Raw genomic sequence first — 54,256 nt, 5'->3', positions numbered from 1 at the left:
TCGACGCCCAGTCGGAGGCCCTGGCGCGCCGGTTCGCCAAGGGCATCGGCCTGATGGAGGCGCACGAGTTTCAGCGGGTCGGCGATGCGCCGCCGAGGCTGGGCGCCGCCGCCGCCCGGTTCGACTGCAAGACCCACGACCGGGTGCAGATGGGCGACCACATGATGATCATCGGCGAGGTCACGGGCTTCGAGTCCTCGGACGCCGCGGCCCTGACCTATTTCCGGGGGCGCTACGGCGTGGCGGGCGGAGCCCAGGCATGAGGGTCGGTTTCGCCGGGCTGGGCGTCATGGGCGGGCCGATGGCGCGTCATCTGGTCACGGCCGGGCACGAGGTCGCCGGCTATAACCGCTCGCTCGACAAGGCGCGGGCCTGGGCCGAGGCGAACGGCGGACGGTTCGCCGCGACCGTGGCCGAGGCGGCCGAGGGCGCGGACCTGTTCGTGTTGTGCGTCGGCAATGACGACGACGTGCGTCAGGTGGTCGGCGAGGCCCTGCCCATGCTGAAGGCGGGGGCCGTGATCGTGGATCACACCACCACCTCGGCGAAGGTGGCGCGGGCGATGGCGGATCTGTGCGCCGCCGCCAGTGTCGCCTTTATCGACGCGCCGGTCTCGGGCGGTCAGGCGGGGGCGGAGAACGGCCAGCTCAGCGTCATGGCGGGCGGCGACGCGAACGCCCTGGAGACGGTGCGGGCGGCGGTCATGGCCTATTCGAAGGCGATCCAGCACATGGGGGCCTCGGGCTCGGGCCAGCTGACCAAGATGGTCAACCAGATCGCCATCGCCGGCGTGGTCCAGGGTCTGGCCGAGGCGGTGCATTTCGCCCGGGCCGCGGGCCTCGACACCGACGCCGCCTATGACGCCGTGTCCAAGGGCGCGGCCCAGTCGTGGCAGATGGACAACCGCTGGAAGACAGCGGCGAAGGGTGAGTTCGAGTTCGGCTTCGCCGTCGACTGGATGCGCAAGGACCTGGGGCTGGTGCTGGACGAGGCGCGGGCCAATGGCGCGGTCGTGTCGCTGACGGCGCTGGTCGATCAGTTCTATTCCGAGGTTCAGGGGATGGGCGGCAATCGCTGGGACACCTCGAGCCTGAAGGCTCGGCTGAAGCCCTGAGCCCGGACGGTTGGACTCCGGAAAAACGGGGTGCAGAGTCCAATTCTCTGAGGAATGACGCTTAGACGCCTGATATAGAACGATTAATTCGCCGGGGCGGAATTGCACTCCGAGTGCAACCCGTCCAATCGGCGCCCCGGCGCCTGTCTGCGGGATGTCAAAGACCGGCGAGCATCATACCATGGCTGCGAGGGGTGCCCGTTCGATCGCCTCAAAAATCATAATATCTCGGGATTTCAGCGGCCTGACGGGCTGCGGAATGCTAACTCGGGGCGTTGAGGAGCCAGGACGGCCATGCGTATCGCGACGATCCTTCTGTTTCTGCTGGTCTGGTGTGGTCAGGCCTACGCCCGGACCCCGCAGACGTGGAGCCCGATCGAGGGCGATGCGGCGATCGGCGACCTGCCCATGGCGCGTGGATCGACGCTGGCGAACGCGCGGATCCACTATCGCACGCTGGGAGAGCCCCGGCGTGACGCCGAGGGACATGTGACCAACGCCGTCCTGCTGCTGCACGGCACCGGCGGGACCGGGGCCCAGTTCCTGTCGCCCCAGTTCGCCGACGACCTGTTCGGGCCGGGCCAGCCGCTGGATGCAGCCCGCTACTATGTCATCATGCCGGACAACCTGGGTCACGGCGCCTCGTCAAGGCCCAGCGACGGCTTGCGGGCGGCCTTCCCGGAGTATGGCTATACCGAGATGGTCGAGGCGCAGCGGCGGCTTCTGGTGGATGGCCTGGGCGTCGATCGTCTGAGGCTGATCCTCGGCACCTCGATGGGCTGTATGCATATCTTCGTCTGGGGCACGACCCACCCGGACTTCGCCGACGCCCTGATGCCCATGGCCTGCCAGCCGACGGCGATCGTGGGACGCAACCGGCTGTGGCGGACCATGCTGAAGGACGCGATCCGGAGCGATCCTCTCTGGGCGGGCGGCGACTACCAGGCCCAACCGGTTCAGGGCCTGCGCACGGCCGTCGATCTGTTGCTGCTGGCGGGTTCGGCCCCGATGGCGATGCAGCGGGATCTGGCGACGCCGGAGACGGTCGACGGCTATCTGGCGACCCAGATGGAGCGGCGGCTGCCGGCGCTGGACGCCAATGACCTGTGGTACCAGGTCAACGCCTCCTGGGACTATGACCCCTCGGCGGGGCTGGAGCGAATGACGGCGCCGACGACCTGGATCAACTCGGCCGACGACTTCATCAATCCGCCGGAACTGGGCCTGTCGGAACAGTTCGCGCCCCGGATCGCGAATGGCGTCTATCGCCTGATCCCCGTCAGCGTGGACGGCAAGGGCCACGGCACCCACACCTGGGCGCGGTTCTGGAAGGACGATCTGGTCGCTCTGATGGCGCGTAGCGAGCCTTGAGGACCGACTTCGAGCCAGCAACGATCTTCGGTGCCAGCATCTGGCCCCGCATGAAGCCTTCGCCGCCGGTCGGGGAGGTCGGGCCGGTGAGGAGGGCGCGGACGACCTCCTGATCGCGGATCAGGCTTCGCCGACCGGCCATCCGGCGGCCCTGAGTTCAGCGATCTTGGAGCGGGCGACAGGGGCCTCCAGTCCGGAGACCAGCTTCAGGCGCAGGTTTCGCCCGTCCTGAACGACGCCCTGTACCGCCTGTCGCGCCACCCACCATGAGCGATGCACCTGCATTCCCTCGATTCCGCCGACCTGGGTGATGGCGGTGCGCAGGGGCGTCAGCACGAGGACGGAGCCTTCCGGCGTATGGAGGCGGACGTAATGGTCCTCCATCTGCAGGCACAGAAGGTCTCGTCCCAGCCGAGCGGGCAGCTGGTCGAGGATGCGCACTCCGGCCGTTCCTGCGGTCTCGGCTGGTGACGCGAGCGACGGACCTCGGGCATGCGCCGCGACGTAGATCGACAGGAAAATCAGTTCGATCAACAGGGTCTGTCCGAACCACTCGATCAGGCTGACACGCTCTCGGATGCCCGGCCAGAGGCCTGTGGCGAAGACGCGGGCGAACAGGCCGAGCGGGGCGGTGATCGCCACGGCGGTGACCGGAACCCAGACCCATGCGGAGACGCCGCGCCTCCGGGCGAGGGGCCAGACCCCGCGCACGCTCGCGCTGATGACCACGCCGCTCACCAGGCACAGGGTCGTCCAGTAGGCGACGCGCACGGCCAGGCTGTCGTTGAAAAAACTCCCGAACGGCCCGACCGCGCCGAGGATCGCTCCGACCACGGCCCATGCGACAAGGTCGATCAACCAGGCGCGCGTCGTATTCATCGACCGGGGCGTCGCATCGTTCATGGCCCGACTATACCGACGCAGACCGCGAGCGGAACCGTTCGCCGCCCCGCGAACCCGTTCGCCCGTTCGCGAAACCGGGCTGGCGGCGGCGATCGGGCGGCGGGCAGGAGAGGTCATCCAACCCGGAGATCCTCATGCCACCGCCCCTGTCCTTCCCGCGCTTCCTGTGCGCCCTGTCCGCCTTCGTCGTGATCGGAGTGATGCCCGTCGCGGCGCGGGCCCAGTCCGACGCCCCCGACCAGATCATCCAGTTCGCAGGCCCCGGCGGCGAGTTGATCGAGGGCGGCGTCTGGTTGCCCGCGAGCGCCGTCGATGGCTCGCCCCGACCGCTGGTGGTCATCTCGCACGGCAACAGTGGCTGGTATCGCGGCCACTCCGACACCGCCGAGGCCCTGACCGAGGCCGGGTTCGTGGTCGCTGCCCTGACGCATCCCGGCGACAACTTCCAGGACCAGAGCCGGGGCCTCCGGCTGACGGGGCGCGCGCCGCAACTCAGCGCCCTGATCGACTATATGACCGGGACCTGGGTCGGGCCGGTGGAGATCGACGACACGCGCATCGGCGCCTTCGGATTCTCGGCGGGCGGGTTCACGGTAGCGTCGATCATCGGCGGGGTTTCGGACGCCGGGGCGATCCAGACGCATTGTGCGGCGCAGCCCGAGGTCTTCGTCTGTCGACTGGTCGCGATGTTCGGCGGGCTGGACCTGGCCAACTGGCGACCCGGGACCCGGGATGCGCGCGTCAAGGCGGCGGTCATCGCCGCGCCGGCGTTCGGCCTGTCGTTCACCGATGAGAGCCTGGCCGCGATTAACGTTCCGGTACAGCTTTGGCAGGCCGCCGACGACCAGATCCTGCCGTCGCCCTACCACGCCGAACCCGTGCGGGACCGGCTGGGCGGGTCAGTCGACTATCACCGGGTCGAGAACGCCGGCCATTACGACTTCCTGACGGCCTGCGCGCCGGAGATGAGGGCAGCGGTGCCTGAGTTGTGCACGTCGGCACCCGGCTTTGACCGCGCAGCGTTCAAGGCCAGCTTCAATGCCGAGGTTGTGCGGTTCTTCCGCGAGGCGCTCGGTGAACCCTAGGGTGCCGTCTCTCGCCAGGCCTGGAGGATGACGATCTTAGGCTCCAGCATCTGGCCGCGCATGAAACCTTCGCCCTCGGTCGGTGAGGTGGGGCTGGCGAGGATGACGCGGACGATGTCCATGCCCTGGACCACCCGGCCGAAGACCGCGAAACCGTCGGGATCGACCGAGAAGGACCGTCCGGCGTCGTAGGACAGGGTCGGGCCCACAGAGACGAAGAAGTCGCCCGTGGCCGTGCCGGGGGCGTAGCGGGCCATCGAGACGGCGCCGTCGATATGGCTGAGGCCCGTCTGGGTCGTCGGCTCGTGGGCGATGGGCGGCAGGACCCGCTCGGGATCGTTGTTCACCCCGCCCTGGACCAGACCCGTGCCGGGCCCCGACTGCATGGCGCGGTAGAAGGTTGCGCCGTCGAGACGACGCTCATCGACGTATTTCAGGAAGTTGGCGGCCGTGATCGGCGCCTTGACCGCCTCGACCTCGATGGTGATGCGACCGGCCGAGGTCTCCAGCGCCACGCGGGGCAGGGCGGGCGCGGCCGGGTCCTGGGCTGCGGCGAGCGCGGGCCATAGCAGCAGGGCGGCGAGGGCGAGGAGGGTGCGTCTGATCATCGATGGTGTCTCACGTCGTTCCCGAGAGCGAAACTAGAGCAGGATCAGCCGGTCGCGGCCAGCGAGCGATCGATCGTCAGGACCGGCAGGGCCCCGGCCTCCCACGCACGACCGCCGATCGGCTCGCTCTGAAGCCGGCAGATTCCCGGCCCGGTCAGGAACGGGAAGCCGAGGCTGATCGCCAGCTCGCGCTCGGCCCGGTAGCGGATGTTGGACAGCCCCGGCCAGATGCGGCGGCGCCGGTATTCCGCAGCGTGAGACGCGAACCGCCTCAAGGCGGCGGTGCGAACCTCCTGGCTGGCGTTGGGGAGCACCAGGGTGACGCTCGTCACCGTCTTCTCCGCCAGCTGCCTGACCTCGAAATCCGGGTCCTGGGTGCGCAGGTCGATGCTGGAGACATGGTCCCGCAAGGCCTCATGGATGATCTTGAGCGACTGAAACGACGGCGCCCTGGGCACGTCATAGACGGTCGCGGCCAGCTGGGAACGGGTCTCCGCCGGCAGGATGCCGAGAAGCTCGACATAGTCCGCCCTCTGGGTGGGGCGGACCAGGGTCGAGAACGACACCGGCACGTACAGCGGGGTCACGACCGGGAAATCGACCAGGAAGCGCAGCGCCGTCATCACGCAACTGCCGTCGAACGACCCGGATTCGTCAGGCAGGTGCTCGTCGCCGTCGACGGCGCTGTAGTAGGTGGCCGCGCGTGACGGGGTGCAGCTGATGACGTCGCCGACGAAGGCCCGGGCCTTGGGGAAATAGATGCCCTGCGCGCCATCGATCGAGGGACCGAAGTTGGTGTCGTCGACGGGGCCCTTCGGCGCCCTGACTTCCTCCGGCACGTCGATCAGCGATCCGTCCGCCGCGATGCGACGCAGGCGGCCGCCTTTCGGCAGGCGGCCGGGATCCTCCATGGCCAGCGCCACCTCCTCGGCGGATGCGGCGGTGAAGGCCCGCATCGCCTCCGGCTCGCCCTCGAACAGCACCAGCTTCACCGCGTCCTCGACCCCGGTGCCGAACAGCCGCTCCTGCAGCTCGGTGGCCAGGTGGGCGAGTTCGAAGGTGTCCAGCTGGTCGGTCTGCGGGTCGCTCAGCAGATAGCAGTAGTGGGTGAGCTGATCGGCGGTGCGGGGCCGGACCCAGCGCACCTCCAGAAAGATGGCGGTGTATTTCGCCACGAGGGGGCCGAGCGTCTCCGCTGGCAAATCCGTGCGATTTGCGTCCACCATGACCCGCAGGCACGAAACAGCCGTCATCGCCTTCCCTTTTCCCGAATCGTGCCGGGGTCGGGTGAAGATTTGACGAAGGAGCTTGGCTGTTAGCGGGCCAGCAGTCTCGCGGCCTGGGGAGCGAAGTAGCTGAGCACGCCGGCGCAGCCCGCGCGCTTGAAGCCGTGCAGGGTCTCGAGGATGGCGCGGTCCTGGTCGAGCCAGCCGTTGGCGATGGCGGCCTGCATCATCGAATACTCGCCGCTGACCTGATAGGCGAAGGTCGGGATCCTGAAGGTCTCGGACACCCGCTGGACGATGTCGAGATAGGGCATGCCGGGCTTGACCATGACCATGTCGGCGCCCTCGGCGATGTCCATGGCGACCTCCTTCAGGGCCTCGTCGGAGTTGGCGTAGTCCATCTGATAGGTTTTCTTGTCCCCCGTCAGCATCTTCGCCGAGCCGACCGCGTCGCGGTACGGGCCATAGAAGGCCGAGGCGAACTTGGCCGCGTAGGACAGGATCAGGGTGTCGTGGAAGCCGTTGGCCTCGAGCGCCTCGCGGATGGCCTGGACCCGGCCGTCCATCATGTCCGAGGGGGCGACGACGTCGGCGCCGGCGTGGGCCTGGATGAAGGCCTGTTCGGCGAGGCGGTCCAGCGAGGCGTCGTTGACGATCCGCCCGTTCTCGATGACCCCGTCGTGGCCATGGTCGGTGTAGCAGTCCAGCGCCACGTCGCACATGACGCCGATCTCGGGCGCGGCGTCCTTGATGGCCTTGATGCAGTCCGGGATCAGGCCGTCGGGGTCCGTGGCGCCCGTGCCGATCGCGTCCTTGGTCGCGGCGTCGACATTGGGGAAGAGGGCGACCATGGGGATGCCGAGATCGCGGGCCTCGACAGCCGCCTCGGCGGCCGCCTTCGGCGACAGGCGGAAGACTCCGGGCATGGAGGGGACGGGCACGCGGTCCTCAGCGCCGTCGTGGACGATCAGGGGCCAGATCAGGTCGGACGGCGTCAGGGTGGTCTCGGCCACCAGTCGGCGCACCCACGGCTGGCTGCGCAGGCGGCGGGGACGGGCCATGGGGAAGGCGGCGGGTGCGAAGGGGAGGGTCATGGGGGGTCTCTACCTCCCTTCTCCCGGTGGGAGAAGGTGGCCCGCAGGGCCGGATGAGGGTCGGGTCTGACCGGTGAGGCACGCCCCTCATCCTTTCGTGCAAGAACGACGGCTGCGCCGCCGTGCGCTCAAGCCCTCTCCCAACGGGAGAGGGATGCGGATAGAAGCCGAAGAAAAGCGGCACCGGAGACCCCATGGATTTCGCCCTCACCGACGACCAGCGCGCCATCCAGGACGCGGCGCGCGCCTTTGCCGATGCGGAGCTGGCTCCGCACTCGGCCGAGTGGGACGAGACCAAACATTTCCCGGTCGATGTAATGCGCCGCGCGGCGGAGACGGGGTTCGCCGCCATCTACGCCTCCGAGGAGCACGGGGGCATGGCCCTGGGCCGGGTCGAGGCGGCTCTGATCTTCGAGGAGCTGGCGCGCGGGGACGTGTCGACGGCGGCCTTCATCTCGATCCACAATATGGCGACCTGGATGATCGACCGGTTCGGGTCGGACGATCTGCGCGCCCGCTATGTGCCGCGTCTGGCGACGATGGAGCTGATCGCCTCCTACTGTCTGACCGAGCCGGGCTCGGGGTCGGACGCGGCGGCCATGCGGACAAGCGCGACGCGGGACGGCGACGACTGGGTGCTGAACGGGTCGAAGGCCTTCATCTCCGGCGCGGGCACGTCGGATGTCTATGTCGTCATGGCGCGGACCGGCGAGGCGGGTGCCAAGGGCATCTCGGCCTTCGTGGTGGAGATGGGCACGCCGGGCCTCAGCTTCGGGGCGCAGGAGAAGAAGATGGGCTGGAATTCCCAGCCCACGGCCATCGTCCAGTTCGACGACTGCCGGGTCCCGGCGGCCAACCTGCTGGGCCAGGAAGGCGACGGCTTCCGCTATGCGATGATGGGGCTGGACGGCGGGCGGCTGAACATCGCGGCCTGTTCCCTGGGCGGGGCGCGGCTGGCGCTGGAGACGGCCCAGGCCTATGTCGCGACACGGAAACAGTTCGGCAAGGCCCTGGCCGAGTTCCAGAACACCCAGTTCAAGCTGGCCGACATGGCGACCGAACTGGAGGCGGCGCGGCTGATGGTCCTGCGCGGGGCCTGGGCGCTGGACACGCGTCACCCCGAGGCGACCAAATGGTGCGCCATGGCCAAGCGGATGGCGACCGACGCCTGTTTCCAGATCGCCGACGAGGCGCTGCAGCTGCACGGCGGCTACGGCTATCTGAAGGACTACCCGCTGGAGCGGATCGTGCGCGACCTCAGGGTTCACCGTATCCTGGAAGGCACCAACGAGATCATGCGGGTGATCACGGCCCGCGAGATGATGCGACAATGAGCGCGGCGCCCGTCAAATCCGTCCTGATCGTCGGGGGCGGCACCGCAGGCTGGATGGCGGCGGCGGCCATCAAGCGGTCGGTGGGACCGAACGCCGAGGTGCGACTGGTCGAGAGCGCCGACATCGGCATCGTCGGGGTGGGGGAGGCGACGGTGCCGCCGATCCGCGACTTCAACGCCCTGATCGGCCTCGACGAGGCCGAATTCATGCGCGAGACCAAGGCCACGATCAAACTCGGCATCGAGTTCAAGGGCTGGGGGGCGAAGGACAGCGCCTATTTCCATCCGTTCGGGACCTTCGGCGCCGGGCCGACGCTGGGCGATTTTCCCGGGTCGTATTTCGCGCTGAGGGACAAGGGCAAGGCGGGGTCGCTGGAGAGCTATTCGATCACCTCGCATGCGGCCAGGCGAGGCAGGGTCGGGGCGCGGTCGAACGATCCCCGGTCGGCGTTGTCGGGCTTTCACACCGCCTATCATTTCGATGCGACCCTCTATGGCCAGTACCTGAGGAAGGTCTGTGCGACGCGCGGCATCGAGCGGATCGAGGGCGAGATCGTCGAGGTCGTGCAGAAGCCCGAGAATGGCTTCGTCGACCATGTGGTGCTGAAGGACGGACGGACGCTGACGGCGGACCTGTTCATCGACTGCACCGGCTTCCGGGGCCTGCTGATCGAGGGGGCGCTTAAGGCGGGCTACGAGGACTGGTCGCACTGGCTGCCGATGAACCGGGCCCTGGCCGTGCCCTGCGCCAAGGTGCGGGCGGTCGATCCGTTCACATCCTCGACGGCGCGGGAGGCGGGGTGGCAGTGGCGGATCGCGCTGCAGCACCGGACCGGCAACGGCTATGTCTATTGCTCGGATTTCATCGAGGACGAGGCGGCGAAGCAGACGCTGCTGGCCAACCTCGATGGCGAGGCCCTGGCCGATCCGCGGCCGCTGCGGTTCGTGACCGGGCGGCGCAAGACGTTGTGGGACAAGAATGTGGTGTCGCTGGGCCTGTCGTCGGGCTTCATCGAGCCGCTGGAATCGACCAGCATCCACCTGGTCCAGAGCGGCATCATCCGGCTGTTGCAGCACTGGCCGGACATGGCCTTCAGCCAAACGAATACAGACGGTTACAACCGACGGCTGACACGCGAGATCGAGCTGATCCGGGACTTCGTGATCCTGCATTATCACGCGACCCGGAGGGACGACACGCCGTTCTGGCGGCACGTCCGCGACATGGCGATCCCCGATAGCCTGGCCGAACGGGTCGAGATGTTCCGCGACCGGGGCCTGCTGTTCCAGGTCGGCGCCGACGAGTATTTCAGCCAGGGGTCGTGGATGGCGGTGATGATGGGCCAGGGTCTCGTGCCCAGGGCGCACAACCCCCTCTATGGCTATCAGGACCTCGACCGGGTCGCGGCCGGCTTCGAACAGATCAAACAGGCCTGGGCGGCGACGGCGGAGAACCTGCCGGCGCACGAGGATTATCTGAAGGCGAACAGGATGTGGGCGGACGCATGAGCGAGGCTGAAGTCATCACCCGGATCGAGGGATCGGTCGGGCGCATCACCCTGAACCGGCCCAGGGCGCTGCATGCGCTGAACCTGGCCATGTGCGAGGCGATGACGACGGCATTGCTGGCCTGGCGCGACGATCCCGCGGTGACCTCGGTGCTGGTCGACCATGCGGGCGAACGCGGGTTCTGCGCCGGCGGCGACATCCGGATGATCGCCGAGAGCGGGGCCACGGATGCGTCGGAGGCCAGGGCCTTCTTCCTAGCGGAGTACCGGCTGAACCACCTGATGTTCGAATATCCCAGGCCGATCACGGCCATCGTGGACGGGATCGTCATGGGCGGCGGCGTCGGCATCTCCGAGCCCGCCCAGATCCGCATTGCGACCGAGCGGACGACCTATGCGATGCCGGAGACGGGCATCGGCCTGTTCCCCGATGTCGGCGGCGGCTGGTTCCTGCCGCGGCTGCCGGGCGAGACCGGGACCTGGCTGGCCCTGACCGGGGCGAGGCTGAAGGCGGCGGACACGGTGGCGTTGGGGATCCATACCCATTTCGTGGCGTCGGGCAGCCTCGAGGCGCTGAAGGCCGATCTGCTTTCCCGTGGGCCGGATGCCGTCGCGGAGCATGCTGGTGATGTTGGTGCCGCACCGCTTTCTCCTCACCGCGAAGCCATCGACCGGCTGTTCGCCTTCGACACGGTCGAGGCGATCGTCGCGGCGCTCGAGGCCGACAGGGCGGACTGGGCGCTGGCGCAACTGGCGACGCTGAGGACCAAGTCGCCGCAGTCGTTGAAGGTCACCCTGCGCCAGCTGCGGGCCGGCCGGGCGATGCAGACCTTCGCCGAGGTCATGGCGATGGAATACCGGCTGGGCGGCCGGGTGGTGCGGACCCACGACTTCCAGGAGGGGGTGCGCGCCGTCATCGTCGACAAGGACAATACGCCGATATGGTCGCCGGCGACGCTGGAAGGCGTGACCGATGACGCTCTCGACGCCCTGTTCGCGCCTCTGCCCGTCGATGGGGAATGGACGCCGCTGTCCTGACCGCTTGCATCCTGTGAAGCTCTCGCGCGTATGTGCGTCCAACCGCTGTTCGAGGATCGCCCCATGCTTAAACTGTCCCTGCTCGCCGCAACCGCCCTGGCCCTGACGGCCTGCGCGCCGACGATGTCGGCGGAGACGCCGGCCGATCCTGCCGAGCGGGCCTCGCCGATCGTCAACGACTACGCCCTGGCCATCGCCGATCCGTTGCGGCCCGCGGGGGAAGTGGCGCGCGATCCGCTGAGGAAGCCGGCCGAGATGCTGGCCTTTATCGGCATCGACGGCGGCGAGCGGATCGCCGACGTGCGGCCGGAGGAGGGCTATTTCTCCCGCCTGTTCGCCCGCGCCGTGGGGCCTGAGGGTCGGGTCTACGCCTATGTGCCGAACCAGACGGCGGCGCGCGAGAACGCGTTCGGCGACACCCTGGCGACCGACTATCCGAACGTGACCCGGCTGACTGGCGCGCTGGAGGCGTTCGCCATTCCCGAGCCGCTGGACGTCGTCTTCATGGGCCAGGAATACCACGACTTCGTAATCGACCGGTTCAACGTCGACGTGGCGGCGATGAACGCGGCGGTGTTCCGGGCGCTGAAGCCGGGCGGGCTTTACGTCATTCTGGATCACCAGGCGGCGGCCGGGGCGGGGACCAGCGTGGTCGGCACCCTGCACCGGATCGAGGGCTCGGCCCTGCGCGCCCAGGTCGAGGCCGCAGGCTTCATCTTCGACGGCGAGACCAGCGTGGTCAGGAACCCCGAGGACGATCACAGCCTGTCGGTCTTCGACGAGGCCATCCGGGGCCGCTCCGACCAGTTCGTCTATCGCTTCCGGAAGCCGGGCTAGAACGCTCGGCGGTCAAAGGGACTCAAAGGAGCGCGGACCTCCAGGTCCGCTCTTCGGCGGCGCAAAGAGCGGACCTGGAGGTCCGCGCTCCAGGGGCGTCGCAACGCTCCCGTCGAACGCGCTAGACCTCTCGGGTCTCGAACATCAGCATCGAGGCGCCGCCCGTGGCGAAGTTGGCGACGTCGCCGGCGGCCGCCTGACCCTGCGGGCTGGCGAAGGCGGCGGCGATGTCCGCAAGGCTGTCGAAGGTCAGGGTGGCGATCAGATGGACGTCGGAGGGACCCTCCGGCGTCATGACCGGACCCTCGGTGACCTCGAAGCGGCGCAAACCCGGGATCGCCCTTGCGAGCGGGATGTGGACGTCACGATAGTGGGCGTCGAAGGCTGCAGGGTCGGCGGGCTTTCCATAGGTCACGACGAGCTGGGCCACGGGCGTATCCTTGTGTTGATATCCGGCGATATCATGAATTCGAAGACAGGAACCCGGCTTCGACTGACAGTGTTCGCTGGACGAGGTAAAAGCCCGAGGGTGCCGTGAGAGCGCCAAGGGAGAGAGCCATGCGTCGTTCGTTGATCCTGGCCGTTTCGGCCGCCGTCCTGATGTCCACCGGGGCGATGGCGCCCGCGCCCCAGGACGCCGGCGCCTATGCTGCGGTGCTGGCCGATGCTGCCCGGCCCGAGGCCGACACTGCCCGCGACGCCGCGAGGAAGACCGCCGAGGTCCTGGCCTTCGCCGAGGTCGGGCCGGGCCAGACCATCGGCGACATGATCATCGGCGGCGGATATTTCACCCGCGTCTTCGCCAGCGCCGTCGGCGAAGAGGGCCAGGTCGTGGCCTGGCAGCCGGCGGAGTTCATCGCCTTCCAGGCCAGCTATGGCGAGTCGATCACGGCGGCGGACGCCATGGACAATGTCTCCGCCATCCGCTCGCCCATCGGCGCGCCGGAGTTCCCGGCCGGGATGGACCTGGTCTTCACGGCCCAGAACTATCACGACCTGCACCTGCGGCCCTTCCCGGCGGATACGGCGGCCAGGGTCAATGCGGCGGTGTTCGCGGCGCTGAAGCCGGGCGGGCTCTATGTCATCGTCGACCACGCCGCGACGGCGGGCGCGGGGCTGGACGTCGCCGACACCCTGCACCGGATCGACATCGCCGACGTGAAGCGCGAGGTCGAGGCGGCGGGCTTCGTGCTCGACGGCGAGAGCGACATCCTGCTGAACGCGGAGGACCCGCTGACGGCCAATGTGTTCGATCCTTCGATCCGGGGACACACCAGCCAGTTCATGCTGCGCTTCCGCAAACCCGCGTGAGGACTCTGGCGGCGGTCGGAGTGAGAGGCTAACCGGAGGCCAACAGGAACGCTTCGAGGGAAACGCCGCAATGACCGCCACCAAGATCGCCTTCATCGGGCTGGGCAACATGGGCGGCGGCATGGCCGCGAACCAGGCCAAGGCGGGCCATGCGGTCGCGGCCTTCGACCTGTCGGCGGCGGCTCTGGATCGGGCGAAAGGCGCGGGCTGCGTGCCGGTCGAATCGGTCGCCGAGGCTGTGCGCAACGCCGACATTGTCATCACCATGCTGCCGGCCGGGCCGCATGTGCTGAAGGTCTATTCGGAACAGATCATCGGCGTGGCGCCGTCCTCGGCCCTGCTGCTTGACTGCTCGACCATCGACGTGGACACGGCGCGCAAGGTCGCGGGCCTGGCGAAGGAGGGCGGCTACGCCTTCGCCGACGCGCCGGTGTCGGGCGGGACGATGGCGGCGGACGCCGGGACGCTGGCCTTCATGGTCGGCTGCGACGAAGGCGACTTCGCGCGCATCGAGGCGGCGCTGGAGCCGATGAGCCGGGCGACCTTCCGGGCCGGCGACCACGGCGCGGGGCAGGCGGCCAAGATATGCAACAACATGATCCTGGGCATCACCATGCTGGGGACCTGCGAGGCGATCGCCCTGGCCGAGAAGCTGGGGCTGGATCCGGTGAAAATGTTCGACATCGTCGCCAAGTCATCGGGCCAGAGCTGGTCGACGACGACCTACTATCCGTGGCCCGGGCCGGTGCCGACGGCGCCGTCGAATCGGAACTATGACGGCGGTTTCGCCACAGCGATGATGCTGAAGGATCTGAAGCTGGCCCAGGACGCAGCGGCCAAGGCCGGCGCGAGCACGCCGCTGGGGGCGCAGACCGAAGCCCTGTTCCAGATGTTCGACGGCCTCGGTTACGGCGGCCGCGACTTCTCAGGCATCCTGCAGATGCTGCGCGGGAAGCTGGACGAGTTGCCCCGGACTTGATCCATCTCAATGCGGCGCATGTCTCTTCCCGCGATCATCGAACATGCGCACGAACGAAACTGAGAACCGTTATCAATTAGAAGGTTGCGACCATTTTGCAGCCTGTGGCGATAGACTTTCGCGGACCCGGAGCGCAAATACCGCGTCATCCCGAGAGATCACGCGAGTAACAGGGTTGTTCGACTACACCGCCGCATTCCAGTCCGCCGTCGACCAGGTGAAGGGCGAAGGGCGCTATCGCGTCTTCGCCGATATCAAGCGCGTGCGCGGCCAGTTTCCGAAGGCGGTTCGGCGCCTGGATGACGGGTCCGAGCAGGACGTAATCATCTGGTGCTCGAACGACTATCTCGGCATGGGCCAGCATCCGGTCGTCCTTGAGGCCATGCAGGCCGAGCTGGACGCCGTGGGCGCCGGCGCCGGCGGCACGCGCAACATCTCGGGCACGACCCGTTCGGCCGTGGACCTGGAGGCCGAACTGGCGTCCTGGCACCAGAAGGAAGCGGCGCTTCTGTTTACCTCGGGTTATGTGGCCAACGAGGCGACCCTGACGACCCTGCAGCGCATCCTGCCGGGACTGATCATCTTCTCCGACAGCCTGAACCACGCCTCGATGATCGCGGGGATCCGGAACGGCGGCTGCGAGCGGCATGTCTTCCTGCACAACGACCTGACGCACCTCGAACAACTGCTGGCCGCCGCGCCCGCGGATGCGCCCAAGCTGATCGCCTTCGAGAGCGTCTATTCGATGGACGGCGACATCGCCGACCTGGCCGGGACCATCGCCCTGGCGAAGACATACAACGCCCTGACCTATCTCGACGAGGTCCATGCGGTTGGCCTGTATGGCGCGACCGGCGCGGGCGTGGCCGAGCGGGACGGGGTGCTGGACGGCATCGACATCGTCGAATGCACCCTGGGCAAGGCCATCGGCGTCATGGGCGGCTATATCGCCGCCGATGCCGTGATCGTCGACGCGGTACGCAGCTGGGCCGCCGGTTTCATCTTCACCACCTCGCTTCCGCCCGCATTGACCGCCGGGGCCCTGGCCTCGGTCCGGCACCTGAAGACGCATCCGGAACTGCGCGAGGCGCATCAGGAACGGGCCCGGACCCTCAAGGACCGTTTCGCCGCCGCCGGCATCCCGGTGATGCCGAGCGAAAGCCATATCGTGCCGGTCTTCGTCGGCAATCCGGTGCATGCCAAGATGATCTCGGACATGCTGCTGGAAGACTTCGGCGTCTATGTTCAGCCGATCAACTACCCGACGGTGCCCAAGGGGACCGAGCGGCTGCGCTTCACGCCCTCGCCGGACCATGACGACGGCATGATGGACGCCCTGGTCAGCGCGATGGACAAGCTGTGGACCCACTGCCACATCGCCCGGATGCCGGTCGCGGCGTGAGCGATTTCCGGCTGCCGCGGATTCGCGGTATGCTGACGCCATGAACGTCCATCAGCCAATTCCGGAAGCGCCGGTCGAGGAGGAAGACTTCTTTCTCATGTCGAACCTGCGTCCGAAAGACACTGGCCTCCCGATGGTCGTCTGGGTCAGCAACCGGGGCAATGCAAGGCACGACGCCCGAGTGAAGGTATGCCGGACGCCGGGAGATCGGATCGCCAGCGACGACATGGCTGTTGTCGGCGTTCGACCGACACCGACCCTGATCGACGGGCCGCTCGACAACGCCAGTTTGAAGCTGGTCCAACAGTGGATCACGCTCAACGAGGCTACGATCATCGGTTATTGGGACAGCGAACTGAGCACCGGCGAGATGTTCCAGGCCCTGAAGCGTATCTAGTGTCTGACGCCATTGGGGACGTCATCATCGAGGCGATCCGCAACGGGACCTATCTCAAGGTCACGGCCGTCCATGTCGCCACGGGGATAGAGGCGACGGCTGTAGGCCCGGCGGCGGAACCCAAGGCGGTCGAGCGTCTCGCCATCGCCAAGCTGGGCGCAGCCATCCGACGGGAACGTGCGACGGGCGGATAAACGATCCGTAAGTTGCGGTCAGCGGGATCAACGGCGAAGCTTTGTGCGTCCTGGAGATGCGGAGGGTCGACGTGACTGATCTAGATTCAAAGCCGGTCCGGCTTCACGCGGGGCTCGCCCTGTCACTGCTGTGGGCGACCCTGATGGGGCTCTACATCTACAACGACTATTTCAGCCTCTATATGCCGGGTACGATCGAGGAAATGGCGGCCGGAAAACTGGGTCCCCTGGGTCAGGTCAACGATGCGGTCATGGTCGCCGTGTCGGCGATGCTGGCCATACCGGCGTTGATGATCTTCCTGTCTTCGGCCCTTCCGCGGGCGATCAGCCGATGGACAAATGTGCTGCTGGGCGTGGTCTATACCGCCATCCAGGTGCTGACTGTCCTCGGCGGGTCCCGACCCTTCTATCTGATGGTGGTTGCGCTTGAGGTTCTCGTGACGCTGACCATCGTGGCCTATGCGCTCCGCTGGCCTCGGGAGCACTGATCCGGGCCGATCGACTGCGGCCTTTGGTCGGCGTCTGACACAAGATGTTGTGGTGAACGGGCGTGGGGCCTAGATAGGCGGCCTCCCATTCCGTCATCCCGGACCTGCCCGTGACCGCTCCCTTTATCCACGACGCCTATTTCTCCAAGGGTCTGGCCGAGGCCGATCCTGAAGTGTTCGGCGCCATCGAGGGCGAACTGCATCGCCAGCAGGAACAGATCGAGCTGATCGCGTCCGAGAACATCGTCTCGAAGGCGGTGCTGGAGGCGCAAGGGTCGGTGCTGACCAATAAATATGCCGAGGGCTATCCGGGCCGGCGCTACTACGGCGGCTGCGAGTTCGTCGACGTTACCGAGGATCTGGCGCGCGAGCGGGCCAAACAGCTGTTCGGCGCGGCCTTCGCCAACGTGCAGCCGCACTCGGGCGCCCAGGCCAACCAGGCGGTGTTCCTGGCCCTGCTGCAGCCCGGCGACACCTTCCTGGGTATGGATCTGGCGGCGGGCGGGCATCTGACGCACGGCTCGCCGGCGAACCAGTCGGGCAAATGGTTCCGGCCCGTGACCTATTCGGTCAACCCTGACACCCATCTGATCGACTACGACCACGTCGCCGAGATGGCGCAGAAGGAAAAGCCGAAACTGATCGTGGCGGGGGCCTCGGCCTACAGCCGCCACATCGACTTCGCCCGCTTCCGCGAGATCGCCGACAGCGTCGGGGCCTGGCTGATGGTCGACATGGCCCACTATGCGGGTCTGGTGGCCGGTGGTGCCTATCCGAACCCGGTCCCGCATGCCCACATCGTGACGACGACGACGCACAAGACGCTGCGCGGGCCGCGCGGCGGCCTGATCCTGTCCAACGACCTGGAGATCGGCAAGAAGATCAACTCGGCCGTCTTCCCGGGCCTGCAGGGCGGGCCGCTGGAGCATGTCATCGCCGCCAAGGCCGTGGCCTTCGGCGAGGCGCTGAAGCCCGAGTTCAAACTCTATGCGAAACAGGTCGTGCTGAATGCCCAGGCGCTGGCCGGGGTTCTGATCGAGCGCGGCCTGGCGGTCGTTTCCGGCGGCACCGACAGCCACATCGTCCTGGTCGATCTGCGGCCCAAGAGCGTGACGGGCAAGGCGACCGAGCTGCAGCTCGAGCATGCCCTGATGACCTGCAACAAGAACGGCGTGCCGTTCGACACCGCGCCGTTCACGGTCACCTCGGGCGTTCGCCTCGGCACGCCGGCGGGCACGACGCGCGGCTTCCGCGAGGAAGAGTTCAGGCACATCGGTCACTGGATCGCCGACGTCGTCTCCTCGATGAACGGCGGGGACGAGGCCGATCCGGCCGTGGTCGCCGAGGTCGCCGGACAGGTCCGCACCCTGACGGCCCGCTTCCCGATCTACGGATAGGGCCCGGCGATGAAGTGCCCCTTCTGCGGCAACGCGGACAGCCAGGTGAAGGACAGCCGCCCGTCGGACGACGGCGCGGCGATCCGTCGTCGCCGGTCCTGTCCCAACTGCAACGGGCGCTTCACGACCTTCGAGCGGGTGCAGCTGCGCGAACTGGTGATCCTGAAGCGCAACGGACGGCGCACGCCCTTCGATCGCGACAAGCTGGAGCGGTCGCTGGCCATTGCGCTGCGCAAACGCCCGATCCAGCCGGAACAGGTCGAACAGCTGGTGTCGCGGATCGTGCGTCAGCTGGAGAGCCTTGGCGAAACCGAGATCCCGTCCAGCGTCGTCGGCGACTTCATCATGAAGGGGCTGAAGGCCGTCGATGAGGTGGCCTATGTCCGCTACGCCTCGGTCTACAAGGACTTCCGGGCGACCGGCGATTTCGCCCGCTTCCTCGGCGACGAGGGGCTGGACGACGATCCGGGATCGTCGAGCCGCTGATGAGACCCCGGCTTACCTGGAAGGTCGCCACGTCGCTGGACGGGCGGATCGGCACGTCGACGGGCGAGAGCCAGTGGATCACGGGGCCGGAAGCGCGGCAGCAGGGTCACCGGCTGCGCGCGGCGAACGACGCGGTGCTCGTCGGGGTCGAGACGGTGCTGGCTGACGATCCCCGCCTGACGGTGCGGCTGCCGGAGGGCGAGGCGAGCAGGGACCCTCTACGCGTCGTGCTGGACAGCAGGCTGCGGACGCCTTCGTTCGCGCGGCTGGCCAGGACGGGCACGCTGATTCTGACCACGCGCGAGCCGATCGCGGTCGGCGAGGCGGAAGTTCTGAAAGTGAAGGGCGACGCCCACGGCCGCCCCAGCGTCGACGCCGTGCTGGAAACGCTCGCCGAACGCGGCGTCAAATCCCTGATGATCGAGGGCGGCGGCCGGGTCGCCGCCTGTTTCATCGCGGCCGGTGTCGTGGACGCCATCGAGTGGTTTCGGGCGCCGATCCTGCTGGGCGGAGACGGGCGTCCGGGAGTCGCGGCCCTGGCTCTCGCACGCCTCGCTCACGCTCCGAAGTACCGGCGCCTTGCGGCGGAGCCCATGGGTGACGACCTGTGGGAACGCTACGAGAAGGTGCTTTGATGTTTCCCGCCGTCCTATCCGAAAACCGGCGTCCACTTTTCGGGACGGCGGGCTGACATGTTCACCGGAATCATCACTGACATCGGCCGCGTGCGCTCGGTCGCCCAGACGGCGCGTGATCGCCGGTATGAGGTCGAGACGGCCTGGGATGTCTCGGGCATCGACCTGGGCGCCTCGATCAGCCACGGGGGCGTCTGCCTGACCGTGGTGGAGAAGGGCTCCAGGCCTGAAGGGGGCGGCTGGTTCGCCGTCGAGGTCTCGGGCGAGACGCTGGACAAGACCACCCTGGGCGAATGGAGCGCCGGTACGCCGGTCAATCTGGAGCGGGCGACGAGGGTCGGCGATGAGCTGGGCGGCCATATCGTCTCGGGTCACGTCGACGGGGTAGGCACGGTCGTCGAGATCACGCCCGAGGGCGGATCGCACCGGATCGTCATCGAGGCCCCGGCGCCGCTGCACCGGTTCATCGCCGCCAAGGGCTCGATCACCGTGGACGGTGTGTCGTTGACGGTGAACGCGGTGGACGGTCGCCGCTTCGGCCTGAACATCATTCCGCACACCTGGGAGGCGACGACGCTCGGCGCCCTCAAGGTCGGGAGCGCGGTCCATCTGGAGATCGACATGCTGGCGCGTTACCTCGCGCGGTGGCAGGAGACGGCATGATGACCAACACCATCGTCCTGGCCCACGACATGTTCGACAGTCCGATCAGCCCGATCGAGGATATCCTCGAGGATGCCCGCAACGGGCGTCCCTATATCCTGGTGGATGCCGAGGACCGCGAGAACGAGGGCGACGTCATCATCCCGGCCCAGTTCGCGACGCCCGACCAGATCAACTTCATGGCCCGGCATGCGCGCGGCCTGATCTGCCTGGCGATCACGAGCGAGCGCGCCCGCCAGCTGCGCCTGCCGCCAATGGCCGCAGAGAACCGCGAGAGCATGACGACCGCCTTCACCGTCTCGATCGAGGCGGCCGAAGGGGTGACGACCGGGATCAGCGCCGCCGACCGCGCGCGCACCGTCCAGGTCGCCTCCGACCCGAGCAAGGGCGCCGACGATATCGTCTCGCCAGGCCATGTGTTTCCGCTGGTGGCGCGCGATGGCGGCGTTCTGGTTCGTACCGGACACACCGAAGCGGCGGTGGACATCAGCCGGATGGCGGGCCTGACCCCGGCCGGCGTGATCTGCGAAATCATGAACGACGACGGGACCATGGCGCGCTTGCCGGATCTGGTCGCCTTCGCCCAGCTGCATGGACTGAAGATCGGCACCATCGCCGACCTGATCGCCTATCGCCGCCGCACCGAGCGGTTCGTCGAGCGGATCATGGACCAGCCGTTCGAGAGCGTACACGGCGGGCCGTTCCGCTTGATGCTCTACAAGAACACCATCGAGGGCGCCGAACACGTCGCCCTGGTCCACGGCCGGATCGTACCGGGCGAGCCGACGCTGGTGCGGATGCACCAGGTCGATTTCGCCGCCGACCTGCTGGGCCATGTCGAAGATCGCCAGAGCTATATCCCCGACGCCCTGAAGACGATCACCCGGCATGACGGGCCGGGCGTGGTGGTCTTCCTGCGCGACCCGACCTTGCAGGGTCTGGCCGAACGGCTGGCGGGCGTCGACAAGCCGGCGGCGGTCGATCGCAGCCTCAGAAACTACGGCGTGGGCGCGCAGATCCTGCTGGATCTGGGGGTCAGGGACATGATCGTCATGAGCTCCACCCGCCCCGAACCCGCCGCCATCGAGGGCTACGGCCTGCGTATCGTCGGCTGGCGCGACATGGACGGAGAAGACCAATCCTGAAGGATCCCCCCCGCGTTCTCATCGTCGAGGCGCGCTTCTATGACGAACTGGCCGACGCGCTTCTGGAAGGCGCGAAGGATGCGCTGCGGTCCCAAGGGATCGCGTTCGACGTCGTCACCGTGCCGGGCGCGCTGGAGATTCCGTCGACCATCGCCCTGGCCGAGGAGGCCGGCCGCTATCCGACCGCGCCGCGCTATGACGGCTATGTGGCGCTGGGCTGCGTGATCCGGGGCGAGACCTACCATTTCGAGATCGTGTCGGATCAGTCGGCGGCCGGGATCATGCTGCTCGGTACGCGCGGCGTGATCATCGGCAATGGCATCCTGACCGTCGAGGACGAGGATCAGGCCTGGGCCCGGGCCCGTCTGTCCGAGGGGGACAAGGGCGGCGGCGCGGCGCGCGCCTGCATGGACCTCATTGCGCTGAAGAAGCGTCTGCGCGTAGGGCTCGGGGAATGACCGAACCCCACTCCATCCAGGCCGTCCTCGCCCAGCTGGCCGAGAACGAACGCGCCCAGGCCGAACCGCAGCTGACCAGCCGCCAGCGGCGCGCGCGCACGGTGGCGCGTCTGGCCGCCGTCCAGGCCCTGTATCAACTGGAACTGGCGGGGGAGGGCGTCGAGACCGTCATCACCGAGTTCTCGAACCATCGCTTCGACGCCGACATCGAGGGCGAGGCGCTGGCGGAGGCCGATGAGGCCTGGTTCGCGGATATCGTGCGCGGCGTCATCGCCGGCCAGAAAGACATCGACGCCTCCGTGAAGGCCCGTCTCGCCTCGAACTGGCGGCTGGAACGGCTGGACGCTACGCTTCGGGCCCTGCTGCGCTGCGGAGCATGGGAGCTGACGCACAAGACCGAAGTGCCCAAAGAGATCGTGATCGACGAATATGTCGAACTGGCGAAAGCCTTCTTCGACGAGGGCGACGCGAAATTCGTCAACGCCGCCCTGGACGGGGTGGCCCGCGACGTGCGTTCGAAGGCCTAGGTTATGGCCGCCGTCGACGCCGCCGGTGAATTCGAGACGATCCGCAAGCTCTTCGCACCCCTGGCCCACCCGGACCATGCCTGGGGGCTGACCGACGATGTCGCGGTGATGCCGACGCGGCCGGGCGCCGATCTGGTCCTGACCAAGGACGCGATCGTCGAGGGGGTCCATTTCCTGCCCGGGGACCCGCTCGACACCGTGGCTCAGAAGCTCCTGCGGGTGAACCTGTCGGACCTGGCCGCCAAGGGCGCGGAACCGTTCGGCTATCTTCTGGCCTGCCACTGGTCGCCGCGGTGCGGCTGGCCCGAACGGGAGGCCTTCGCGGCCGGACTGGCGGCGGACCAGAAAGAGTTCGGCATCCATCTGCTGGGCGGGGACACTGTGCTGACACCCGGACCGGCGTCCTTCTCCGCGACGATGCTGGGCTGGGCGCCGAAGGGCGGGTCGGTGACGCGCGGCGGAGCCAAGCCCGGGCACGGGATCTATGTCACCGGCATGATCGGCGACGGCTGGCTGGGGCTGCAGGCGGCGAAGGGGCATCTGAAGCTGGAACAGGAACGCATCGACGCGCTGGCGGAGCACTATCGCCGGCCCGTGCCGCACGTGGCCTTCGGTCAGGCGGTGCAGGGACTGGTCACGGGCATCATGGACGTTTCGGACGGCCTCATCGCGGATCTCGGACATATCGCCACGGCCAGCGGCGTGGCCGCCTCGGTGCAGCTGGAACTGCTGCCGCGGTCGGCGGCGGCGACGGCCTGGTTCGACTCGCGGACAGACCCCGAAGCCGCGCTGGTGACCCTGGCGACAGGCGGCGATGACTACGAACTGCTGCTCACCGCCGCCCCTTCGGACGAGGCGGCGTTGAAGCGCGAGGCTGATCGGCAACTGCTGCGCCTGACCCGCGTCGGGACCATTTCGGCGGGACGCGGCGTAACGGCGAGCTATCTCGGCAAGCCGGTCGATATCCGCAAACCCGGCTGGACCCACGACTGAAACGGTCCCCGGCTCTCCGCTCTGCTCCGGCCGGGATGACAGGGGCCGGAGCGAAGCAACGGAATCCTAATCGATCCGCGCGATAAGGCTCTCATGCGCCGCAGAGACCTCTTCGCCCTCGGAACCCTGGCCCTGGCCGGAACCGCCGCCAGCGCCGCTTCGGCGTCGGAGGCCCCGGCCTCGTCCGGTGCGGTCACCTCGAACATCGCGGGCGTCGGTCTGCCGATCATCGCGGGCGGGCGTATCCGCAACTATGTCTTTGTGACCATCAGCCTGACGCTCGGCGGCGGTTTCACCGCGGAGCAGATGCGGGCCAAGGAGCCCTATTTCCGTGACGCCCTGGTCCGCGCCGCGCACCGGACGCCGTTCGTGCTGGCTGACGACTGGACCCAGGTCGACGCCCCGGCGCTGTGCGCCGCGATGATGCGTATTGCGCCGTCGATTTCCGGCGCCGGTTCGATCGCCAGCATCCAGGTCGCCCTGCAGGCGCCGCGTCGCCGCACAGGCGTCCGGCCCACCTAGACCAGGATCGGCTGAGGAGGGATCGCTTCGCGATTCCGCTGACGCAGTGACTCCTGCTCCAGATATGAGCGAGAGGCTGGTTCACGCTTTCGACAGAAACGCGCAGCGCTTCCATCTCAAACGATCAGGCTCCGGGCGCTACCGCTCGCGACGCGGTCGCTCGCGGCCTGAGCCCGGACGCACCTGTTCCTGAAAAACGCCGGTTGCGTCGTTCCGACGCAGTTGTAAGCTTCCCGGGCAATTCCCGAGGGACGCGCTACTGCGTCGAGACTGCGCACGGGGGGACCGGAAGGCGGACAGAGGCCAAAAGGCCCGCCGCGCCAAGGGTCCGCGCGCCTAATGCTTTAGGTATGGAAACGCCAATGACCAATGTTCTGTGGCTAGTGATAGCCGCCGGCGCCCTGGGGGTCCTTTACGGGCTCGTCCAGACCGCCAGTCTGATGAAGGCCGAAACCGGCAATGACAAGATGCGAGAGATCGCAGCCGCCATTCAGGAAGGCGCTTCGGCCTATCTGAAGCGCCAGTACACCACCATCGCCATGGTCGGCGTGGTCATCCTGATCATCGCCTGGCTGCTGATCGGCCAGTACGCCGCCATCGGCTTCGTCATCGGCGCCGTCCTGTCGGGCCTCGCCGGGTTCGCCGGCATGCTGATCTCGGTTCGCGCCAATGTGCGCACGGCGCATGCGGCGTCACAGAGCCTGTCCAAGGGTCTGGACCTCGCCTTCCGTTCGGGCGCCATCACCGGCATGTTCGTGGCGGGCGGAGCCCTGCTGGGCGTCGCTGGCTACTACGGCGTGCTGACCGAGGTGCTGGGTCTTGATCCGACGGGCCGCGAGGTCATTGACGGTCTGGTCGCCTTGGGCTTCGGCGCCTCGCTGATTTCCATCTTCGCGCGTCTGGGCGGCGGCATCTTCACCAAGGGCGCCGACGTCGGCGGCGACATGGTGGGCAAGGTCGAGGCCGGTATCCCCGAGGACGATCCCCGCAACGCCGCGACCATCGCCGACAACGTTGGCGACAACGTCGGCGACTGCGCCGGCATGGCCGCCGACCTGTTCGAAACCTATGCGGTCACCACGGTCGCCACCATGGTGCTGGCGGCCATCTTCTTCCGTGATCAGCCCTATGTGGACGTGATGATGCTGCTGCCGCTGGCCATCTGCGGCATCTGTATCGTGACCTCGATCATCGGCTCGTTCTTCGTGCGCCTGGGCAAGTCGAACAACATCATGGGCGCCCTTTACCAGGGCCTGATCGTGACCGGCGTCCTGTCGATCGGCGCGGTCTACTGGGTCATCACGACCCTGGTCACCGGCCCGGTCGTTACGACGTCCGGCCTGCAGATCGAGCCGATGAGCCTGTTCTGGGCTGGCATGGTGGGTCTCGCGGTCACCGCGGCCATCGTGGTGATCACCGAATACTACACGGGCTCGAACTTCCGCCCGGTGCGGTCGGTGGCCAACGCCTCGGTCTCGGGTCACGGCACGAACGTGATCCAGGGTCTGGCCGTGTCGCTGGAGTCCACCGCGCTTCCGGCGCTGGTGATCATCGTCGGCATCGTGGCCAGCTTCCAGCTGGCCGGCCTGTTCGGCATCGCCATCGCCACCACGACCATGCTGGGCGTGGCCGGGATGATCGTGGCGCTCGACGCCTTCGGTCCCGTGACCGACAACGCCGGCGGCATCGCCGAGATGGCGGGCCTTCCGGCCGATGTGCGTCACGTCACCGACGCCCTGGATGCCGTGGGCAACACCACCAAGGCCGTGACCAAGGGCTATGCGATCGGTTCGGCGGGCCTCGGCGCGCTGGTCCTGTTCGCGGCCTACACCTCGGACCTGCAATACTTCGCCGCCAACCCGGCGGAGTACCCGTTCTTCGCCAACATGGGCGTGGTCGCCTTCGACCTGACCAACCCCTATGTCGTCGTCGGCCTGCTGTTCGGGGGGCTGCTGCCCTTCCTGTTCGGCGGCATGTCGATGATGGCGGTCGGAAGGGCGGCCGAGGCGGTCGTCGAGGAAGTCCGTCGTCAGTTCCGCGAGAACCCCGGCATCATGACCTATGAGGTCAAGCCGGAGTACGGCCGGGCCGTCGACATCCTGACGAAGGCGGCGATCCGCGAGATGATCGTGCCGTCGCTGTTGCCGGTGCTGTCGCCGATCGTGCTGTTCACGGCGATCCTGTTCATCTCGGACAAGGCCAACGCCTTCGCTTCGCTGGGCGCCATGCTGATGGGTGTGATCGTGACCGGCCTGTTCGTGGCCATCTCGATGACCTCGGGCGGCGGTGCCTGGGACAACGCCAAGAAGGTCATTGAAGAGGGCTTCACCGACAAGAACGGCGTCGTCCACGGCAAGGGCTCCGAGGCGCACAAGGCCGCGGTGACCGGCGACACGGTCGGCGATCCCTACAAGGACACGTCCGGCCCGGCGGTGAACCCGATGATCAAGATCACCAACATCGTGGCCCTGCTGCTGCTGGCGGTGCTGGCGAGCGGGAACGTGGGCTAGCTGGTCAAGTCTCCTCCCTGTTCGCCTCTTGGCGAATGGGGAGGGGGACCGCGAAGCGGTGGAGGGGCTCTTGCCGCAAAGAAGAACCCCTCCGTCTCTTCGCTACGCTACGAGCCACCTCCCCATCGCTTCGCGACGGGGAGGAGACAAGGAAAAGGCCCCGGAGATTGCTCTCCGGGGCCTTTTTCTGTTGGTGGAGGACGCCTAGTCCGGGCGCCGTTGACCCGGGACGTCCTCGTCGGTGCGGGGCAGCTGGCCGCGGCCGACGTTGCCGAGCAGCTGTTCCAGGATCGTCAGCTGGCGACCGCGGGTCGGCGTCTCCCGGCGCTCCATGGCGATCTGCTGGCCGTCTTCGAGGTTGAGGTTGCGGACCTCTGCGACCTTGTCGTCGGCCTCGTTGAAGGTGATGGCGGTGACGCTGCGCTGGGACACCTGCGGGCGATTGTAGGTGTACCGCTCCGTCGTCTGGGAGATGTAATACCAGATGTTGTCCTCGAAGGTCGAAACCGCCGAGGGCGAGCCGAGCTGGGCCAGGACGGTCGACTTGGTGTCGGTCCCGATGACGATGTCCTTGGGATTGACGTCGATGACCTGGAAGCCGTGGTTACCCACGACGGGGGCGCAGGCGACCGCAAGCGGCGCGAGGGCGGCCAGAACGGCGAGACGAACGACGACTTTATTCATGGAGACGAGCGCCTGGGACGAAACAAGGTCTTTGACCTAACCGGACCTGACGCCTAGTTCAACGGCGCGGCGGAAAAGGGGCCGTATACTGATGCTGAAGAACCTGTTCCGAACCCGATCCGCCGAGCGCATGGGCCTGCCGTTGTACACGGCGGCCGTGGAGCAGGCCCGCGATCCGGGATTCTACACCACCCTGGGCGTGACCGACGAGATCGACTCCCGCTTCGAGCTCTACACCCTGCACGTGCTGCTGCTGATTATGCGCCTGCGTGACGAGACGGGCGCAGGGGCTGAACGGGGCGCCGAAGCGGCGCAGAACCTGTTCGACGTCTATGTCTCCGCCCTGGACAACGCGCTGCGCGAGCTGGGCGTGAACGATGTGACCATGGCCAAGAAGATGCGCCGCCTCGGCGAGGCTCTGTATGGCCGGATGACCGCCTACGAGACGGCGCTGCGGGCCGATGACGCGCCTGAGCTGTCCGGCGGTCTGGCGCGCAACGTCTATGCGACCGAAGATGCCGAACGGGCGAGCGGACTGGCGGCCTATGCCCTGGCGGCGCGTGCGGGGCTGGCGAAACAATCGATCGACACGGTGCTGGCCGCGCCGGTCTGGCCGGAGATCAAGGCATGAACCCGGAGCATCGACTGCCCTTCAGCGAGGTGGTGCGGGTCAACGAGATCGGCGCCGGGCTGGAACGCCATCTGGTCCCGGATGAGGCGGCGCGGAAGCGCATCATCAAGGCGCTGGATCTGGCGTCCCTGTCTGCATTCGAGGCCGATCTGAAGATCATGCCCGGCCATGTCGGCTGGATTCTGACGGGCCGGGTCACGGCGACGCTGGAGCAGGTCTGCGGCATCACGCTGGACCCGCTTCCGGTTCAGGTCGATGAGCGATTCTCCGTTGATCTGGTCGAGGCGGCCGAGCCTGAGCCGGACGAGATCGAGGTGACGATGGACGACGACGCACCCGATGTGATCGAGGACAGCCGAATCGACCTCGGCCAGTACGCTGTCGAGCAACTGGCCCTGACGCTGGACCCGTTTCCGCGCAAGCCGGGCGCCGAGTTCGTCCAGCCGGAAGAGCCCGCCGAAATCTCGCCCTTCGCGGTCCTCAAGGCGTTCAAGGCCAGGGACGGCGACGGAAAATCTTGACGTAAGGTCCGCGCCGTTTGCATCCGCACCGCGCGGCGGTATCCTTGAGACCAGCAGAAAGCGTCGCAACGTCGACGCACCGGAGTTTCCGACCCCTTGCCAGCCCCCACGCTTATATCGCTCGACGCCATGGGCGGCGACCATGGCCCGCCCGTTGTCGTCGGCGGACTTCGCGACTACATCCGCCGTCACGGCGGGCTGGACGTCCGCTTCCTCCTGCACGGCGACGAGCAGGCGATCGTCGCCGAACTGGCGAAGTTCAACCTGACCTCCGACGTCTGCGACATCCGCCATACGGACAAGAAGATCGCCTCCGACGAAAAGCCGGCCCAGGCGATGCGGCGCGGCAAGGGCTCCAGCCTGTGGAACGCCATCGAGGCGGTGAAGTCGGGCGAGGCGGGCGCTGTCGTTTCCGCCGGCAACACCGGCGCCCTGATGGCCATCTCCAAACTGATCCTGCGCATGTCGGCGCCGGGCCTTGAGCGGCCGGCGATCGTGGCCAGCTGGCCGACCCAGCGTGGCGTCACCGCCGTCCTGGACGTCGGCGCCAATATCGAAAGTGATGCAGAGCAGTTGGTGGAGTTCGCCATCATGGGCGAGGCCTTCCATACCGCCGTGCACGGCACGGCGCGGCCGACCATCGGCATCCTGAACGTCGGGTCCGAGGACATGAAGGGCCACGAAGAGGTGCGCGAGGCGTCGCGGATCCTGCGCGAGGGGGGCCTGGGCCTGAACTATCACGGCTTCGTCGAGGGCGACGATATCGCCAAGGGCACGGTCGATGTGGTCGTCACCGACGGGTTCACCGGCAATATCGCCCTGAAGACCGCCGAGGGCGTGGCGCGGTTCATCTCGGCCCTGCTCAAGGAGGCGCTGACCTCCAGCCTTCAGGCCAAGGCCGGAGCCTTCATCGCCATGCCCGCGTTGAAGGCCATGGCCCAGAAGATCGACCCCAGCGCCATCAACGGCGGCCCTTTGCTGGGGCTGAACGGCATCGTGGTGAAGAGCCACGGGGGCGCTGACGCCAAGGGATTCGGCAACGCCATCCGCATTGCTGTCGATCTGGCCCGCAGTGACTATATGCAGACCGTCGGCGCCAACCTGGGCCGACTCGGCGACGTGCTTCATGCCCCGGCGGCCCCCCAAACCCAGTCCCAAGAGAGCGTTTCGTGAGCGTCATCCGCACCGCCGTCACCGGCGTCGGTTCCTTCCTGCCGGAAAAGGTCGTCACCAACGCCGATCTGTCGAAGTTCGTGGACACCTCGGACGAATGGATCATCGAGCGCACCGGCATCCGGCAACGCCATCAGGCCCGCGACGATCAGCCGACCAGCGACCTGGCGGCCGAGGCGGCGAGGCGGGCGCTCGCCGACGCAGGCAGGACCGCCGCCGACGTGGACATGATCATCGTCGCCACCACGACGCCGGACATGACCTTCCCGGCAACCGCCTCGATCGTTCAGAGGAAGATCGGCGCGCCCGTGTGCATCGCCTTCGACGTCCAGGCCGTCTGTTCGGGCTTCGTCTATGCCCTGAGCGTGGCCGACGGCTTCATCGCGCGCGGCCTGGCCAAATGCGCCCTGGTCATCGGCGCCGAGGAGATGACCCGGCTGATGGACTGGACCGACCGGACGACCTGCGTCCTGTTCGGCGACGGGGCCGGGGCTGTGGTGGTCGAGCCGCGCGAGGGGCAGGGGACCAGCGCCGATCAGGGTCTGCTCGGCTTCGCCCTGCGCTCGGACGGGACCAAGACCGATCTGCTCTATGTCGACGGCGGTCCTTCCAGCACAGGGACGGTCGGTCATCTGCGGATGGCGGGCAACCAGGTGTTCCGTCACGCCGTGGTGAACATCGCCGAGGCCATCACCGCCGCCTGCGCCGCCTCCGATATCACCGTGGCCGAGGTCGACTGGTTCGTGCCGCACCAGGCCAATCAGCGCATCATCAAGGGGGTGGGCGACCGGCTCGGCCTGGACGAGCACAAGGTGATCTCCACGGTCGCCATGCATGCCAACACCTCGGCAGCCTCGATCCCGCTGGCGCTCGACGCGGCGATCCAGGACGGGCGCATCAAGAAGGGCGATCTGGTGCTGCTGGAGGCCATGGGCGGGGGCCTGACCTGGGGCGCCTGCGCCTTCCGGCTGTAACTTCGGGCTACAAGCGCCCGGTGTCCTTTGACTTCGCCCGCTTTTCGCCTTCTATGGTATGTCGGGATCAAAGGGGACGAACCTTGGGCGAACTACAAACCTTGACCCGCGCGGACCTGTGCGACGCGGTTCACGAAGAGGTCGGCCTCTCTCGGCAGGAATGTTCCAGCATGGTCGAGCGCACGCTCGAGCTCATCGTCGAGAGCCTGGAACAGGGCGAGACGGTGAAATTGTCGGGTTTCGGCGTCTTTCAGGTGCGCGAGAAGCGCGCGCGCATGGGGCGCAACCCCAAGACGGGCGAGCCGGCGGCGATCAATCCGCGCCGTGTCATCAGCTTCCGCGCCTCACAGATCATGAAGTCCCGCGTCCACGGCGCCGGCGCCTGATGGCCAAGAGCCCCAACGCCTTCCGAACGATTTCGGAGGCCGCGGAGGCGGTGGGCGCGCCGCAGCACGTCCTGCGGTTCTGGGAGACCAAATTCCCGTTCGTGACGCCGGTGAAGCGCGCCGGCGGGCGGCGATTCTATCGCCCTCATGACATCGTGGTGCTGAAGGCGATCCGTCGGCTGCTGCACGACGAGGGCCTGACCATCAAGGGCGTGCAGCGTCTGCACAAGGAACAGGGTCTGGCCCGTCTGGCCGCCTATGGCGATGCGGATGCGGCCTTCAGCATGGATGCCCAGCCGGGAGCCGCGCCGGCGCCGTCAACCGAACCGGCGCCCTCGACCTCGGGGCGGTACGAGCGCGAATTGCGGGGGATTCTGGCTGATCTGGAGAGCGCCCGCGCCCGGCTGGACGCCGTTCTGGCGGGTTGAACCCGTCCATCGAAGGCCTGACACGTTTTCTCGTTTGCGGCGACGCCAACCCCCCGCTATAGGACCGGCCTCTCGGAGCGTGGCGCAGCCTGGTAGCGCACTTGACTGGGGGTCAAGGGGTCGCAGGTTCGAATCCTGTCGCTCCGACCATCTTCCTTTTCAGGAAAATGAGTCGGCTAAGAGGGGCCGCTTTCGAGCGGCCCCTTTTTGCATCTTTGAAGCGCTATCGCTCGCCGCGCGGCGGCTCGCTGCTTGAGCGTTCTTGGTGCGCTATCGCTCGCCGCGCGGCGGCTCGCTGCTTGAGCGCATTCCTGGTGCGCTACCGCTCGCGACGCGGTCGCTCACTGCTTGAGCGGGTTTGGGGTGCGCTTCTACCGCTTCTTCAGGAACGGCTTGCCCTCGGCCCAGGACATCAGCGGCAGCAACGGCACGCCCCACAGCGTTCCGGCCAGACCGTAGAACAGCAGCGTCGCGACTGGATGATCCGGCACATGGGCGCCGATGGCGATGACCCCCCACACATAGAGGACGAGGAAGGCGACGATGCCGACCGAGGCGATCGCCCGACGTGCACGCAGCCCCATCAGCGGGTGTTCCGGAACAGATAGTAGGTAACCAGACCCAGGACCGTGCCTGCGCCCGACCACAGGACCCAGCCGAACTCGTCCATCGTCGAGACCCCGAAGACGCGCACCGCCAGGAACCAGCCGCAGGCTGCGCCGGTCAGGGCTATCAGCGAGGCGGCGAACAGCCCCCGCCGCCCTGTCAGCAGATCGGCGATCCAGCCGAGGACGAACGCCCCAACAACGGCGACGACGATATCGGCGTATTCCAGCAGTGATTCCAAAACGGGGGGCTCCAGGCAGGTCGGCATGCGACCCTGCGTCATGACTTCGGACTTTGATCTCGCCACGATCCAAGGGCATACCGCCCCGGTCGCCGCGATTAGCGACACTGTATCCGTTGGAGCGTCAGGCGTCGAATGAGCCGTTTCAGAAGTCGGGACCAATCGAAAGCCGTCGCCATCTGGCTGTTTGTCTGCGCCGCCATGGTGTTCGCCATGGTGGTGATCGGGGGGATCACCCGACTGACGGGCTCAGGCCTGTCGATCACCGAGTGGAAGCCGATCATGGGCGCCCTGCCGCCGATGTCCGCCGCCGACTGGGCCCAGACCTTCGAGAAATACAAGGCGATCCCGCAGTACGCCCAGATCAACGCCGGCATGTCGCTGGCGGAGTTCCAGGGCATCTTCTGGTGGGAGTGGTTCCACCGGCTCGTCGGGCGGCTGGTCGGCGTCGTGTTCGCCGTGCCGTTCTTCGCCTTCCTGTCGTTCCGCCTGCTGTCCGAACGGGGCTTCCTGGGCCGGATGGCCATGCCGACGCGGTTGATCTGGCGCTGCGCCCTGCTGTTGTCCCTCGGCGGACTTCAGGGCCTGATCGGCTGGTGGATGGTGTCTTCGGGTCTGTCGGAACGGGTCGATGTCGCCCCCGAGCGGCTGGCGACCCACCTGGGGCTGGCGCTGGTCATTTTCGCCGGCCTGATCTGGACGGGGCTGGAGGCCTGGTCGGGCGAGGAGCATTCGCGTTCGCCCGCGGGCTGGGGCCGGGGCGCCGCCATCCTGCTGGGTGCGATCTTCATTCAATGCCTGCTGGGCGGTCTCGTCGCCGGGGCCAAGGCCGGCTTCATCTACACCGACTGGCCGCTGATGAACGGCGACGTCCTGGCCCCTGTCGACTGGGGCCTCGGCGGTCTGGCCTTCCTGCATGACCAGGCCCTGGTCCAGTTCAATCACCGGGTCTTCGCCTATGGCCTGCTGATCGGCGGCACCGTCTACGCCGTCCAGGCCTGGCGCTGGCGGCTGGCCGAGGGGCTGGGTCTGGCCGCCTTCGTGGTGGCCGCAGCCCTGTGGCTTCAGGCGGCGCTGGGCATCGTGACCCTGATCCACGCCGTGCCGTTGTGGCTGGGCGGGCTGCACCAGGCGGGGGCGGCGATCGTCCTGGCCCTGGCGACAGCCAATCTCTGGCTGGTCCGACGCTCGCAACCCCGGCTTTTCATGTCCGGGCCCCGACTGTAGGCCGTCAAAACGTGCGGTATTTTAATACCGTTACAGAAAATACGTTTTAGAACAGTACTATAGGGCATTTTGTGCGGGCACACCGGCATTGACGCCTGTGGATGTTTCCCCTACTAGCGCGCCTTCGCTCGCTTCGGCCCGTCCGGAGCGACCCCGTTTCGCCTCCTATTTCAGGAACCACCTCATGCTGAAGAGCACCACGGCTGCCTTGAAGCCGTCCGAGGTCGAGAGGAAGTGGATCCACATCGACGCTGAAGGCGTCGTCGTGGGCCGTCTCGCGACCTTCATCGCCATGCGCCTGCGCGGCAAGCACCTGCCGACCTACACCCCCCACGTCGACTCGGGCGACTATGTCGTCGTGACCAACGTCGACAAGGTCGTGTTCACGGGCAAGAAGCTGACCGACAAGATCTACTATCGCCACACCGGCCACCCGGGCGGCGTCAAGTCGACGACCCCGCAGAAGGTCCTGAACGGCCGCTTCCCCGAGCGCGTGCTCGAGAAGGCCGTCGAGCGGATGATGCCCAAGGAAAGCCCGCTGGCGCGTGGTCAGATGACCCACCTGCGTCTGTTCGCCGGCTCGGCCCACGAGCACGACGCCCAGCAGCCCGAGACCATCGACTTCGCCGGCCGTTCGGCCAAGAACACCCGGAGCATCTGAGCATGACCGACGTCACTGAAGACACGGCCACCGGCTTCGACGCCCTCAAGGGTCTCGCAACCTCGGACAACGGCTACGACAACTCGGCTCCGGTCTATGTCCGCAAGGTCGACGCCCAGGGCCGCGCCTATTCGACCGGCAAGCGCAAGAACGCCATCGCCCGCGTCTGGGTCATGCCCGGCAGCGGCAAGTTCACCATTAACGGCAAGGATCAGCTGCAGTATTTCGCCCGCGAAATCCTGCGCATGATGATCGCCCAGCCTCTGGTCGTCTGCGGTCGCGAGACCGAGTTCGACGTGGTCTGCACCGTCGAGGGTTCGGGCCTGTCCGGCCAGGCCGGCGCCATCCGCCACGGCCTGTCGCACGCCCTGACGCACTACGAGCCGGCCCTGCGCCCGGTCCTGAAGCCGCACGGCTTCCTGACCCGCGACAGCCGCGTCGTCGAGCGCAAGAAGTACGGCCGCGCCAAGGCCCGTCGTTCGTTCCAGTTCTCGAAGCGCTAACTCGCAACCGCGAGTGGGATTACAAAGGCGCTCCGGGGAAACCCGGGGCGCCTTTTTTTCTTCCTTCTCCCGGTGGGAGAAGGTAGCCGCGAAGCGGACGGATGAGGGTTGGACCTCAACGGGAGTCACCCGACCCTCACCCTTTCGCGTAAAACCGATCGCTGCGCTCTCGGGCGCTCAAGCCCTCTCCCACCGGGAGAGGGAGGAGGCAGGATGACCCACACCCTCTTCATCGACGGCGAGGCCGGGACAACGGGGCTGGAGATCCGCCAGCGGCTGGAAGGCCGTGCGGACCTTGAGTTCATCTCCCTGACCGGCGACCGTCGCAAGAACCCAGCCGCGCGCGCCGAGGCGCTGAACGCCGCCGACGCCGTGATCCTGTGCCTGCCCGACGAGGCGGCCAGGGAAGCTGTGGCCATGATCGAGAACACGACGACGCGGGTCATCGACGCCTCGACCGCCTTCCGCACCGCCACCGGCTGGACCTATGGCTTCGCCGAGATGGACGCCGTCCAGCGCGGCCAGATCATCGGGTCGCGCCGGGTGTCGAACCCCGGCTGCTATCCGACCGGCTTCATCGGCCTGGTGCGACCGCTGGTGAAGGCCGGCCTGATCCCCGCCGACTGGCCGCTGACGGTCAATGCCGTGTCCGGCTACTCCGGCGGTGGAAAATCAATGATTGCCGAGTTTGAACAAGGCGGCACGACCCACGCCTTCCGCGCCTATGGCCTGTCGCTGCAGCACAAACATGTGCCGGAGATGACCAAACATTCGGGCCTGAAGCACGATGTATTGTTCGCTCCGGCCGTCGGCGCCTATCGCCAGGGCATGCTGGTCGAGGTGCCGCTGCAACTCGCGGCCCTGCCCGAGACGCCGTCGATCGACCGTCTGCACGGCGCCCTGGTCGAGGCCTATGACGGCTGCCGCTTCGTTGAGGTCGCCGGGCTGGATGATACCGAGGCGATGACGGGCCTGGATCCCGAGGCGCTGAACGGCACCAACAGCATGCGTCTGCATGCCTTCGGCCATCGCGACGGCGCGCAGGCCCGGCTGGTCGCCCTGCTGGACAATCTCGGCAAGGGCGCATCGGGCGCGGCGGTGCAGAACCTCAACCTGATGCTGGGGCTGGACGAGGCGACGGGGCTCATTTGATCCGTGCATCCCCGCGAAGGCGGGGACCCAGGCATTAGCCTCGCCACCGGCTTCGCGATTTTCCGATGGTTGGTTCAGCCAGTGTTCGCACTGTTCAAACCTGGGTCCCCGCCTTCGCGGGGATGCTCGGAGTTTACAGCGGTCGACGCTTGAAACCCTGCCCGTCTTGCCGACGTATAAGGGATCATGACCCACGTTCTCACGACCTCCCGCCGGACCCTGCTTCTCGGCGCCGCCGCGGCCGCGCTGACCGCCTGCACGTCAAGCGAGGCCGACGCGTCGGAGGCGCAGTACGCCAACTCGCCGTTCCGCCGCGTGACCGACGCCCAGTGGCGTGCGCGTTTGCCGGGCCTCAGTTACGACGTCCTGCGCCACGAAGCGACCGAACGGCCGTTCACCAGCCCGCTGAACGACGAGCATCGGGCCGGGACCTTCGTCTGCCGGGGCTGCGATCTGCCGTTGTTTGAGTCGCGGACCAAGTTTGACAGCGGCACCGGCTGGCCCAGCTTCTACGCCCCGATCAACGGCGCGCTGGGAACCAAGACCGATCTCGCCATCGGCATCCCCCGGACGGAGTATCACTGCGCCCGTTGCCTGGGGCATCAGGGCCACGTCTTCGACGACGGCCCGCGTCCGACCGGCAAACGCTACTGCAACAACGGCGTGGCCCTGAGCTTCAGGCCCGCCTGACCTTCAGCGCCGACTCGATCGTCACCCCGGCCATGACCGAGGCGATGATGACCAGCAGGCCGTAGTCATGGCCGCTCCAGATCATCGGGATGGCGGCGAACAGCATGACCACGAGCGGGAAGCCGCCGGCCCAGGCGGCGGTCGCGGGCGTATCGAGATTGATCATCGGCGGCGTCACCCGACCCATCCGCCGGGCCATCATGCCGTTGCCGATCACGAAGGCGACCACGCAGATCACGGCGATGACCGGATATTTGACGGCCCCTCCCGGCGCGCCGAACAGGGCGCCGGTCGCGATCAGCAGTGTCAGGGCGATCAGGGTCGAGACGGCCAGCAGGAAGTTCGGTTCGAGACGCTTCAAGACTTCACTTTCACATAGGAGCCGGGGGCCGGCTCGATAGGCTTCAATGGCCCCTTGTTCGGATCACGCGCCGGGATCATGTCGCCGGACTTGTCGGCCAGCCAGGCGGCCCAGTGGTTCCACCAGCTGCCGGGATGCTCAACCGCCGCCGCCTGCCATTCGGCGAGAGTCCCGGGCAGGGCGGCGTTGGTCCAGTGCTGGTACTTGTTCGCGCTCGGCGGATTGATGACCCCGGCGATATGGCCGGACCCCGCCAGCGTCAGAGTCACGGCGGCGTTCGAGAAGGCCCTGGCCGAGCGATAGACCGAGTTCATGGGCGCGATATGGTCCTCGCGGCTGGCCTGGAAATAGAGCGGGATCGTCACCTTCGACAGGTCGACCTTGATGCCGCCGATGGTGAACTCGCCCTTCGACAACAGGTTCTGGCCGTACATCGAGCGCAGATAGTCGAGGTGCAGCTTCTTGGGCATGCGGGTCTGGTCGGCATTCCAGAACAGCAGGTCGAACGCGGCAGGCGATTTGCCCATCAGGTAGTTGCTGACGAAGAACGACCAGATCAGGTCGTTGGCGCGCAGGGCATTGAAGGTCTCCGCCATCGCCGCGCCGGGCAGGACGCCGCCCGCCGCGTCCATCTGCTCCTCGACCTGGGCCAGCCAGTGCTCGTCGGTGAACAGCAGGAGGTCGCCGGCCTCGGCGAAGTCGTGCTGGGCGGCGAAGAATGTGGTGGCGGCGACACGGCCGTCCTTCCTGGCGGCCATATGCGCCAGCGCCGCCCCCATAAGCGTCCCGCCGATGCAGTAGCCGACGGTGTTCACCGTCTTCGAACCCGTCTGCTCGAGCGTCTTCTCGACGGCGCGATAGATGCCCTTTTCCAGATACTCGTCGAAGCCGAACCCGGCCTTGTCCTGGTCCGGATTGACCCAGGAGCAGACGAAGACGGTGAAGCCCTGGGCCGACAGCCAGCGGATCAGCGAGTTCTCCGGCTGCAGGTCCATGATGTAGAATTTGTTGATCCACGGCGGGAAGATCAGCAGCGGGACGGCGTGCTGCGTCTCCGTGGCCGCATCGAACTGGATCAGCTCGAACAGCTCGTCGCGCCAGACGACCTGACCCGGGGCGGTGGCGACATTCTCGCCCACGACGAACTTGCCGTAGTCGGCCTGGCTGATCTTCAGCTTGCCCATGCCGCGTTCGAGGTCGGCGGCGAAATTCTGCATCCCCTTGACGAGCGATTCGCCGTTGGTCTCGGCCATGGCCTTCAGGGCGGCCGGATTGGAGGCGAGGAAGTTCGACGGCGAGAAGGCGTCGGTCAGCAGTTTGGTGAAGAATTCGGCGCGGCGCTTGGTCCTGGGATCGACGTCCTCGACCGACGAGACCAGGCCGTTCATCCAGTCCGAGGTCACGAGATAGGACTGGCGCATCATGTCGAACATCGGATTCTCGGACCAGGCCGGGTCCTTGAACCGCTTGTCTTTCGAGGGGGCAGGGGTCTCTTCCCCGGCCGCGCGACGAGTCGAGGTGGCCCACAGATCCATATAGCGATTGAACAGATCGGCCTGGGCCGCGAACAGCTTGTCCGGGCGCGAGGCGAGGCTGGTCATCACCGAATTCATCGCCGGGCCGACGTTGAACGGGTCGGGCGACAGGGCGGCGGGGCGATCGGCCTGTGACAGGGCCGCCTCGGCGATCGCCGATTGCGCCGTCATCGCTGCCCTGGCCAGGTTCAGCGACAGGGCCTCCAGCATTTCGCGCTGGTCGGCGCCGGGAAAGGCGAAGGGAGTGTCGGCCGGGGGCGACGAGGCGGCCTGGGGCGCTTCAACCTGGGCCTCGACCCGGGATTCCGGCGGCGGGGCCGTCTCGACCGGCGCCGTCTTCGCACGCGGCGCACGGGGTTTGGCCGAGGTCGGGCGGCCCGACTTCCGCGGCGCCCTGGCGACGGGCAGGGGTTCGGGCGGGGTCCTGGGGGTCCTGGCCATGGGTATCCGCGCGCCTCCGCTGGGACGTCGGACGTATGCTCCGCCCTTCCGCCTGTCGCGATCATGGCCTAGACCGGACCCGAAATGAACGCGCGTCAGGCGAAAAAGATATCCGGCGGCTTGCTGCTCGCTTCGGCCGTCACGGCCCTGGGCGGATGCGCGACCGCGTTCGACCCGCAGACGGACGAGGCCTCGCCCCTCGCGCCCCGTGTTCAGGCCCTGGTGGATGCCAACCGCGCCTATCCCCGCTGGGAGGATTTTCCGCGTTCGACCGATCCCCTGCCCGAACCCGTGGAGGTCGCCGGGCGCGTGAACAGCCTGCGCGGCAGCGGCACGGACCTGGCCGCCGAGGCCGCGCGGATCGACTGGCAGCTGGGCGACCCGGTCGCCTTCGCCAATGAGGTCAACAGCCGTATCGACGCCCAGGCCGTGGCCCCGGTCACCGCCGAGACCCAGGCGGAGGTCGAGGCCTTCGCCGCCCGCACGCGCCAGCGCGGAACCGCTCCGCCGCCCGTGGACAGGGGCCCGGCGCCCCGCTGATTTTCGTCCCTATCGCCCGGTCGAGAGAATCCGGGGATCATCCTTCCTCAGGAGCATTCGAAATGGCTGACACGGCCCCCTTCGCCTCGACCCTCGCTGCCGACGCCGCCATGGTCACCGAACTGGCGGCCATCGCGTCCTGGGCCCAGATCGGCCGCGGCGACGAGAAACAGGCCGACCAGCTGGCGGTCGACGCCATGCGCACGGCGCTGAACAGCCTCGACATCGACGGCAAGATCGTCATCGGCGAGGGCGAGCGCGACGAAGCTCCGATGCTCTACATCGGCGAGAAGGTCGGCACCGGCAAAGGCCCCAAGATCGATATCGCCCTGGACCCGCTGGAAGGCACCACCCTGACGGCCAAGGCCATGGCCAATGCCCTGACGGTCCTGTCGATGTCGGCGGGCGGCGGCATGCTGCACGCGCCCGACACCTATATGGACAAGATCGCCATCGGCCCGGGCTATGCGCCGGGCACCGTCGATCTGGACATGAAGCCGGGCGACAATGTCCGTTCTCTGGCTTCCGCCAAGGGCGTGCGGCCGCAAGACATCACCGTCTGCGTCATGGACCGTCCGCGCCACGAGGAGCTGATCGCGGCGCTTCGTGAAGTCGGGGCTCGGGTCATGCTGATCACCGACGGCGACGTGGCCGGTGTGATCCACACCGCCGAGCCGGAAACGGGCATCGACCTGTATCTGGGTTCCGGCGGAGCGCCCGAGGGCGTGCTGGCTGCCTCGGCGCTGAAATGCGTCGGCGGTCACTTCCAGGGCCGCCTGCTGTTCCGCAACGACGACGAGCGCGCCCGCGCCGAACGCACCGGCGTCACCGATTTCGACCGCAAATACGACCTGCACGAGCTGGTGTCGAAGGACGCCGTCTTCGCCGCCACCGGCGTGACCAAGGGCGCCATGCTGGACGGCGTGAAGATGGGGCAAGGCTTCGTCACCACCCACACCCTGGTCATGGATTCCTCGACCCGCACCGTGCGGCGCATCCACACCACGCGCCCCCTCTGATGGCGGATGGAGCCCCCGCATCCGGCCCTCTTGAAGAGGGATGGGCGCCGGGGTTCCTCGATGTCTCGCGCTCGCTGTCCGGACGCGCCTGGCGGCAAAGGCCGGCCGAGGCTTCGGTCGTCCGCGCGCATATGCAGGGGCTCGGCCTGTCCGAACCCCTGGCGCGGGCCCTGGCGGCGCGCGGCGTGCCCGCCGATCAGGGCGCGGACTTTCTAGAGCCGACGCTGAAACGGCTGTTCCCCAATCCGTCGTCCTTCATGGACATGGACGCGGCCGCCGCGGCCATCGTCGCCGCCCTCCAGGCGGGCGAGAGCATCCACGTCTTCGCCGACTACGACGTCGACGGCGCCTCGAGCGCGGCTCTCCTGGTGCGCTGGTTCCGGGCCCTGGGGGCTGACCTTCCCCTCTATGTGCCGGACCGGCTGACCGAAGGCTACGGGCCGAGCCCGCTGGCCTTCGACCGGCTGAAGGCGTCAGGTGCCGATCTGGTCATTACCGTGGACTGCGGCGCGGCGGCCAACGAGGCCATCGCCCACGCCTGCGCCGTCGGACTCAAGGTCGTGGTCATCGACCACCACATGATGCGCGAGGAGCCGCCGCAGTGTCTGGCCGTGGTGAACCCGAATCGACCGGGCGACGCATCAGGCCAGGGCAATCTGGCGGCGGCAGGGGTGGTCTTCGTCCTTCTGGCCGCCCTGAATCGCGAGGCGCGCCAACAGGGCCTGTTCGCCGACCGGGCCGAGCCCGACATCCGCCAGTGGCTGGATCTCGCCGCGCTCGGCGCCATCTGCGACGTCACCGGCCTGACCGGCTTCAACCGCGCCCTGACCGGTCTGGGCCTGAAGGTCATGTCGAGCTGGGGTAATCCGGGGCTCAAGGCCCTGCTGGCTGTCGCGGGCGCCGAACCCGGCCCCGCGAAGTCGAATCACGCCGGCTTCATCCTCGGGCCGCGCATCAACGCGGGCGGGCGAATCGGTCGGGCCGATCTCGGCGCCCGGCTGCTCTCGACCGACGACCCTCTGGAAGCCCGGGCCCTGGCCGAAGAACTGGATGCCCTGAACATCGCCCGCCGCGAGGTCGAGCGCGAGGTCACCGAGACCGCCATCCGCCGCGTCGAGGCGACCGGCCAGCATGCCGACGGCTCGGCTGTGGTCGTGATCTCCGGCGACGACTGGCACCCCGGCGTCGTCGGTATCGTCGCCGGGCGGCTGCGGGAGCGCTGGCGGAAACCCGTCATCGTCATCGGCGTGGACGCGGTCGGCGGTGTCGCCAAGGGCTCGGGCCGGTCGCGGCCGGGCATGAACCTGGGTCGCGCGATCCAGGCGGCTTGGCGCGAAGGCTTGCTGCTGGCCGGCGGCGGGCACGCCATGGCGGCGGGTTTGACGATGCGGCCAGACGGGATCGACGCCCTGAGAGATTTCCTGAACGCGGCCATGGCCGGCGAACAGGCCGATGCCGACGCCCTCGACTGGGTCGAGGTCGACGCCCTGATCGAGCCGGGCGCCGCGTCGCGCGCCCTGTTCGAGGATTTCGAACGGCTGGCGCCCTTCGGCCCCGCCAACCCCGAACCCCTGTTCGCCCTGCACGGCGTCCAGGCCCGGGAGCCGGTGCAGATGAACGGCGGCCATGTGCGCTGTCGCCTCGTCGGGGCGGACGGCGCCTCGGTCAAGGCCATCGCCTGGCGCTGCGCCGACCTGCCGACCGGCCGCGCGCTGCTGGCAGGGCAGGGCGGTCTCAGCGTCGTGGGTCGTCTGAAGGCGGACGACTGGAACGGTCGCAAGGGCGTGCAGTTCGAGATCGAGGACATCGCCGATCCGCGGATGGCTAGTTAGTTCGAAACGGCGCTTGCGCCCCCCGGAATCGCCCGCTATATCGCCGCTTCCCCGCGCTGCGGTCCCTTCGTCTATCGGTTAGGACGTCAGGTTTTCAACCTGAAAAGAGGGGTTCGACTCCCCTAGGGACTGCCACGCGGGGCATTCCACACATCCTGATCCGCCGCCCCCCGTCGCCCTCGCGACGCGCAGGGATCGTGCCGTGGCGCCGTGTCCTGGGTGAGACGCCGGGCGAGTTCCTTCCCTGTGCGGTTCGCGATGAGGTTGAAACCGGCGTTTTTCGGTTTTCCCGCGTTCACAGAACCGTGTTAAACATGAACCGTCCGTCGGGAGAGCGGGCGGGGGGTTTGAAGTGTCTGACTACGAGGGGCTGGACGCGCCGGACATGGTCCGGATCGCCGGCCGGGTAAAATGGTTCGATGCGGGCAAGGGTTACGGCTTTATAGTGCCCGATGACCCGGCCCAGACCGGGGCCAAGGACGTTCTGTTGCACATCAGCAGTCTGAGGGACGGCGGCTGGGACAATGCGGGCGAAGGCGCTCCGATCGAATGCGACTGCGCGCGCCGCCCCAAGGGCTGGCAGGTGGTCCAGGTCCACGACCTTGGCGAAGGCGAGGTCGAGGCGCCGGCGCGGCGATCCGGTTACGAAGGACTGCGGGTGGATTCGCGCGAAATCCGCGACCCGGAGGACGCCGAGGCCTCCGGCGTGCTCGAGGTCGCCACCGTGAAATGGTTCAATCGCACCAAGGGCTACGGTTTCGTGGTGCGCGCGACCGATCCTGGCGATATCTTCGTTCACATCGAAACCCTGCGTCGCTGCGGACTGGACGATCTGGTCCCCGGCGAGACGGTCTCGGTGCGGTTCGCCGACGGCCCCAAGGGTCTGGTGGTCGCGGAAATCAGACCGGGCGACTGATCGGTCGCCCCGAAAGGGCGATCATGCTGTCGAGACGTCTCCTTATTGTCGGAATCCTGGCCCTTGGTCTGGCCCTGTCCGCCTGCGCCAAATCCTCAGCGCCCGTCGATGAGGCCGGTCGTCCACTGGAGGAACTGAAGATCGTCACCGCCTCGGGCGAGCACGAGATGCTGGTCGAGATCGCCGACGACGAGCCGGAGCGCGAGCGCGGCCTGATGTTCCGCCCGCCGCTCGCAGACGACCGCGGGATGCTGTTCCAGTTCCCCGATTCCGCGGAACGGTCATTCTGGATGCGCAATACGCCCAGCTCGCTCGACATCCTCTACATCGACCCGACGGGCAGCATCGTCTCGATCGCCCACCACGCCACCCCCTATTCGGAAGCCCCGCTGCCGTCGAACGGCGCCGCCAATGGCGTGCTGGAACTCAGGGCCGGCCGGGCGGAAGAGATCGGCGCCAAGGCCGGCGACAAGGTCGTCCACCCCTTCTTCCGCCCCTGAGGTCGATCTGGCGTTGCGGCCCATTCTTACGTTGCAGGTTGGGCCGGATGCTGGCAGACACCTCCGCCGGAGTGTAGCGCAGCCTGGTAGCGCATCTGGTTTGGGACCAGAGGGTCGGAGGTTCGAATCCTCTCACTCCGACCATTATCCCTTGAGTGGCTACCGCTCGACGCGCGGCGTCTCGCTGCTTGAGCCACGGATGTTGTGAGACTGCCCATGCTGGCCCGCATCTATCGCCCCGCAAAGACCGCCATGCAGTCAGGCAAGGCCAAGTCGAAGGACTGGCGGCTGGACTTTGAGCCGGCGTCGGCGCGCACCATCGATCCGCTGATGGGCTGGACCAGCTCTTCCGACATGAACGGCCAGGTCCGCCTGACATTCGAGACAAAGGAAGAGGCCGTCGCCTACGCCGAACGCCATGGCATTCCGTTCCGTCTGCACGAGCCCCAGGAGCCGCCGGTGATCCTCAAGGCCTATGCCGACAATTTCGCCACCGCCCGCAAGCAGTCCTGGACGCACTGATTCAAGAGGGCGGCGATCGCTCGCCGCGCGGCGGCTCAAGTAGTGAGCCGCGAACTCGACCATTGACCAGCGATCGCTTGAGCCGCACGGGCGGTGCGGCTAACGCTCCCGAACACGCGCCCATAGCTCAACCGGATAGAGCACCCGCCTTCTAAGCGGACGGTTGCAGGTTCGAGTCCTGCTGGGCGCGCCATCCCGATCGCAAGGACCCCCATGGCCGAAATCCGCAATCAGGTTCTCGAAGGCCGTCAGCTTCTCGACGGAAACAGCTTCATCGACTGTGAATTCAGGAATGCGCAGTTGGTGTTCAAGGGCGTGGAACAGCCCGGGTTCGCCAACTGCAAATTCACTCAGAGCCGCTTCGTGTTCGAGGACAATGCGGCGGTGACGGTGAACCTGCTGCGCGGCATGCTCCGCCCCGAGACCGGCATGCGTTCGTTCGTTACCGGCATGATGCCCGAGATCGGCGTCTAGGGCGGGGCAGCCCGCCAGGCGGCGAGCCCGACCTCCAGATCCGCGACAAGTTCCGTCGGATCCTCCAGCCCGACGTGGAGCCGCAGCAGCGGCCCCTCCAGCGTCGGCGGCATCTCCCGGAACGCCATCTGCGGCGTCTCAAAGGTGATCAGGCTCTCGAACCCGCCCCAGGAGTAGCCGAGTCCGAAGAGGCTGAGGGCGTCGAGGAAGGCATGGGCGGCCTTCGCATCGCCGCCCTTCATCACCACCCCGAACAGGGACGCGGCGCCGGTGAAGTCGCGCGCCCACAGCGCATGCCCCGGGTCGCCGGGCAGGGCGGGGCCAAGCACGCGCGAGACCTCTGGCCGGCGCGCCAGCCATCCAGCGACCTGGATCATCGACCGCCCCTGTTCCGCATAGCGAAGAGGCAGGGTGCGCAGGCCGCGCAGGGCCAGCCAGGCGTCGTCCGGCGAGACGCACACTCCGATGTCTTCATGGGTCTCGGCGACGGCCTTGATGATCGCGGGGTCATTCGCGCACGCGGCCCCCAGCATCAGATCCGAATGGCCGCCGGCGTATTTGGTCAGGGCCTGGACGCTGACATCGACGCCGTGGGCGAGCGGCTTGAACGCCAGTCCGGCGGCCCAGGTGTTGTCCATGACGGTCAGGGCGCCCCGTGCACGGGCGGCGGCGGCCACGGCGGGAACGTCGATCATCTCGAACGTCAGCGATCCGGGCGCTTCGATCAGGACCACCCGGGTGCGGTCGGAGATCGTCGCCGCGACCTCCTGGGCGGAGGCGTCGGCGGGGTGGAAGCGGACCGTGACGCCGCGCGAAGCCATGTAGCGGGTCAGGAAGCGCCGGACAGGTCCATAGACGGCGTCCGTGGTCAGAACCTCGTCGCCGGGCGTCGTCAGGGCCAGCAGCGGCAGGGTCATGGCGGCGAGGCCGGACGGCGCCAGCCAGCAGCCCTCCGCGCCCTCCAGGTCGGCGATCGCGCGTCTCAACGCATCCTGCGACGCTGTACCGTCGATGCCGTAGAGCGGCCCCAGCCTTGGGTCGCGCATGTCGCCGACTGCGTCCGACAGCATGGTCGAGGCGCGCTCGATCGGAGGATTGACCGGACGGCGTCCGTCTCCCCGCCGGGTCGCCGCCGCGATCAGCCGGGTGCGGTCGGAAAGCGGATCCATGGCGGCCTCGACGGGTTGCGAACGAAGCCCCAAAGGCCTCTAAAGCAGCGGGGGCGCAAGGGGTCGCGACGGGAGAGTCGTGACGACAGCGAACGCGGGACAGACCATGGGCGGACCAACCACGGCTTTCTGGATGCGGATGGCGGGCCTCGCAGCCCTGACCATGGCGGCCGCGTGCGGCGACCGTGATCGTGAGGCCGAAGCCCCGGTCACGGAGGCGAGGACGGGCGCGATCCCGACGGCGACCGCGCCTGTCGAAAGCCCGACCCTGGCCACGATCAAGCGGCGCGGACGGCTCAACTGCGGCGTCAACCAGGGTCTGGTCGGCTTCGCCTACACCGACAATCGGGGCGAGTGGCGCGGCTTCGACGTGGACTTCTGTCGTGGGCTGGCGGCAGCCATCTTCGGCGACCCGGACGCCGTGCGGTTCGTGCCCCTGACGGCCGAGAACCGGTTCCAGGCCCTGGCCGACGCGCGGATCGACGTCCTGTGGCGCAATACGTCCTGGACCATGGAGCGCGACACCGGCGGCCAACTCGCCTACGCCGGGGTGAACTACTACGACGGTCAGGGCTTCCTGGTCCGGCGCTCGCTCGACCTGAACAGCGCCACGGAGTTGACCGGCGCCAGGGTCTGCGTTCAGGCGGGCTCGACCAGCGCCCTCAACGCCGACGACTATTTCCGCAGCCGGGGCATCGACTATCGCGCCGTGGTCCTGCCGACCGAGGAGGCCGCGCGTCAGGCGTATGGCCGCGAGGATTGCGATGCGTTGAGCGCCGACGTCTCGGCCCTGGCCGCCGCACGCACCACCCTGGCGGACCCTCAGCAGCACGTCGTCCTGTCGGACGTCATTTCCAAGGAGCCGTTGGGCCCCGTCACCCGCCGCGGCGACGAACAATGGACCGCCGTCGTGCGCTGGACCCTGAACGCCCTGATCCTTGCCGAGGAAATGGGCGTGACCCAGGCCAACGTCGATGAGCAGGCAGAAACCTCGAGCGTGCCCCAGGTTCGCCGCCTGCTGGGCGTGGAGGGCGATTTCGGCCCGCGACTGGGCCTATCGAAGACCTGGGCGGCGGACGCCGTCGAGGGGGTCGGCAACTATGGCGAAATCTTCGACCGGAACCTTGGTTCGCAATCGCCTCTCGACCTGGCGCGCGGGTTGAATGCACAATGGAACGCTAGACCGGGCGGCCTGATCTACGGCCTGCCGGTGCGATGATGCTCTAGCGCGGCTGCGGAGACGCAGTCGGCGGCTTTCGGGGGACGAATGGATACGACGAAAAAGGGCGGCATTCCGCTCCACTGGTTGATGCTGATCGGGTTCGTGATCGGCCTGGGCGGAGGCCTGTACGTCAATCAGTACATCGGGCCGGAGACCTATTGGGTCCAGTGGCTGACCTCGAACGTGACCGGACCGGCGGGGCAGATCTTCCTGCGCCTCCTGTTCATGTTGGTGATCCCGCTGTTGTTCTCCGCCCTCGTCGTCGGCGTCGCCGAAATGGGCGACCTGAAGTCCCTGGGTCGCGCGGGCATCAAGACCCTGCTGCTGACAATCGTGGTTTCGACCATCGCCGTCATCATCGGTCTGGGCATGGTCAACTATTTCCGGCCGGGCGACGGTGTCGATCCGGCCCTGGCGCAACTGCTTCTGGCCCAGGGGGCGGACGGCGCCGCGGCTATCGTGGAGCGAGCGCCCGAAAGCGTTCAGTTCGGAACCTTCTTCCTGGAGTTGATCCCGTCGAACGTCTTCACGGCGGCGTCGGAGAACCAGATCCTGCCGATCATGATCTTCGCCCTGCTGTTCGGGATCGGCCTGGTCATGGCCAAGAGCCCCAACACCGACAAGCTGCAGAACGTCATCGAGGGCATCCTCGAAGTCACGATGAAGCTCATCAACCTGGTCATCAAACTGGCGCCGATCGCGATCGCCTGCCTGATGTTCAACCTGGCGGCCCTGTTCGGATGGGACCTGCTGGTGCGACTGGCGGCCTATGTCGGCGTGGCCGTGGGGGCGATGGCGATCCACATGTTCGTGGTCTATCCGCTGGTCGTCTGGATCGGCGGCGGCATGAACCCGCTGAAGTTCTTCAAGGGCGTGCAGCGCCCGATGATCGTGGCCTTCTCGACCGCCTCGTCCAACGCCACCCTGCCGGTGTCGCTGAAGGCGGCCGAGGAAGAGCTGAAGCTGCCGCGCAAGATCGCCCGCTTCGTCCTCACCGTCGGCGCCACTGCCAACCAGAACGGCACAGCCCTGTTCGAGGGCGTCACGGTGCTGTTCCTGGCCCAGTTCTTCCAGATCGAACTGTCGCTGACCCAGCAGGTCGTGGTCATGCTGGTCTGTATCCTCGGCGGCGTGGGCACAGCCGGGGTGCCGGCGGGTTCGCTGCCGGTCATCGCCATGATCCTGGTCATGGTCGGGGTACCGGCCGAGGGCATCGGGCTGATCCTGGGCGTCGATCGCTTCCTCGACATGTGCCGGACCGTGCTGAACGTGACGGGCGACCTGGTCCTGGCCACTGTCGTCTCTCGCGGCGAGAAGGACGACCCGGTTTCGCCGGAGCCCGTAACGCCGCCGACCGTGGCGGCCGTCGCCTGATCCTCAGGGGCCGGTGACGACCTCTGTGTCGTCCCGGCCGCCCCATTCGGCCCACGACCCGTCATAGAGCACGCCTTCGCGCCCCAGCAGGGCGAGGGCCAGCAGCGGCACGGCGGCGGTGACGCCGGAGCCGCAGCTGGTGATCGGCCTGTTCGCAGGGCCCAGCCCCCGCGCCGCGAACGCTGCTTCCAGCGCCTCGGGCTCACGCATCAGCCCCTCAGACGTCAGCAGTTCGCCGAACGGCAGGTTGACCGCGCCCGGCATATGACCCGCGCGCAGCCCGGGGCGGGGCTCGGGGGCGGACCCGGCGAAACGGGCGGCGGCGCGGGCGTCGAGCATCGGCGCTCCGGCGTCCAGCGCCGCCCGGACCCGTGCCACATCGGCGATCATGTCCGGCCGGGGGTCGGCTTTGAACACGGCAGGGCGGGGCGAGGCGGGCCCGGTCTCCAGCGATCCGCCCATGCGTTTCCAGGCCGGCAGGCCGCCATCCAGCACCTGAACCCGGTCGCAGCCCATGGCGCGGAACATCCACCAGGCGCGCGCCGCCGTGAAGAGACCGAAGGTGTCATAGACGACGATCCGGTCCGTCTCCGACACGCCAAGTCGACCAGCCTGTTCGCCAAATTGATCAGCCGACGGCATCATGTGGGGCAGGGGGTCGTCCCGGTCCGAGATCGCCTCCAGATCGAAGAAGACCGCCCCCGGCACATGCCCTGCCTCGAAGATCGGCCGCGCGTGCGTGCCGTCCAGATGCCAGCTGGCGTCGAGAATCCGAAGGTCAGAATCGCCGGACGCGGTAAGGAGTTCGGCTGCGGTGACGAGAGCAGGGAGTGTGGCCATGACCGAGACTACCACGGGAGCGCGAGCCAGGCTTCGTCTGGTGCTGGGCGACCAGTTGTCCGACAGTCTGTCCGCTCTGGAGGGTCTCGATCCGACGCGGGACGTTGTCCTGATGGCCGAGGTCAACGACGAGGCCACCTACGTCAGACACCACAAGCAGAAGATCGCCCTGATCTTCGCCGCCATGCGCAGCTTCGCCCTCAGGCTTGAGGCGCGCGGTGTCGTGGTGCGCTACGTCCGCATCGACGCCCCGGCCAACACCCATTCGATCGTCGGTGAGCTGCACCGGGCGCTCGACGATCAGCCGTTCAGCGGGGTTGTGATCACCGAATGCGGCGAATGGCGCCTGGCCGAGGCGCTGGCCGCCTTTGCAGGCGTCAGCGCCGTCCCGGTGGAGGTGCGCGAGGACCGTCGCTTCATCTGCCCGCACGACCGGTTCCGGCGCTGGGCGTCCGGCAAGTCCCAGCTGCGGATGGAGTTCTTCTATCGCGAGATGCGACGCGAAGCCGGCATCCTTCTCGACGACGGCCAGCCGGTCGGCGGCAAATGGAACTATGACGCCGAGAACCGCAAGGGCCTGACCAGGGGCCTGCGCCCGCCCGCGCGCCTGCGGACCCCGCCCGACGAGATCGCGCGGGGGGCCATCACGGATGTGGCGCGTCTGTTCCCCGATCACTTCGGTGACCTGGAGGAATTCGGGTGGCCGACGACGACCGAACAGGCCGGGAGTGTCCTCGCCGACTTCATGAAAAACGTCCTGCCCAATTTCGGCGACTGGCAGGACGCCATGGCCCTGGGCGAACCGTGGATGTGGCACGGGCTGATCTCGACCTCGCTCAACCTGGGTCTGCTCGATCCGCTCGACGTCTGCCGCCGCGCCGAAGCCGAGTATCGCGCGGGTCGCGCGCCGCTGAACGCCGTCGAAGGCTTCATCCGCCAGATCCTGGGCTGGCGGGAATTCGTGCGCGGCATCTACTGGCTGAAGATGCCGGACTATGCGCGGCGCAACTTCCTCGACGCCGATCGGACCCTGCCGGGGTTCTACTGGTCGGGCGAGACCGACATGGCCTGCGTCGCCGACGTCGTCGCCCAGACGCGCAGCCACGCCTACGCCCACCATATCCAGCGGCTGATGGTCACCGGCAATCTCGCCATGCTGCTGGGCGTCCATCCCGACGAGATCGACGACTGGTACATGGTGGTCTACGCCGACGCCTATGAGTGGGTGGAGATGCCCAACACGCGCGGCATGGCCACCTTTGCGGACGGTGGAATCATGGGCTCGAAACCCTATGCCGCGTCCGGCGCCTACATCGACAGGATGAGCGACTACTGCGGATCGTGCCGGTACGACGTGAAGGCCAAATCAGGTGAAAACGCCTGTCCGTTCAATCGTCTGTACTGGGGTTTCCTGGAACGAAACCAGAAGCGGCTGCGCGGCAACGTTCGACTGGCCATGCCCTACCGCACCCTGGAAAACTTCGGACCTGAGCGTCGGACCGCCCTGCTGAACGAGGCCGAGGCGGCCCGTGACAGATTGGGCGCGGCTCCCAGGCGGGAATAGCGCGCCCGGTCAGTCGTCGGCCCGTGCGCCGCCGCTGATCACCTTCAACGCCGCCAGGGCCCGGTCCCGGGCCTCGGCGTGATCGACGACCGGCCTCGGATAGTCATGGCCGAGACGGATGCGGGCATCGCGCAGGACCTCGGGCGGCGCGGTCCAGGGCGCATGCACCCATTTGTTCGGGACGCGGGCCAGTTCGGGGACCCAGCGCCTGACATACCGGCCTTCGGCATCGAACTTCTGTCCCTGGGTGACCGGATTGAAGATGCGGAAATAGGGCGAGGCGTCGGCCCCCGACCCGGCGACCCACTGCCAATTCTGCGAATTCGACCCAAGGTCGGCATCGACCAGCGTGTCCCAGAACCAGGCCTCGCCCCGGCGCCAGTCGATGAGCAGATCCTTGATCAGGAAGGAGGCCACAATCATCCGCACCCGATTGTGCATCCAGCCGGTCGCCCACAGCTGGCGCATGCCGGCATCGACGATCGGATAGCCCGTCAGTCCGCGGGTCCAGGCCGTGAACCCCGTGTCGTCATCCAGCCAGGGGAATGCGTCGTACTCCGGCCGGAACGCCCGCTCCGGCAGGGTCGGGAAATGATGCAGCAGATGGGCGGAGAACTCGCGCCAGCCGATCTCGGCGAGGAACTTGTCCGCCTCGGCCGCGGGCGCCTTGCCCGCTCGCTCCGTCTCCTCGACTGCGGTCCACGCCCGCCACGGGCTGAGCTCACCCCAATGCAGGTGCGGCGACAGGCGACTGCCGCCGATCTCCGCCGGCCGGTCGCGGCCGACGCTGTAGGTCTTCAGCGCCGACGATGTGAACCGCTGCAGCGCCTCGACTCCGCCGGCCTCACCGGGCGTCCAGTCGAACCCCTTCGACCAGTCCGGATCTGAGGGGTGCAGCCCCCAGTCGTCAACCGTGTCGCTGTCCAGCGTCGCGGCCGCCCCGAAGGACGTCGGCCCCGTCGTTTGTGGCGGCGCCTCCGCCTGCGCGCGCAAGCTCTTCAGAAACGGCGTGAACACCTTGTACGGCCCGCCCGTCCCGTTCAGCACCGCCCCCGGCCGGCACAACAACGAGCCGTTGAAGCCCCGGCATTCGACGCCCTCGGCCTTCAGGCCGTGGGCGATATCGGAATCACGCCGCGAGGCGTCGGGCTCGAACAGGCGGTTCATGAAAACCGTTTGCGCGCCCGTCTCCGTGATCAACCGACGCAGTTCGGCGTCCGAATCGCCCCGGCGCAGGATCAGGGTCGCTCCGCGTTCCGCCAGGCTCGCCGACAGGGCGCGCAGGGACTTGTCCAGCCACCACAGGCTCGCCGCCCCCTCGCGCCGGACCGCCGAACCCTCGTCGTGGATATAGACAGGGACAATGGGACGCCCCGTCGCATGCGCCTGGTTCAGCGCGGGATTGTCGGCCAGCCGCAGGTCGCGGCGGAACCACAGGATGACGGGGGGCTCGCCTTCAGTGGTCACGCCTTGGATCTCCGTGGTAGGTTGAAAAACAAGGCGCGCGGGGCCACCTGACCGCCCCATAGGCGTGGCATCGCCAACGCGCCATCCGTCAGAATGTCCCAAAGAGAAGGCCCGCCCGTGAGCGCTCCCAATTCCGTCATCACCCTGTCAGGCCACGGCATCACCACGCCGGTCGTCATCGGCGGCGGGGCGCGCATCGCCTTCATCGCCGGCCCGTGCCAGCTGGAAAGCCGCCAGCACGCCCTGGAGATGGCTCATGCCCTGAAGGAAATCGGCCAGCGTCTGAATGTCGGCATCATCTACAAGACCAGCTTCGACAAGGCGAACCGCACCTCCGCCAGCGCCGCGCGCGGTCTGGGCCTGAAGGAGTCCCTGCCGATCTTCGACGAGATCCGTCAGGTCACCGGCCTGCCGGTCCTGACCGACGTCCATTCCGAGGAACAGGCCCGCGAGGCCGCCCAGGCCGTGGACGTGCTGCAGATTCCCGCCTTCCTCAGCCGCCAGACGGACCTGCTGCTGGCCGCCGCCGCGACGGGCAAGGCGATCAATATCAAGAAGGGCCAGTTCCTGGCCCCCTGGGACATGAAGAACGTCATCGCCAAGGTCGTCGGCGCGGGCAATCCCAACGTCATGGCCTGCGAGCGTGGCGCCAGCTTCGGCTACAACACCCTGGTCTCCGACATGCGCGCCCTGCCGATCCTGCGCGAGATCGGCTGCCCCGTGGTGTTCGATGCGACCCACAGCGTCCAGCAGCCGGGCGGGCAGGGGACGTCTTCGGGCGGCCAGCGCGAGTTCGTCCCGGTCCTGGCCCGCGCCGCCGTGGCCGTCGGCGTCGACGCCGTCTTCATGGAAACCCACCAGGACCCCGACCACGCCCCCTCGGACGGGCCGAACATGGTGCCCCTGTCCGAGTTCGAGGGCCTGGCCGCCGAACTGTTGGCCTATGACGACCTGTCGAAGGCGCGGATGAAGGCTGCTGCCTGAACTCGGGCGCTTGTCATCCCCGACGAAGCGCAGCGGAGATCGGGGACGTGGGGTCGCTGATCATTCCTGGCCCCGGGCGGCGTCCGGCCGAACCGGGGCAACCCGTCTCCCGGTTCGCCCTTTCAGGTCGACCGGGAGGGTGGAAAACGGGGCCTCGCCGTCCCGGATCTGCGCTTCGCTCCGTCCGGGATGACAAGGTCGAGAAATGGGACGGTTGTGTCTCGGTTCGCGGCGCTTTAGCTCAGACCCATGGTTGATCGCACCCTGGACCTCGGCGCCCTGCAAAGCCTGCTCGACCGCGCACGCGATCAGACGTTGGCCTGTGTCGGCGACCTGATGCTGGACCGCTATGTCTATGGCGAGGTCAGCCGGATTTCCCCCGAGGCTCCGATCCCGGTGCTGCGCTCGCGCCGCACGGTGTCCATGCCAGGCGGCGTCGGCAACGTGGCGCGCAACGTTGCGGCCTTGGGCGGTCTGGCCCGGCTGGGCGGCGTCACGGGCGTGGACGCAGCGGGTGAGGAACTGGCCCGGCTGGTCGCCGCCGAAGACCGGATCGAGGATTTCATCGATCGCACCGAAGTCGCCGGCACCATCGTCAAGACCCGCTATGTCTCGGGCGGCCAGCAGCTGATGCGTCTGGATGAGGAGGAGGTCGCGGTCGGCGCCTTCGCCCGCGAGGACGTGTTTTCAAACGCTTCCGCCATTCTCCTGTCCGACTACGCCAAGGGTGTCGTCACCGAACGCCTGATCCGCTCGGCTCTCTGGCAGGCGCAGCACACCGGCGCCGTGGTCATTGTCGATCCCAAGGGCCGCGACTTCGCCCGTTACGGCGCGGTCGACCTGATCAAGCCCAATGCCTCCGAACTGGCCGGCGCCACCGGCCTGCCGGTCGAGACCGACGCCGAGATCGAGGCGGCGTTGGAGGCCTTGCTGGCCGCCACAACCGCCAGGGCGATCGTCGTCACCCGCGCCGGCAAGGGCATGAGCCTGATGCGGCGCGGCGAGCCGGTCCAGCATTTCCCCGGCCGGGCGCGCGAGGTGTTCGACGTGTCCGGCGCCGGCGATACGGGACTGGCGGCCCTGGGTCTGGCGCTCGGCGCCGGGGCCTCGCTGGAACAGGCGGTACAGCTGGCCATCCTCGCCTCCGGCGTCGTGGTCGGTAAGAGCGGCACGGCCGTCGTCACTCCGGCCGAACTGATCGAGGCCGAGATGAGCCAGCACGCCGGCGCGGCCCTGGCCAAGGTCACGGCGCTCGACGATCTCTCGGCCGAGGTCGAGGCCTGGCGCCGTCAGGGACTGAAGGTCGGCTTCACCAACGGCTGTTTCGACATCCTGCACCGCGGCCACGTCGCCTATCTGGCCCAGGCGCGATCCTGGTGCGACCGGCTGGTCGTG

General features: G+C 67.6%; 60 protein-coding genes and 4 tRNA genes (2 of these 64 running past the window's edge). 51 read left to right on the top strand and 13 right to left on the bottom strand.

What is annotated here, in order from left to right; all coding sequences use genetic code 11:
• From ACP7AB_RS12740 to ACP7AB_RS12730, 3 genes are all read left to right on the top strand, one after another.
• Positions 1 to 263 carry the 3' portion of a flavin reductase family protein gene (locus ACP7AB_RS12740; protein ID WP_425991645.1) on the top strand. Its footprint begins 247 nt before the window's first position, so the window shows 263 of its 510 coding nt (coding positions 248-510); the start codon falls outside the window, past its left edge; its stop codon occupies positions 261 to 263.
• On the top strand, positions 260 to 1,114 hold the full coding sequence (locus ACP7AB_RS12735; RefSeq protein ID WP_425991643.1) for an NAD(P)-dependent oxidoreductase: 855 nt from the start codon (positions 260 to 262) through the stop codon (positions 1,112 to 1,114). The genes ACP7AB_RS12740 and ACP7AB_RS12735 overlap by 4 nt, the downstream gene beginning before the upstream one ends.
• 294 nt (positions 1,115 to 1,408) lie before the next feature.
• Positions 1,409 to 2,485 carry an alpha/beta fold hydrolase gene (locus ACP7AB_RS12730; protein WP_425991641.1) on the top strand — a complete coding sequence of 359 codons (1,077 nt, stop codon included), beginning with the start codon at positions 1,409 to 1,411 and terminating at the stop codon, positions 2,483 to 2,485.
• A 120-nt stretch (positions 2,486 to 2,605) separates the two neighbouring features.
• Here ACP7AB_RS12730 and ACP7AB_RS12725 read toward each other — a convergent pair whose 3' ends face one another.
• Positions 2,606 to 3,505 (bottom strand): LytTR family DNA-binding domain-containing protein, encoded by a 900-nt coding sequence (locus ACP7AB_RS12725; RefSeq protein WP_425991639.1) that lies wholly within the window; start codon positions 3,503 to 3,505, stop codon positions 2,606 to 2,608.
• 17 nt (positions 3,506 to 3,522) lie between these two features.
• Here ACP7AB_RS12725 and ACP7AB_RS12720 point away from each other — a divergent pair, with 17 nt between their 5' ends.
• Entirely contained in the window at positions 3,523 to 4,473 is a 951-nt protein-coding gene (locus ACP7AB_RS12720; protein WP_425991638.1) for an alpha/beta hydrolase family protein, read from the top strand.
• Here the strand turns inward: ACP7AB_RS12720 and ACP7AB_RS12715 are convergent.
• The 3 genes from ACP7AB_RS12715 to hemB all read right to left on the bottom strand — a co-directional run bounded on the left by ACP7AB_RS12715 (position 4,470) and on the right by hemB (position 7,401).
• On the bottom strand, positions 4,470 to 5,081 hold the full coding sequence (locus ACP7AB_RS12715) for a peptidylprolyl isomerase (protein WP_425991636.1): 612 nt from the start codon (positions 5,079 to 5,081) through the stop codon (positions 4,470 to 4,472). The genes ACP7AB_RS12720 and ACP7AB_RS12715 overlap by 4 nt on opposite strands.
• Positions 5,082 to 5,125: 44 nt before the next feature.
• Positions 5,126 to 6,334 (bottom strand): hypothetical protein, encoded by a 1,209-nt coding sequence (locus ACP7AB_RS12710; protein ID WP_425991634.1) that lies wholly within the window; start codon positions 6,332 to 6,334, stop codon positions 5,126 to 5,128.
• A gap of 62 nt (positions 6,335 to 6,396) precedes the next feature.
• Positions 6,397 to 7,401, bottom strand: coding sequence for a porphobilinogen synthase (hemB, locus tag ACP7AB_RS12705; RefSeq protein WP_425991633.1), 1,005 nt, complete (start codon positions 7,399 to 7,401; stop codon positions 6,397 to 6,399).
• 194 nt (positions 7,402 to 7,595) lie between these two features.
• Here hemB and ACP7AB_RS12700 point away from each other — a divergent pair, with 194 nt between their 5' ends.
• From ACP7AB_RS12700 to ACP7AB_RS12685, 4 genes are all read left to right on the top strand, one after another.
• The gene (locus tag ACP7AB_RS12700; protein WP_425991631.1) at positions 7,596 to 8,735 is read left to right on the top strand and encodes an acyl-CoA dehydrogenase family protein; all 1,140 of its coding nucleotides are present in this window, start codon (positions 7,596 to 7,598) and stop codon (positions 8,733 to 8,735) included.
• Complete coding sequence (locus ACP7AB_RS12695) at positions 8,732 to 10,243, top strand: tryptophan halogenase family protein (protein WP_425991629.1); 1,512 nt, start codon at positions 8,732 to 8,734, stop codon at positions 10,241 to 10,243. The genes ACP7AB_RS12700 and ACP7AB_RS12695 overlap by 4 nt, the downstream gene beginning before the upstream one ends.
• A complete protein-coding gene (locus tag ACP7AB_RS12690) occupies positions 10,240 to 11,280 on the top strand; it encodes an enoyl-CoA hydratase/isomerase family protein (protein WP_425991627.1) in 1,041 nt (346 codons plus the stop codon). Before ACP7AB_RS12695 ends, ACP7AB_RS12690 begins: the two co-directional genes overlap by 4 nt.
• 63 nt (positions 11,281 to 11,343) lie before the next feature.
• Positions 11,344 to 12,117 carry a class I SAM-dependent methyltransferase gene (locus ACP7AB_RS12685; protein WP_425991625.1) on the top strand — a complete coding sequence of 258 codons (774 nt, stop codon included), beginning with the start codon at positions 11,344 to 11,346 and terminating at the stop codon, positions 12,115 to 12,117.
• A gap of 121 nt (positions 12,118 to 12,238) precedes the next feature.
• Here ACP7AB_RS12685 and ACP7AB_RS12680 read toward each other — a convergent pair whose 3' ends face one another.
• A complete protein-coding gene (locus ACP7AB_RS12680; protein ID WP_425991623.1) occupies positions 12,239 to 12,547 on the bottom strand; it encodes an EthD family reductase in 309 nt (102 codons plus the stop codon).
• Between the two features lie 128 nt (positions 12,548 to 12,675).
• Here ACP7AB_RS12680 and ACP7AB_RS12675 point away from each other — a divergent pair, with 128 nt between their 5' ends.
• From ACP7AB_RS12675 to ACP7AB_RS12600, 16 genes are all read left to right on the top strand, one after another.
• Positions 12,676 to 13,428 (top strand): class I SAM-dependent methyltransferase, encoded by a 753-nt coding sequence (locus tag ACP7AB_RS12675; protein WP_425991622.1) that lies wholly within the window; start codon positions 12,676 to 12,678, stop codon positions 13,426 to 13,428.
• Entirely contained in the window at positions 13,361 to 14,407 is a 1,047-nt protein-coding gene (gene mmsB, locus ACP7AB_RS12670) for a 3-hydroxyisobutyrate dehydrogenase (RefSeq protein WP_425991620.1), read from the top strand. Before ACP7AB_RS12675 ends, mmsB begins: the two co-directional genes overlap by 68 nt.
• A 175-nt stretch (positions 14,408 to 14,582) precedes the next feature.
• On the top strand, positions 14,583 to 15,809 hold the full coding sequence (hemA, locus tag ACP7AB_RS12665) for a 5-aminolevulinate synthase (protein ID WP_425991618.1): 1,227 nt from the start codon (positions 14,583 to 14,585) through the stop codon (positions 15,807 to 15,809).
• 40 nt (positions 15,810 to 15,849) lie between these two features.
• Positions 15,850 to 16,206 (top strand): hypothetical protein, encoded by a 357-nt coding sequence (locus ACP7AB_RS12660; RefSeq protein WP_425991616.1) that lies wholly within the window; start codon positions 15,850 to 15,852, stop codon positions 16,204 to 16,206.
• Positions 16,206 to 16,400, top strand: a complete 195-nt coding sequence (locus ACP7AB_RS12655; RefSeq protein ID WP_425991615.1) for a DUF6898 family protein — start codon at positions 16,206 to 16,208, stop codon at positions 16,398 to 16,400. The genes ACP7AB_RS12660 and ACP7AB_RS12655 overlap by 1 nt, the downstream gene beginning before the upstream one ends.
• Before the next feature lie 71 nt (positions 16,401 to 16,471).
• On the top strand, positions 16,472 to 16,888 hold the full coding sequence (locus ACP7AB_RS12650; RefSeq protein WP_425991613.1) for a DUF6326 family protein: 417 nt from the start codon (positions 16,472 to 16,474) through the stop codon (positions 16,886 to 16,888).
• A 125-nt stretch (positions 16,889 to 17,013) separates the two neighbouring features.
• Positions 17,014 to 18,285: a serine hydroxymethyltransferase gene (glyA, locus tag ACP7AB_RS12645; RefSeq protein WP_425991675.1), complete on the top strand. Its 1,272-nt coding sequence runs from the start codon at positions 17,014 to 17,016 to the stop codon at positions 18,283 to 18,285.
• A 9-nt stretch (positions 18,286 to 18,294) separates the two neighbouring features.
• Entirely contained in the window at positions 18,295 to 18,771 is a 477-nt protein-coding gene (nrdR, locus tag ACP7AB_RS12640; RefSeq protein WP_425991610.1) for a transcriptional regulator NrdR, read from the top strand.
• The gene (locus ACP7AB_RS12635; protein ID WP_425991609.1) at positions 18,771 to 19,406 is read left to right on the top strand and encodes a RibD family protein; all 636 of its coding nucleotides are present in this window, start codon (positions 18,771 to 18,773) and stop codon (positions 19,404 to 19,406) included. Before nrdR ends, ACP7AB_RS12635 begins: the two co-directional genes overlap by 1 nt.
• 57 nt (positions 19,407 to 19,463) lie before the next feature.
• On the top strand, positions 19,464 to 20,069 hold the full coding sequence (locus ACP7AB_RS12630; RefSeq protein ID WP_425991607.1) for a riboflavin synthase: 606 nt from the start codon (positions 19,464 to 19,466) through the stop codon (positions 20,067 to 20,069).
• A complete protein-coding gene (ribB, locus tag ACP7AB_RS12625; protein ID WP_425991605.1) occupies positions 20,066 to 21,214 on the top strand; it encodes a 3,4-dihydroxy-2-butanone-4-phosphate synthase in 1,149 nt (382 codons plus the stop codon). Before ACP7AB_RS12630 ends, ribB begins: the two co-directional genes overlap by 4 nt.
• The gene (gene ribH, locus ACP7AB_RS12620) at positions 21,211 to 21,672 is read left to right on the top strand and encodes a 6,7-dimethyl-8-ribityllumazine synthase (RefSeq protein ID WP_303695932.1); all 462 of its coding nucleotides are present in this window, start codon (positions 21,211 to 21,213) and stop codon (positions 21,670 to 21,672) included. Before ribB ends, ribH begins: the two co-directional genes overlap by 4 nt.
• A complete protein-coding gene (gene nusB, locus ACP7AB_RS12615) occupies positions 21,669 to 22,199 on the top strand; it encodes a transcription antitermination factor NusB (protein WP_425991603.1) in 531 nt (176 codons plus the stop codon). Before ribH ends, nusB begins: the two co-directional genes overlap by 4 nt.
• A 3-nt stretch (positions 22,200 to 22,202) precedes the next feature.
• Entirely contained in the window at positions 22,203 to 23,192 is a 990-nt protein-coding gene (gene thiL, locus ACP7AB_RS12610) for a thiamine-phosphate kinase (protein WP_425991601.1), read from the top strand.
• 93 nt (positions 23,193 to 23,285) lie between these two features.
• Complete coding sequence (locus ACP7AB_RS12605) at positions 23,286 to 23,714, top strand: hypothetical protein (protein ID WP_425991600.1); 429 nt, start codon at positions 23,286 to 23,288, stop codon at positions 23,712 to 23,714.
• Between the two features lie 362 nt (positions 23,715 to 24,076).
• Positions 24,077 to 26,224, top strand: a complete 2,148-nt coding sequence (locus ACP7AB_RS12600; protein WP_425991599.1) for a sodium-translocating pyrophosphatase — start codon at positions 24,077 to 24,079, stop codon at positions 26,222 to 26,224.
• A 204-nt stretch (positions 26,225 to 26,428) separates the two neighbouring features.
• On the opposite strand, the gene ACP7AB_RS12595 is transcribed toward ACP7AB_RS12600, so the two are convergent.
• The gene (locus tag ACP7AB_RS12595; RefSeq protein ID WP_425991598.1) at positions 26,429 to 26,908 is read right to left on the bottom strand and encodes an outer membrane protein assembly factor BamE; all 480 of its coding nucleotides are present in this window, start codon (positions 26,906 to 26,908) and stop codon (positions 26,429 to 26,431) included.
• 91 nt (positions 26,909 to 26,999) lie between these two features.
• Here ACP7AB_RS12595 and ACP7AB_RS12590 point away from each other — a divergent pair, with 91 nt between their 5' ends.
• The 7 genes from ACP7AB_RS12590 to ACP7AB_RS12560 all read left to right on the top strand — a co-directional run bounded on the left by ACP7AB_RS12590 (position 27,000) and on the right by ACP7AB_RS12560 (position 31,171).
• Complete coding sequence (locus ACP7AB_RS12590) at positions 27,000 to 27,539, top strand: ubiquinol-cytochrome C chaperone family protein (protein ID WP_425991596.1); 540 nt, start codon at positions 27,000 to 27,002, stop codon at positions 27,537 to 27,539.
• Positions 27,536 to 28,060: a YceD family protein gene (locus ACP7AB_RS12585; protein WP_425991594.1), complete on the top strand. Its 525-nt coding sequence runs from the start codon at positions 27,536 to 27,538 to the stop codon at positions 28,058 to 28,060. Before ACP7AB_RS12590 ends, ACP7AB_RS12585 begins: the two co-directional genes overlap by 4 nt.
• Before the next feature lie 96 nt (positions 28,061 to 28,156).
• Positions 28,157 to 29,233, top strand: a complete 1,077-nt coding sequence (plsX, locus tag ACP7AB_RS12580; protein WP_425991592.1) for a phosphate acyltransferase PlsX — start codon at positions 28,157 to 28,159, stop codon at positions 29,231 to 29,233.
• Positions 29,230 to 30,207 (top strand): beta-ketoacyl-ACP synthase III, encoded by a 978-nt coding sequence (locus tag ACP7AB_RS12575; protein WP_425991590.1) that lies wholly within the window; start codon positions 29,230 to 29,232, stop codon positions 30,205 to 30,207. Before plsX ends, ACP7AB_RS12575 begins: the two co-directional genes overlap by 4 nt.
• A 53-nt stretch (positions 30,208 to 30,260) precedes the next feature.
• Positions 30,261 to 30,593 carry an integration host factor subunit alpha gene (locus ACP7AB_RS12570; RefSeq protein ID WP_425991672.1) on the top strand — a complete coding sequence of 111 codons (333 nt, stop codon included), beginning with the start codon at positions 30,261 to 30,263 and terminating at the stop codon, positions 30,591 to 30,593.
• Positions 30,593 to 31,021, top strand: coding sequence for a MerR family transcriptional regulator (locus ACP7AB_RS12565; protein ID WP_425991588.1), 429 nt, complete (start codon positions 30,593 to 30,595; stop codon positions 31,019 to 31,021). The genes ACP7AB_RS12570 and ACP7AB_RS12565 overlap by 1 nt, the downstream gene beginning before the upstream one ends.
• Positions 31,022 to 31,094: 73 nt before the next feature.
• Positions 31,095 to 31,171 (top strand) — tRNA-Pro (locus ACP7AB_RS12560).
• Between the two features lie 221 nt (positions 31,172 to 31,392).
• Here ACP7AB_RS12560 and ACP7AB_RS12555 read toward each other — a convergent pair.
• The gene (locus tag ACP7AB_RS12555) at positions 31,393 to 31,605 is read right to left on the bottom strand and encodes a DUF2842 domain-containing protein (protein WP_303695689.1); all 213 of its coding nucleotides are present in this window, start codon (positions 31,603 to 31,605) and stop codon (positions 31,393 to 31,395) included.
• Positions 31,605 to 31,868: a transglycosylase gene (locus tag ACP7AB_RS12550; RefSeq protein ID WP_425991586.1), complete on the bottom strand. Its 264-nt coding sequence runs from the start codon at positions 31,866 to 31,868 to the stop codon at positions 31,605 to 31,607. Before ACP7AB_RS12550 ends, ACP7AB_RS12555 begins: the two co-directional genes overlap by 1 nt.
• 135 nt (positions 31,869 to 32,003) lie before the next feature.
• On the opposite strand from ACP7AB_RS12550, the gene ACP7AB_RS12545 reads away from it, so the two are divergent.
• From ACP7AB_RS12545 to msrB, 5 genes are all read left to right on the top strand, one after another.
• Positions 32,004 to 33,095, top strand: a complete 1,092-nt coding sequence (locus ACP7AB_RS12545) for a COX15/CtaA family protein (protein ID WP_425991584.1) — start codon at positions 32,004 to 32,006, stop codon at positions 33,093 to 33,095.
• Between the two features lie 184 nt (positions 33,096 to 33,279).
• The gene (gene rplM, locus ACP7AB_RS12540) at positions 33,280 to 33,756 is read left to right on the top strand and encodes a 50S ribosomal protein L13 (protein ID WP_425991582.1); all 477 of its coding nucleotides are present in this window, start codon (positions 33,280 to 33,282) and stop codon (positions 33,754 to 33,756) included.
• A gap of 2 nt (positions 33,757 to 33,758) precedes the next feature.
• The gene (gene rpsI, locus ACP7AB_RS12535; protein WP_303695693.1) at positions 33,759 to 34,259 is read left to right on the top strand and encodes a 30S ribosomal protein S9; all 501 of its coding nucleotides are present in this window, start codon (positions 33,759 to 33,761) and stop codon (positions 34,257 to 34,259) included.
• 213 nt (positions 34,260 to 34,472) lie between these two features.
• Positions 34,473 to 35,411 (top strand): N-acetyl-gamma-glutamyl-phosphate reductase, encoded by a 939-nt coding sequence (argC, locus tag ACP7AB_RS12530; protein ID WP_425991580.1) that lies wholly within the window; start codon positions 34,473 to 34,475, stop codon positions 35,409 to 35,411.
• A gap of 186 nt (positions 35,412 to 35,597) precedes the next feature.
• On the top strand, positions 35,598 to 36,101 hold the full coding sequence (gene msrB / locus ACP7AB_RS12525) for a peptide-methionine (R)-S-oxide reductase MsrB (protein ID WP_425991578.1): 504 nt from the start codon (positions 35,598 to 35,600) through the stop codon (positions 36,099 to 36,101).
• Here the strand turns inward: msrB and ACP7AB_RS12520 are convergent.
• Together ACP7AB_RS12520 and phaC are read right to left on the bottom strand one after the other, a co-directional pair.
• The gene (locus tag ACP7AB_RS12520) at positions 36,088 to 36,462 is read right to left on the bottom strand and encodes a hypothetical protein (protein ID WP_425991576.1); all 375 of its coding nucleotides are present in this window, start codon (positions 36,460 to 36,462) and stop codon (positions 36,088 to 36,090) included. The two genes, msrB and ACP7AB_RS12520, sit on opposite strands and share 14 nt — an antisense overlap.
• Positions 36,459 to 38,438 (bottom strand): class I poly(R)-hydroxyalkanoic acid synthase, encoded by a 1,980-nt coding sequence (phaC, locus tag ACP7AB_RS12515; RefSeq protein WP_425991575.1) that lies wholly within the window; start codon positions 38,436 to 38,438, stop codon positions 36,459 to 36,461. The genes ACP7AB_RS12520 and phaC overlap by 4 nt, the downstream gene beginning before the upstream one ends.
• A gap of 84 nt (positions 38,439 to 38,522) precedes the next feature.
• Here phaC and ACP7AB_RS12510 point away from each other — a divergent pair, with 84 nt between their 5' ends.
• The 10 genes from ACP7AB_RS12510 (at position 38,523) to ACP7AB_RS12465 (ending at position 44,241) form a co-directional block, all read left to right on the top strand.
• Positions 38,523 to 38,978, top strand: a complete 456-nt coding sequence (locus ACP7AB_RS12510; protein ID WP_425991574.1) for a hypothetical protein — start codon at positions 38,523 to 38,525, stop codon at positions 38,976 to 38,978.
• Positions 38,979 to 39,040: 62 nt separating this feature from the next.
• The gene (gene glpX, locus ACP7AB_RS12505; RefSeq protein WP_425991573.1) at positions 39,041 to 39,997 is read left to right on the top strand and encodes a class II fructose-bisphosphatase; all 957 of its coding nucleotides are present in this window, start codon (positions 39,041 to 39,043) and stop codon (positions 39,995 to 39,997) included.
• Positions 39,997 to 41,829: a single-stranded-DNA-specific exonuclease RecJ gene (gene recJ, locus ACP7AB_RS12500; protein WP_425991571.1), complete on the top strand. Its 1,833-nt coding sequence runs from the start codon at positions 39,997 to 39,999 to the stop codon at positions 41,827 to 41,829. Before glpX ends, recJ begins: the two co-directional genes overlap by 1 nt.
• A 60-nt stretch (positions 41,830 to 41,889) precedes the next feature.
• Positions 41,890 to 41,964: transfer RNA gene (locus tag ACP7AB_RS12495), tRNA-Glu, on the top strand.
• 217 nt (positions 41,965 to 42,181) lie between these two features.
• Positions 42,182 to 42,745, top strand: coding sequence for a cold-shock protein (locus ACP7AB_RS12490; protein WP_425991569.1), 564 nt, complete (start codon positions 42,182 to 42,184; stop codon positions 42,743 to 42,745).
• A 23-nt stretch (positions 42,746 to 42,768) separates the two neighbouring features.
• Positions 42,769 to 43,245: a DUF192 domain-containing protein gene (locus ACP7AB_RS12485; protein ID WP_425991568.1), complete on the top strand. Its 477-nt coding sequence runs from the start codon at positions 42,769 to 42,771 to the stop codon at positions 43,243 to 43,245.
• Between the two features lie 67 nt (positions 43,246 to 43,312).
• Positions 43,313 to 43,389: transfer RNA gene (locus ACP7AB_RS12480), tRNA-Pro, on the top strand.
• A gap of 72 nt (positions 43,390 to 43,461) precedes the next feature.
• Positions 43,462 to 43,767, top strand: coding sequence for an ETC complex I subunit (locus ACP7AB_RS12475; RefSeq protein ID WP_303695702.1), 306 nt, complete (start codon positions 43,462 to 43,464; stop codon positions 43,765 to 43,767).
• Positions 43,768 to 43,883: 116 nt separating this feature from the next.
• Positions 43,884 to 43,960, top strand: a tRNA-Arg gene (locus tag ACP7AB_RS12470).
• Positions 43,961 to 43,980: 20 nt separating this feature from the next.
• On the top strand, positions 43,981 to 44,241 hold the full coding sequence (locus ACP7AB_RS12465; protein WP_425991566.1) for a hypothetical protein: 261 nt from the start codon (positions 43,981 to 43,983) through the stop codon (positions 44,239 to 44,241).
• Here ACP7AB_RS12465 and metC read toward each other — a convergent pair.
• Positions 44,238 to 45,410 (bottom strand): cystathionine beta-lyase, encoded by a 1,173-nt coding sequence (gene metC / locus ACP7AB_RS12460; protein ID WP_425991564.1) that lies wholly within the window; start codon positions 45,408 to 45,410, stop codon positions 44,238 to 44,240. The two genes, ACP7AB_RS12465 and metC, sit on opposite strands and share 4 nt — an antisense overlap.
• A 79-nt stretch (positions 45,411 to 45,489) precedes the next feature.
• Here metC and ACP7AB_RS12455 point away from each other — a divergent pair, with 79 nt between their 5' ends.
• Together ACP7AB_RS12455 and ACP7AB_RS12450 are read left to right on the top strand one after the other, a co-directional pair.
• A complete protein-coding gene (locus ACP7AB_RS12455) occupies positions 45,490 to 46,629 on the top strand; it encodes an amino acid ABC transporter substrate-binding protein (protein WP_425991562.1) in 1,140 nt (379 codons plus the stop codon).
• A gap of 48 nt (positions 46,630 to 46,677) precedes the next feature.
• Complete coding sequence (locus ACP7AB_RS12450) at positions 46,678 to 48,006, top strand: dicarboxylate/amino acid:cation symporter (RefSeq protein WP_425991560.1); 1,329 nt, start codon at positions 46,678 to 46,680, stop codon at positions 48,004 to 48,006.
• Between the two features lie 3 nt (positions 48,007 to 48,009).
• Here the strand turns inward: ACP7AB_RS12450 and sseA are convergent, their stop codons facing one another.
• Complete coding sequence (gene sseA / locus ACP7AB_RS12445; protein WP_425991558.1) at positions 48,010 to 48,846, bottom strand: 3-mercaptopyruvate sulfurtransferase; 837 nt, start codon at positions 48,844 to 48,846, stop codon at positions 48,010 to 48,012.
• On the opposite strand from sseA, the gene ACP7AB_RS12440 reads away from it, so the two are divergent.
• Positions 48,845 to 50,410: a cryptochrome/photolyase family protein gene (locus ACP7AB_RS12440; RefSeq protein ID WP_425991556.1), complete on the top strand. Its 1,566-nt coding sequence runs from the start codon at positions 48,845 to 48,847 to the stop codon at positions 50,408 to 50,410. The two genes, sseA and ACP7AB_RS12440, sit on opposite strands and share 2 nt — an antisense overlap.
• Positions 50,411 to 50,419: 9 nt before the next feature.
• Here the strand turns inward: ACP7AB_RS12440 and ACP7AB_RS12435 are convergent, their stop codons facing one another.
• Positions 50,420 to 51,877 carry a cryptochrome/photolyase family protein gene (locus ACP7AB_RS12435; RefSeq protein ID WP_425991554.1) on the bottom strand — a complete coding sequence of 486 codons (1,458 nt, stop codon included), beginning with the start codon at positions 51,875 to 51,877 and terminating at the stop codon, positions 50,420 to 50,422.
• Between the two features lie 93 nt (positions 51,878 to 51,970).
• On the opposite strand from ACP7AB_RS12435, the gene kdsA reads away from it, so the two are divergent.
• Complete coding sequence (kdsA, locus tag ACP7AB_RS12430; RefSeq protein WP_425991553.1) at positions 51,971 to 52,861, top strand: 3-deoxy-8-phosphooctulonate synthase; 891 nt, start codon at positions 51,971 to 51,973, stop codon at positions 52,859 to 52,861.
• Positions 52,862 to 53,110: 249 nt separating this feature from the next.
• Positions 53,111 to 54,256 carry the 5' portion of a D-glycero-beta-D-manno-heptose 1-phosphate adenylyltransferase gene (gene rfaE2 / locus ACP7AB_RS12425; RefSeq protein WP_425991551.1) on the top strand. Its footprint extends 327 nt past the window's final position, so the window shows 1,146 of its 1,473 coding nt (coding positions 1-1,146); its start codon is at positions 53,111 to 53,113; the stop codon falls past the right edge of the window.

Origin of the sequence: Brevundimonas sp. TWP3-1-2b1 (genome assembly GCF_049896165.1) — a bacterium.
GTDB classification, from domain to species: domain Bacteria; phylum Pseudomonadota; class Alphaproteobacteria; order Caulobacterales; family Caulobacteraceae; genus Brevundimonas; species Brevundimonas subvibrioides_B.
Note: the sequence above shows the minus strand (reverse complement) of the source record. Positions and strands in the feature narration are given on the sequence as shown.

Bases quoted from the DNA above. Each gene is read 5' to 3' on its own strand.
- ACP7AB_RS12735 (WP_425991643.1), top strand. From the start codon at position 260: ATGAGGGTCGGTTTCGCCGGGCTGGGCGTCATGGGCGGGCCGATGGCG.
- ACP7AB_RS12730 (WP_425991641.1), top strand. From the start codon at position 1,409: ATGCGTATCGCGACGATCCTTCTGTTTCTGCTGGTCTGGTGTGGTCAG.
- ACP7AB_RS12725 (WP_425991639.1), bottom strand. From the start codon at position 3,505: ATGACCTCTCCTGCCCGCCGCCCGATCGCCGCCGCCAGCCCGGTTTCG.
- ACP7AB_RS12720 (WP_425991638.1), top strand. From the start codon at position 3,523: ATGCCACCGCCCCTGTCCTTCCCGCGCTTCCTGTGCGCCCTGTCCGCC.
- ACP7AB_RS12715 (WP_425991636.1), bottom strand. From the start codon at position 5,081: ATGATCAGACGCACCCTCCTCGCCCTCGCCGCCCTGCTGCTATGGCCC.
- ACP7AB_RS12710 (WP_425991634.1), bottom strand. From the start codon at position 6,334: ATGACGGCTGTTTCGTGCCTGCGGGTCATGGTGGACGCAAATCGCACG.
- hemB (WP_425991633.1), bottom strand. From the start codon at position 7,401: ATGACCCTCCCCTTCGCACCCGCCGCCTTCCCCATGGCCCGTCCCCGC.
- ACP7AB_RS12700 (WP_425991631.1), top strand. From the start codon at position 7,596: ATGGATTTCGCCCTCACCGACGACCAGCGCGCCATCCAGGACGCGGCG.
- ACP7AB_RS12695 (WP_425991629.1), top strand. From the start codon at position 8,732: ATGAGCGCGGCGCCCGTCAAATCCGTCCTGATCGTCGGGGGCGGCACC.
- ACP7AB_RS12690 (WP_425991627.1), top strand. From the start codon at position 10,240: ATGAGCGAGGCTGAAGTCATCACCCGGATCGAGGGATCGGTCGGGCGC.
- ACP7AB_RS12685 (WP_425991625.1), top strand. From the start codon at position 11,344: ATGCTTAAACTGTCCCTGCTCGCCGCAACCGCCCTGGCCCTGACGGCC.
- ACP7AB_RS12675 (WP_425991622.1), top strand. From the start codon at position 12,676: ATGCGTCGTTCGTTGATCCTGGCCGTTTCGGCCGCCGTCCTGATGTCC.
- mmsB (WP_425991620.1), top strand. From the start codon at position 13,361: ATGTGTTCGATCCTTCGATCCGGGGACACACCAGCCAGTTCATGCTGC.
- ACP7AB_RS12660 (WP_425991616.1), top strand. From the start codon at position 15,850: ATGAACGTCCATCAGCCAATTCCGGAAGCGCCGGTCGAGGAGGAAGAC.
- nrdR (WP_425991610.1), top strand. From the start codon at position 18,295: ATGAAGTGCCCCTTCTGCGGCAACGCGGACAGCCAGGTGAAGGACAGC.
- ACP7AB_RS12635 (WP_425991609.1), top strand. From the start codon at position 18,771: ATGAGACCCCGGCTTACCTGGAAGGTCGCCACGTCGCTGGACGGGCGG.
- ACP7AB_RS12630 (WP_425991607.1), top strand. From the start codon at position 19,464: ATGTTCACCGGAATCATCACTGACATCGGCCGCGTGCGCTCGGTCGCC.
- ribB (WP_425991605.1), top strand. From the start codon at position 20,066: ATGATGACCAACACCATCGTCCTGGCCCACGACATGTTCGACAGTCCG.
- nusB (WP_425991603.1), top strand. From the start codon at position 21,669: ATGACCGAACCCCACTCCATCCAGGCCGTCCTCGCCCAGCTGGCCGAG.
- thiL (WP_425991601.1), top strand. From the start codon at position 22,203: ATGGCCGCCGTCGACGCCGCCGGTGAATTCGAGACGATCCGCAAGCTC.
- ACP7AB_RS12605 (WP_425991600.1), top strand. From the start codon at position 23,286: ATGCGCCGCAGAGACCTCTTCGCCCTCGGAACCCTGGCCCTGGCCGGA.
- ACP7AB_RS12600 (WP_425991599.1), top strand. From the start codon at position 24,077: ATGACCAATGTTCTGTGGCTAGTGATAGCCGCCGGCGCCCTGGGGGTC.
- ACP7AB_RS12595 (WP_425991598.1), bottom strand. From the start codon at position 26,908: ATGAATAAAGTCGTCGTTCGTCTCGCCGTTCTGGCCGCCCTCGCGCCG.
- ACP7AB_RS12590 (WP_425991596.1), top strand. From the start codon at position 27,000: ATGCTGAAGAACCTGTTCCGAACCCGATCCGCCGAGCGCATGGGCCTG.
- ACP7AB_RS12585 (WP_425991594.1), top strand. From the start codon at position 27,536: ATGAACCCGGAGCATCGACTGCCCTTCAGCGAGGTGGTGCGGGTCAAC.
- ACP7AB_RS12570 (WP_425991672.1), top strand. From the start codon at position 30,261: ATGGTATGTCGGGATCAAAGGGGACGAACCTTGGGCGAACTACAAACC.
- ACP7AB_RS12565 (WP_425991588.1), top strand. From the start codon at position 30,593: ATGGCCAAGAGCCCCAACGCCTTCCGAACGATTTCGGAGGCCGCGGAG.
- ACP7AB_RS12555 (WP_303695689.1), bottom strand. From the start codon at position 31,605: ATGGGGCTGCGTGCACGTCGGGCGATCGCCTCGGTCGGCATCGTCGCC.
- ACP7AB_RS12545 (WP_425991584.1), top strand. From the start codon at position 32,004: ATGAGCCGTTTCAGAAGTCGGGACCAATCGAAAGCCGTCGCCATCTGG.
- rplM (WP_425991582.1), top strand. From the start codon at position 33,280: ATGCTGAAGAGCACCACGGCTGCCTTGAAGCCGTCCGAGGTCGAGAGG.
- rpsI (WP_303695693.1), top strand. From the start codon at position 33,759: ATGACCGACGTCACTGAAGACACGGCCACCGGCTTCGACGCCCTCAAG.
- argC (WP_425991580.1), top strand. From the start codon at position 34,473: ATGACCCACACCCTCTTCATCGACGGCGAGGCCGGGACAACGGGGCTG.
- msrB (WP_425991578.1), top strand. From the start codon at position 35,598: ATGACCCACGTTCTCACGACCTCCCGCCGGACCCTGCTTCTCGGCGCC.
- phaC (WP_425991575.1), bottom strand. From the start codon at position 38,438: ATGGCCAGGACCCCCAGGACCCCGCCCGAACCCCTGCCCGTCGCCAGG.
- ACP7AB_RS12510 (WP_425991574.1), top strand. From the start codon at position 38,523: ATGAACGCGCGTCAGGCGAAAAAGATATCCGGCGGCTTGCTGCTCGCT.
- glpX (WP_425991573.1), top strand. From the start codon at position 39,041: ATGGCTGACACGGCCCCCTTCGCCTCGACCCTCGCTGCCGACGCCGCC.
- recJ (WP_425991571.1), top strand. From the start codon at position 39,997: ATGGCGGATGGAGCCCCCGCATCCGGCCCTCTTGAAGAGGGATGGGCG.
- ACP7AB_RS12485 (WP_425991568.1), top strand. From the start codon at position 42,769: ATGCTGTCGAGACGTCTCCTTATTGTCGGAATCCTGGCCCTTGGTCTG.
- ACP7AB_RS12475 (WP_303695702.1), top strand. From the start codon at position 43,462: ATGCTGGCCCGCATCTATCGCCCCGCAAAGACCGCCATGCAGTCAGGC.
- ACP7AB_RS12465 (WP_425991566.1), top strand. From the start codon at position 43,981: ATGGCCGAAATCCGCAATCAGGTTCTCGAAGGCCGTCAGCTTCTCGAC.
- metC (WP_425991564.1), bottom strand. From the start codon at position 45,410: ATGGATCCGCTTTCCGACCGCACCCGGCTGATCGCGGCGGCGACCCGG.
- ACP7AB_RS12450 (WP_425991560.1), top strand. From the start codon at position 46,678: ATGGATACGACGAAAAAGGGCGGCATTCCGCTCCACTGGTTGATGCTG.
- ACP7AB_RS12440 (WP_425991556.1), top strand. From the start codon at position 48,845: ATGACCGAGACTACCACGGGAGCGCGAGCCAGGCTTCGTCTGGTGCTG.
- sseA (WP_425991558.1), bottom strand. From the start codon at position 48,846: ATGGCCACACTCCCTGCTCTCGTCACCGCAGCCGAACTCCTTACCGCG.
- kdsA (WP_425991553.1), top strand. From the start codon at position 51,971: ATGTCCCAAAGAGAAGGCCCGCCCGTGAGCGCTCCCAATTCCGTCATC.